A 57,671-nucleotide genomic window follows, 5' to 3' on the forward strand; every position below is an offset into this window, starting at 1 on the left:
GTAGCGCCGATGGTAGTGTGGGGTCTCCCCATGTGAGAGTAGGGAACTGCCAGGCATCAAATAAAGCAGAAGGCCCGGTCGAAAGACCGGGCCTTTTGTTTATCTGCGGTTTATGGCGAAAGCAGCCCGTCCTCACGGACGGGCTTTTTGCGTTTTTGTCCATGACTAACTTAAGCATCCTGAATACCCGCCAGGCCGCAATCAAGCAAGCCTTCCCCCAGCAGATACGGTAAACTAGTGCAGATTTTGCATCAGGAAGCCACTATGAATCACTCCCTCAAACCCTGGAATACCTTTGGCATCGACCGTATGGCCAAAGCGATTGTACGTGCTGAAAATGAACAGCAGCTATTGTCCGCATGGCAACAAGCCACTGCAGAAGATCAGCCGGTTTTGATCCTTGGTGAAGGCAGCAACGTACTCTTCCTGAAAGATTACGCCGGTACGGTGATAATCAACCGTATTATGGGAATTGAGGTCACGGAAACGTCTGATGCCTGGCATCTACACGTTGGGGCTGGAGAAAACTGGCATCAACTGGTGCAGTTTACGCTGGATAATGACATGCCGGGTCTGGAAAACCTCGCATTAATTCCTGGTTGTGCAGGCTCTTCCCCTATTCAGAATATCGGCGCATATGGCGTCGAACTACAGCGTGTTTGTCAGTATGTCGATTGTATCGAGCTGGCAACCGGTCATCAGCAGCGTCTTTCAGCGAGTGAGTGCCGCTTTGGTTATCGTGACAGTATTTTCAAACACGAATACCAGGATCGCTTTGCCATTATTGCGGTGGGTCTTCGCCTGACAAAAATCTGGGATCCGGTATTAACCTACGGTGACCTGACTCGCCTTGATCGACAGACCGTCACTCCACGTCAGGTATTCGATGCCGTTTGTCATATGCGAATGACTAAGCTCCCGGATCCTAAAGTGAGTGGTAATGCCGGCAGTTTCTTTAAAAACCCGGTAATTGATGCCGGGAAAGGGCAGGCGCTACTGGCCATGTTCCCGAATGCTCCGCATTACCCGCAGGCAGATGGCCGTATAAAACTGGCCGCAGGCTGGCTAATCGATCAATGCCAGCTGAAAGGGAAAACCATCGGCGGGGCCGCGGTACATCGTCAGCAGGCTTTAGTATTAATCAATGATAATCAGGCAACCAGCGACGATGTGATTAAGCTGGCGCATTATGTCCGTCAGCAGGTAGGTGAGAAGTTCAATGTCTGGCTCCAGCCGGAAGTGCGCTTTATTGGCGCAACTGGTGAAGTGAATGCCGAGGAGGCTATTGCATGAGAGATAATACAATCCCCCTGACATTGATATCCATTTTAGCGGATGGCGAATTTCATTCCGGAGAGCAGCTGGGCGAGCGTCTGGGAATGAGTCGGGCGGCAATCAATAAGCATATTCAGACTCTGCGTGACTGGGGGGTTGATGTGTTCACCGTCCCTGGTAAAGGTTACAGCCTGCCAGAGCCGATTCAGTTATTAGATGAAAAGCGAATCGCTGCACAGATCGAATATGGGCAGGTGACAGTTCTTCCCGTTATTGACTCAACGAACCAGTATTTACTGGATCGTCTTAATGAGCTGCAGTCCGGCGATGCCTGCGTTGCAGAATATCAGCAGGCAGGCCGCGGTCGTCGAGGGCGCAAGTGGTTTTCTCCCTTTGGCGCAAACCTCTATCTCTCGATGTACTGGCGGCTGGAGCAAGGGCCTGCCGCCGCTGTGGGATTGAGTCTGGTCATCGGGATTGTTATTGCCGAAGTGCTCCAGAGTCTGGGGGCTGATAAGGTTCGCGTGAAGTGGCCAAATGATCTCTATCTTCAGGATCGTAAACTGTCAGGTATTTTGGTCGAGCTGACGGGAAAAACCGGCGATGCGGCGCAGATAGTTAGCGGGATGGGGATCAACCTGGCCATGCGTCACGTCGAGTCAGATGTTGTCAACCAGGGATGGATTAGCCTGCAGGAAGCCGGTGTCTCTATCGATCGTAATACGCTGGCAGCGCGCCTGATTAAAGAGCTTCGTGCTGGCCTGCAGCTCTTTGAGCAGGATGGTCTGGCACCTTATCTGACGCGTTGGGAAAAATTAGATAACTTCCTCAACCGTCCGGTGAAGCTTATTATTGGCGATAAAGAAATATTCGGTATTTCTCGCGGCATCGATACTCAGGGCGCGTTATTGCTTGAGCAGGATGGCGTGATAAAACCCTGGGTTGGTGGCGAAATATCGTTGCGTAGCGCAGAATAAGCCGAATAAAAAGGGAGCTGAGGCTCCCTTTTTATCTTCTGTAAAACTTATTTGCGTAACCGAACCTGATCAACGGAGTGATTGGCACTTTTCGTCATGATCAGACTCGCACGCTCTCGAGTTGGCAATATATTTTCTTTTAAATTCAAAAGGTTGATTTCATTCCATAATGAGGTGGCAATGTTCACCGCTTCATCTCGGGAAAGTTTCGCATAATTATGGAAATAAGAATCCGGATCGGTAAAGGCCCCTTCACGGAATTTTAAGAAGCGGTTGATATACCACGTTTTTAGTAATTCTTCTGGCGCATCAACATATATAGAGAAATCAACGAAGTCAGATACAAATACGTGATGCGGATCATGAGGATAATCCATCCCGCTTTGTAAAACATTTAATCCTTCCAGAATCAAAATGTCCGGCTGGGCAACGGTTTTATCTCCATCGGGGATCACATCATAAATAAGATGCGAATAAACCGGAGCGGTAGCGTTAGGTATGCCGGATTTCAGGTCGGAGACGAATTTGACCAGACGATGCATATCATAGGATTGCGGGAAGCCTTTCTTCTTCATCAGCCCGCGTTCTTTCAATACGGCGTTAGGATGCAGGAAGCCATCGGTCGTGATCAATTCAACATGACGATGTTCCGGCCAGCGACTGAGCAGCGCCTGTAATACGCGCGCCGTTGTACTTTTCCCTACCGCAACGCTTCCGGCAATACTGATGATATAGGGAATGCGTTGACCGTTAGTTCCGAGGAATTGCTCCAGTACGGCCTGACGGCGCAAGTTAGAACTGATATAGAAATTAAGCAAACGCGACAGCGGCAAATAGATCTCGGCAACCTCTTCAAGAGAAAGATCTTCGTTGATGCCTTTTAACCGCGTGATTTCTTCCTCTGTCAGCGTCATCGGAACGGAATCACGAAGTGCAGCCCATTGGTTGCGGTTAAATTGTAGATACGGTGTCATTAACGTCTGCTCTTTTTTGCTCATAAGCATGTTCTTAGCATCGCCGAATCACATGCAGCGAGGGATGCTTCACACAAGTTAATCAGGACAATGGGCAGGAGGGTAACACCAGATTGCGAGGAATAATAAGAAAAAAACTCATCGGATAGCGCTTTCTAATGCAGACATCACAAGAGCGGGGTCTGCGGGTAATTATCAATCAGATGAACAGCGCGCTCAGATAACGTAAGCGATAAATGCCGCTGAAGGCGGTTGTCAGTGATGTTGTCAGGTGAAGCTGGAATACCTGTTCTGCCCACTAAAAGATCGATTATCGGGCGCAAAGACGAGCAGGAAACCTTCCAGGAGGTCAAAAATGCCGGTCTTTAACAAAATATCCCGGGTCAGCGTGCGATTTACGCCTGGGTAAATGCCGTTTTTTTGTGCGTCGTTGTTTGAAATTGCACCGGTTTTCCTTGTTTGAGCACAAAATATGAGCAATGGAACATTTTATGCAATTTTTTAGTTGCATGAACTCGCAGGTCTCCCTAAAATGCGCGCTACTTGATGCCGACTTAGCTCAGTAGGTAGAGCAACTGACTTGTAATCAGTAGGTCACCAGTTCGATTCCGGTAGTCGGCACCATCAAGTGCCTGGTGGGGTTCCCGAGCGGCCAAAGGGAGCAGACTGTAAATCTGCCGTCATCGACTTCGAAGGTTCGAATCCTTCCCCCACCACCATCTTTCGGCAACGCTTTGCGAAGCCAGAGTTGCTTGGTTAAACTAATCAACTCAAACAGAAAAAGAGATAAATCTCTTTTTTTTGTTATAGAAAGAACTGGGTAGCCGAGTTTCAGGATGCGGGCATCGTATAATGGCTATTACCTCAGCCTTCCAAGCTGATGATGCGGGTTCGATTCCCGCTGCCCGCTCCAGACGTGCTGATATGGCTCAGTTGGTAGAGCGCACCCTTGGTAAGGGTGAGGTCCCCAGTTCGACTCTGGGTATCAGCACCACTTCTTTATCTCTCCTTCCCTGTTTCTCTCTGTTTATTGCATTCAACAAGTCGGGCATGTTGCCCGGTTGATGTGGTGATATCACCGATTTATCCGTGTCTTAGAGGGACAATCGATGTCTAAAGAAAAGTTTGAACGTACAAAACCGCACGTTAACGTCGGTACTATCGGCCACGTTGACCATGGTAAAACAACGCTGACTGCTGCAATCACTACCGTTCTGGCTAAAACCTACGGTGGTTCTGCTCGCGCATTCGACCAGATCGATAACGCGCCGGAAGAAAAAGCTCGTGGTATCACCATCAACACTTCCCACGTTGAATATGACACCCCGACTCGCCACTACGCACACGTAGACTGCCCGGGCCACGCCGACTATGTTAAAAACATGATCACCGGTGCTGCTCAGATGGATGGCGCGATCCTGGTTGTTGCTGCGACTGACGGCCCGATGCCGCAGACTCGTGAGCACATCCTGCTGGGTCGTCAGGTAGGCGTTCCGTACATCATCGTGTTCCTGAACAAATGCGACATGGTTGATGACGAAGAGCTGCTGGAACTGGTTGAAATGGAAGTTCGTGAGCTGCTGTCTCAGTACGACTTCCCGGGCGACGACACCCCGATCGTTCGCGGTTCCGCGCTGAAAGCGCTGGAAGGCGAAGCAGACTGGGAAGCGAAAATCATCGAACTGGCAGGCTACCTGGATTCTTACATCCCGGAACCAGAGCGTGCGATTGACAAGCCGTTCCTGCTGCCGATCGAAGACGTATTCTCCATCTCCGGTCGTGGTACCGTTGTTACCGGTCGTGTAGAGCGCGGTATCATCAAAGTGGGCGAAGAAGTTGAAATCGTTGGTATCAAAGACACAGCGAAGTCTACCTGTACTGGCGTTGAAATGTTCCGCAAACTGCTGGACGAAGGCCGTGCTGGTGAGAACGTAGGTGTTCTGCTGCGTGGTATCAAACGTGAAGAAATCGAACGTGGTCAGGTACTGGCTAAGCCGGGCTCAATCAAGCCGCACACCAAGTTCGAATCTGAAGTGTACATTCTGTCCAAAGACGAAGGCGGCCGTCATACTCCGTTCTTCAAAGGCTACCGTCCGCAGTTCTACTTCCGTACAACTGACGTGACTGGCACCATCGAACTGCCGGAAGGCGTAGAGATGGTAATGCCGGGCGACAACATCAAAATGGTTGTTACCCTGATTCACCCGATCGCGATGGACGACGGTCTGCGTTTCGCAATCCGTGAAGGCGGCCGTACCGTTGGCGCTGGCGTGGTAGCAAAAGTTCTCAGCTAATCGCTGATAACATTTGACGCAATGCGCAATAAAAGGGCATCATTTGATGCCCTTTTTGCACGCTTTCGAACCAGAACCTGGCTCATCAGTGATTTTTTTTGCCATAATCATTGCTGAGACAGGCTCTGTAGAGGGCGTTAAGTCCGAAACGCAGCAGAGCATTTCGGTTTGGTTGCCTCGCTCTCGCGGGGCAAAATTATTTGTCTGAATTCTTGTGACAGGTTGGTTTATGAGTGCGAATACCGAAGCTCAAGGGAGCGGGCGCGGCCTGGAAGCGATGAAGTGGGTGATCGTTGCTGCGCTGCTGATTGTGGCCATCGTAGGCAACTTCCTTTATCGTGACATTATGCTGGCGGTGCGTGCGCTGGCTGTAGTGATTCTGATCGCTGCTGCCGGTGGCGTCGCGCTGTTAACCACTAAAGGTAAGGCGACCGTTGCCTTCGCCCGTGAAGCGAGAACCGAAGTCCGCAAGGTTATCTGGCCAACTCGCCAGGAAACGCTGCACACCACGCTGATTGTTGCTGCGGTTACTGCGGTAATGTCACTGATCCTGTGGGGACTGGATGGTATTCTGGTTCGCCTGGTATCCTTTATCACTGGCCTGAGGTTCTGAGATGTCTGAAGCTCCTAAAAAACGTTGGTACGTCGTTCAGGCGTTTTCCGGTTTTGAAGGTCGCGTAGCTACCTCGTTGCGTGAACATATCAAATTACACAATATGGAAGAGCTGTTTGGCGAAGTCATGGTGCCGACCGAAGAAGTGGTCGAGATCCGTGGTGGCCAGCGCCGCAAGAGCGAGCGCAAATTCTTCCCGGGTTACGTTCTGGTCCAGATGGTAATGAACGACGCAAGCTGGCACCTGGTGCGCAGCGTACCGCGCGTGATGGGCTTTATTGGCGGTACGTCTGACCGTCCGGCACCGATCAGCGACAAAGAAGTTGATGCGATCATGAACCGCCTGCAGCAGGTTGGCGATAAGCCGCGTCCGAAAACCCTGTTTGAACCGGGTGAAATGGTACGCGTTAGCGATGGTCCGTTCGCTGACTTTAACGGTGTGGTTGAAGAAGTTGACTACGAGAAGTCTCGCCTGAAGGTTTCTGTTTCCATCTTCGGCCGTGCTACTCCGGTTGAACTGGACTTTGCCCAGGTAGAGAAAGCCTAAGCGGCGATCAAAAAAGCAGCGATTTAATCGTTGCATGAGGCGCGAAATTGACATACAATTTCGCGCCTTTTGTTTTTATGGGTCTGATTCCCATAAAGCGATATTTATCACGGGGAGCCTTTTCAGGCGCTACACCCAAACGAGGAAATTTAAATGGCTAAGAAAGTACAAGCCTACGTCAAGCTGCAGGTTGCAGCTGGTATGGCAAACCCGAGTCCGCCGGTTGGTCCAGCACTGGGTCAGCAGGGTGTGAACATCATGGAATTCTGCAAAGCGTTCAACGCCAAAACGGAATCCCTGGAAAAAGGTCTGCCAATCCCGGTTGTTATTACCGTTTACGCTGACCGTTCTTTCACCTTCGTTACCAAAACTCCGCCGGCAGCAGTTCTGCTGAAAAAAGCGGCTGGTATCAAGTCTGGTTCCGGTAAACCGAACAAAGACAAAGTAGGTAAAATTTCCCGCGCTCAGCTGCAGGAAATCGCGCAGACCAAAGCTGCCGACATGACTGGTTCCGACATTGAAGCGATGACTCGCTCCATTGAAGGTACTGCACGTTCCATGGGCCTGGTAGTGGAGGACTAAGAAATGGCTAAACTGACCAAGCGCATGTCCGTGATTCGTGACAAAGTTGATGCGACCAAACAGTACGACATCAACGAAGCCATCTCTCTGCTGAAAGAACTGGCTACTGCTAAGTTCGTTGAAAGCGTTGATGTTGCCGTTAACCTCGGCATCGACGCGCGTAAATCTGACCAGAACGTCCGTGGCGCGACTGTACTGCCGCACGGTACTGGCCGTTCCGTTCGCGTAGCTGTATTTACCCAGGGCCCGAACGCTGAAGCTGCTAAAGCTGCAGGCGCCGAGCTGGTAGGTATGGAAGATCTGGCTGACCAGATCAAAAAAGGCGAAATGAACTTTGACGTTGTTATTGCTTCCCCGGATGCAATGCGCGTTGTTGGCCAGCTGGGCCAGGTTCTGGGTCCGCGCGGCCTGATGCCAAACCCGAAAGTGGGTACCGTTACTCCGAACGTTGCTGAAGCTGTTAAGAACGCTAAAGCAGGCCAGGTTCGTTATCGTAACGACAAAAACGGCATCATCCACACCACCATCGGTAAAGTGGACTTTGACGCTGACAAACTGAAAGAAAACCTGGAAGCTCTGCTGGTTGCGCTGAAAAAAGCAAAACCGACTCAGGCTAAAGGCGTGTACATCAAGAAAGTTAGCATCTCCACCACCATGGGTGCTGGTGTTGCCGTTGATCAGGCTGGTCTGAGCGCTTCTGCGAACTAAGATTAGCTTTACGTGGGCGGTGATTTTGTCTACAATATTACCCCCACGATTCTGCTACGTGCAGAACGCTATCCGAGATAGTCAGGTTGTGGCAAGGCGGCAACTGAGTGAATCTCCGGGAGCATAGGGAACTATGTGACCGGTGTGAACGAAGACAGCCAACGCCGGCACAGCCTGAATAGTGAAGGGTAGGAAGAATTTGTTCGTTGGAGCCTGGCCTATCCAGGCCTCCGTCGAAGACCGCAGGTGTTTCGTCAGAAACTTAATCCCCTGCGTAGACGGTGACAGAACGCTAAGATTATTTTTGGATACTCTGGCTTGTTTCTGCTCACCGTATTAAAGACGCTCTTTCGTTGGAAAGAGTGAAGTGAGTTCCAGAGCATAAGCTCTGGCAAACATCCAGGAGCAAAGCTAATGGCTTTAAATCTTCAAGACAAACAAGCGATTGTTGCTGAAGTCAGCGAAGTAGCCAAAGGTGCGCTGTCTGCAGTAGTTGCGGATTCCCGTGGCGTTACTGTTGATAAAATGACTGAACTGCGTAAAGCAGGTCGTGAAGCTGGCGTTTACATGCGTGTTGTTCGTAACACCCTGCTGCGCCGCGTCGTTGAAGGGACTCAGTTTGAGTGCCTGAAAGACACGTTTGTTGGTCCGACCCTGATTGCATACTCTATGGAACACCCGGGCGCTGCTGCTCGTCTGTTCAAAGAGTTCGCGAAAGCGAATGCAAAATTTGAGGTCAAAGCTGCAGCCTTTGAAGGTGAGCTGATCCCGGCGTCGCAAATCGACCGCCTGGCAACTCTGCCGACCTACGAAGAAGCAATTGCACGCCTGATGGCAACCATGAAAGAAGCTTCGGCTGGCAAACTGGTTCGCACTCTGGCTGCTGTACGCGATGCGAAAGAAGCTGCTTAATCGCAGTTGTCTTTGTAAAGCGCTCGCTTACGTATAAACTTATTCTGATATTCAGGAACAATTTAAATGTCTATCACTAAAGATCAAATCATTGAAGCAGTATCCGCTATGTCCGTAATGGACGTTGTTGAGCTGATCTCTGCAATGGAAGAAAAATTCGGTGTTTCCGCTGCTGCTGCTGTAGCTGTAGCTGCTGGCCCGGCTGAAGCTGCTGAAGAAAAAACTGAATTCGACGTAATTCTGAAAGCTGCAGGCGCTAACAAAGTTGCTGTTATCAAAGCAGTACGTAGCGCAACTGGCTTGGGTCTGAAAGAAGCTAAAGACCTGGTAGAATCTGCACCGGCTGCACTGAAAGAAGGCATCAGCAAAGACGACGCTGAAGCTCTGAAAAAATCTCTGGAAGAAGCTGGCGCTGAAGTTGAAGTCAAATAAGCCAACCCTTCCGGTTGCAGCCTGAGAAATCAGGCTGAGGCTGGTGACTTTTTGGTCACCAGCCTTTTTGCGCTGTAAGGCACCAGTAGCGTTTCACGCTGTTTGACTACTGGGTTGTCCTTTCAATGCTTGTTTCTATAGACGACTTAATATACTGCGACAGGTCGGGTTCCTGAGCTGTGTAAATCGCAACGAAATGGTTTAAGCGTGATAGAAACAGGCATTGCGGAAAGTGTTCCATTTTCCGGTCCACAAAATAGTGTTGCATAAAAAACTGCCTTATTTGGGCAGACGGGTCGACTTGTCAGCGAGCTGAGGAACCCTATGGTTTACTCCTATACCGAGAAAAAACGTATTCGTAAGGATTTTGGTAAACGTCCGCAGGTTCTGGACATACCTTATCTCCTTTCTATCCAGCTTGACTCGTTTCAGAAGTTTATCGAGCAAGATCCTGAAGGGCAGTACGGTCTGGAAGCTGCTTTCCGTTCCGTGTTCCCGATTAAAAGCTACAGCGGTAACTCTGAGCTGCAATACGTCAGCTACCGTCTGGGCGAACCTGTTTTTGATGTTAAAGAATGTCAGATCCGTGGCGTGACCTACTCGGCACCGCTGCGCGTTAAACTGCGTCTGGTGATCTACGAGCGCGAAGCGCCGGAAGGCACTGTTAAAGACATTAAAGAACAAGAAGTCTACATGGGCGAAATTCCGCTCATGACCGACAACGGTACCTTTGTTATCAACGGTACTGAACGTGTTATCGTTTCTCAGCTGCACCGTAGCCCGGGCGTCTTCTTTGACTCTGACAAAGGTAAGACTCACTCTTCCGGTAAGGTCCTGTATAACGCACGTATCATTCCTTACCGCGGTTCCTGGCTGGACTTCGAGTTCGATCCGAAAGACAACCTGTTTGTCCGTATCGACCGTCGTCGTAAGCTGCCGGCCACCATCATCCTGCGCGCGCTGAATTACACCACTGAGCAGATCCTTGACCTGTTCTTCGAGAAAGTGGTCTTTGAAATTCGCGACAACAAGCTGCAGATGGAACTGGTACCGGAGCGTCTGCGCGGTGAAACGGCTTCCTTCGACATCGAAGCGAACGGCAAAATCTACGTCGAGAAAGCCCGTCGCATCACCGCTCGCCATATCCGTCAGCTGGAAAAAGACGATATCAAGCATATCGAAGTTCCGGTTGAATATATTGCGGGTAAAGTGGCGGCCAAAGATTATATCGATGAAGCCACTGGCGAACTGATCTGCCCGGCAAACATGGAGCTGAGCCTGGATCTGCTGGCGAAGCTGAGCCAGTCTGGTCACAAGCGTATCGAGACTCTGTTCACCAACGATCTGGACCACGGTCCGTACATTTCTGAAACTGTACGTGTCGACCCGACTAACGATCGTCTGAGCGCGCTGGTAGAAATCTACCGCATGATGCGCCCGGGTGAGCCGCCGACTCGTGAAGCCGCGGAAAGCCTGTTCGAGAACCTGTTCTTCTCCGAAGACCGTTATGACCTGTCTGCGGTCGGTCGTATGAAGTTCAACCGTTCTCTGCTGCGCGATGAAATCGAAGGTTCCGGTATCCTGAGCAAAGACGACATCATCGAAGTGATGAAGAAGCTCATCGATATCCGTAACGGTAAAGGCGAAGTCGATGATATCGACCACCTCGGCAACCGTCGTATCCGTTCCGTAGGCGAAATGGCGGAAAACCAGTTCCGCGTTGGCCTGGTACGTGTTGAGCGTGCGGTGAAAGAGCGTCTGTCTCTGGGCGATCTGGATACCCTGATGCCTCAGGATATGATCAACGCCAAGCCGATTTCTGCGGCAGTGAAAGAGTTCTTTGGTTCCAGCCAGCTGTCTCAGTTTATGGACCAGAACAACCCGCTGTCCGAGATTACGCACAAACGTCGTATCTCTGCACTCGGCCCAGGCGGTCTGACCCGTGAGCGCGCAGGCTTCGAAGTTCGAGACGTACACCCGACTCACTACGGTCGCGTATGTCCAATCGAAACGCCTGAAGGTCCGAACATCGGTCTGATCAACTCCCTGTCCGTGTACGCACAGACTAACGAATACGGCTTCCTCGAGACGCCGTATCGTAAAGTGACCGACGGTGTTGTGACCGACGAAATTCACTACCTGTCTGCTATCGAAGAAGGCAACTACGTTATCGCTCAGGCGAACTCCAACCTGGACGAAAACGGCCACTTTGTAGAAGACCTGGTTACCTGCCGTAGCAAAGGCGAATCCAGCTTGTTCAGCCGCGATCAGGTTGACTACATGGACGTTTCCACCCAGCAGGTGGTTTCCGTCGGTGCGTCCCTGATCCCGTTCCTGGAACACGATGACGCCAACCGTGCATTGATGGGTGCGAACATGCAACGTCAGGCGGTTCCGACTCTGCGCGCTGATAAGCCGCTGGTTGGTACCGGTATGGAACGTGCTGTAGCCGTCGACTCCGGTGTTACCGCAGTAGCCAAACGTGGCGGCCTGGTTCAGTACGTGGATGCATCCCGTATCGTTATCAAAGTTAACGAAGACGAGATGTACCCGGGCGAAGCAGGTATCGACATCTATAACCTGACCAAGTACACCCGTTCTAACCAGAACACCTGCATCAACCAGATGCCTTGCGTGTCTCTGGGTGAGCCAATTGAGCGCGGCGACGTGCTGGCAGACGGTCCGTCCACCGACCTCGGTGAACTGGCTCTCGGTCAGAATATGCGCGTAGCGTTCATGCCGTGGAATGGTTACAACTTCGAAGACTCCATCCTCGTTTCCGAGCGTGTGGTTCAGGAAGATCGTTTCACCACGATTCATATTCAGGAACTGGCCTGTGTGTCCCGTGACACCAAGCTGGGGCCGGAAGAGATCACCGCTGATATCCCGAACGTGGGTGAAGCTGCGCTCTCTAAACTGGACGAATCCGGTATCGTTTACATCGGTGCAGAAGTGACCGGCGGCGACATTCTGGTTGGTAAGGTGACTCCGAAAGGCGAAACCCAGCTGACGCCAGAAGAGAAACTGCTGCGCGCGATCTTCGGCGAGAAAGCGTCTGACGTTAAAGACTCTTCTCTGCGCGTACCGAACGGTGTTTCCGGTACGGTTATCGACGTTCAGGTCTTCACCCGCGATGGCGTGGAAAAAGACAAACGTGCGCTGGAAATCGAAGAGATGCAGCTGAAGCAGGCTAAAAAAGACCTGTCTGAAGAACTGCAGATCCTCGAAGCCGGCCTGTTTGGCCGTATCTACGCGGTGCTGGTTGCCGGTGGTGTTGAAGCTGAGAAGCTCGACAAGCTGCCGCGCGATCGCTGGCTGGAACTGGGCCTGACCGACGAAGAGAAACAAAATCAGCTGGAACAGCTGGCTGAGCAGTACGACGAACTGAAACACGAGTTCGAGAAAAAACTCGAAGCGAAACGCCGCAAAATCACTCAGGGCGACGATCTGGCACCGGGCGTGCTGAAGATTGTTAAAGTGTATCTGGCCGTTAAACGTCAGATTCAGCCGGGTGACAAAATGGCAGGTCGTCACGGTAACAAGGGTGTTATCTCTAAGATCAACCCGATCGAAGATATGCCTTACGATGAAAACGGCACGCCGGTAGACATCGTACTGAACCCGCTGGGCGTACCGTCTCGTATGAACATCGGTCAGATTCTGGAAACCCACCTGGGTATGGCTGCGAAAGGCATCGGTGAGAAAATCAACGCCATGCTGAAACAGCAGCAGGAAGTCGCCAAACTGCGCGAGTTCATCCAGAAAGCGTATGACCTGGGTACCGATGTTCGTCAGAAGGTCGATCTGAATACCTTCACCGATGATGAAGTTCTGCGTCTTGCTGAAAACCTGAAAAAAGGTATGCCGATCGCAACGCCGGTCTTCGACGGTGCGAAAGAGTCTGAAATCAAGGCACTGTTACAGCTGGGTGGCCTGCCGACTTCCGGTCAGATTACCCTGTTCGACGGTCGTACTGGTGAGCAATTCGAGCGCCAGGTTACCGTTGGCTATATGTACATGCTGAAACTGAACCACCTGGTTGATGACAAAATGCATGCGCGTTCTACCGGTTCTTACAGCCTGGTTACTCAGCAGCCGCTGGGTGGTAAGGCTCAGTTCGGTGGTCAGCGCTTCGGTGAGATGGAAGTGTGGGCGCTGGAAGCTTATGGCGCAGCATACACCCTGCAGGAAATGCTCACCGTTAAGTCTGATGACGTCAACGGTCGTACCAAGATGTATAAAAACATCGTGGACGGCAACCATCAGATGGAACCGGGCATGCCGGAATCCTTCAACGTACTGTTGAAAGAGATTCGCTCGCTGGGCATCAACATCGAACTGGAAGACGAGTAACTCTCGCTCAAACAGGTCACTGGTGCCGGGGTAACCCCCGGCGCCAGATTGTGCTAACTCCGACGGGAGCAAATCCGTGAAAGACTTATTAAAGTTTCTGAAAGCGCAAACTAAAACCGAAGAGTTTGATGCGATCAAAATTGCTCTGGCATCGCCAGACATGATCCGTTCATGGTCTTTTGGTGAAGTTAAAAAGCCGGAAACCATTAACTACCGTACGTTCAAACCAGAGCGTGACGGCCTTTTCTGCGCCCGTATCTTTGGGCCGGTAAAAGATTACGAGTGCCTGTGCGGTAAGTACAAGCGCCTGAAACACCGTGGTGTTATCTGTGAGAAGTGCGGCGTTGAAGTGACCCAGACCAAAGTGCGTCGTGAGCGCATGGGCCACATCGAACTGGCCTCTCCGACTGCCCACATTTGGTTCCTGAAATCGCTGCCGTCCCGTATCGGCCTGCTGCTGGATATGCCGCTGCGTGATATCGAACGCGTTCTGTACTTCGAATCCTATGTGGTTATCGAAGGCGGGATGACCAACCTGGAACGTAACCAGATCCTGACTGAAGAGCAGTATCTGGATGCGCTGGAAGAGTTTGGTGACGAATTCGATGCGAAGATGGGTGCGGAAGCTATTCAGGCCCTGCTGAAAAGCATGGATCTGGAGCAAGAGTGCGAGCAGCTGCGTGAAGAGCTGAACGAAACTAACTCCGAAACCAAACGTAAAAAGCTGACCAAGCGTATCAAGCTGCTGGAAGCGTTCGTTCAGTCTGGTAACAAGCCGGAGTGGATGATCCTGACCGTTCTGCCGGTTCTGCCGCCAGATCTGCGCCCGCTGGTACCGCTGGATGGTGGTCGTTTCGCGACTTCTGACCTGAACGATCTGTATCGTCGCGTCATTAACCGTAACAACCGTCTGAAACGTCTGCTGGATCTGGCTGCGCCGGATATCATCGTACGCAACGAAAAACGTATGCTGCAGGAAGCGGTCGACGCCCTGCTGGATAACGGTCGTCGCGGTCGTGCGATCACCGGTTCTAACAAGCGTCCTCTGAAATCTTTGGCCGACATGATCAAAGGTAAGCAGGGTCGTTTCCGTCAGAACCTGCTCGGTAAGCGTGTTGACTACTCCGGTCGTTCTGTTATCACCGTAGGTCCATACCTGCGTCTGCATCAGTGCGGTCTGCCGAAGAAAATGGCGCTGGAGCTGTTCAAACCGTTCATTTACGGCAAGCTGGAACTGCGTGGCCTCGCCACCACCATCAAAGCCGCGAAGAAAATGGTTGAGCGCGAAGAAGCTGTCGTTTGGGATATCCTGGACGAAGTTATCCGCGAACACCCGGTACTGCTGAACCGTGCACCAACCCTGCACCGTCTGGGTATCCAGGCATTTGAGCCGGTACTGATCGAAGGTAAAGCTATCCAGCTGCACCCGCTGGTTTGTGCGGCCTATAACGCCGACTTCGATGGTGACCAGATGGCTGTTCACGTACCGCTGACGCTGGAAGCCCAGCTCGAAGCGCGTGCGCTGATGATGTCTACCAACAACATTCTGTCTCCGGCGAACGGCGAGCCAATCATCGTTCCGTCTCAGGACGTTGTACTGGGTCTGTACTACATGACCCGTGACTGTGTTAACGCCAAAGGCGAAGGCATGGTGCTGACTGGCCCGAAAGAAGCGGAGCGTATTTATCGCGCCGGTCTGGCCTCTCTGCATGCGCGCGTTAAAGTGCGTATCACCGAATATGAAAAAGATGAAAACGGCCAGTTCGTTGCGAAAACCAGCCTGAAAGACACGACCGTTGGCCGTGCGATTCTGTGGATGATCGTGCCGAAAGGTCTGCCGTTCTCTATCGTGAACCAGGCGCTGGGTAAGAAAGCCATCTCTAAGATGCTGAATACCTGCTACCGTATTCTGGGCCTGAAACCGACCGTTATTTTTGCGGACCAGACGATGTACACCGGCTTTGCTTATGCAGCGCGTTCAGGTGCATCCGTGGGTATCGATGACATGGTCATCCCGGAGAAAAAACACGAGATCATCTCTGAGGCGGAAGCCGAAGTTGCTGAGATCCAGGAACAGTTCCAGTCCGGTCTGGTTACCGCGGGCGAACGCTATAACAAAGTTATCGATATCTGGGCTGCGGCGAACGATCGTGTATCCAAAGCGATGATGGATAACCTGCAAACCGAAACCGTGATTAACCGTGACGGCGTCGAAGAGCAGCAGGTTTCCTTCAACAGCATCTACATGATGGCCGACTCCGGTGCGCGTGGTTCTGCGGCACAGATTCGTCAGCTGGCAGGTATGCGTGGTCTGATGGCGAAGCCGGATGGCTCCATCATCGAAACGCCAATCACCGCGAACTTCCGTGAAGGTCTGAACGTACTCCAGTACTTCATCTCTACTCACGGTGCGCGTAAAGGTCTGGCGGATACCGCACTGAAAACAGCGAACTCCGGTTACCTGACCCGTCGTCTGGTTGACGTTGCCCAGGATCTGGTTGTCACTGAAGATGACTGCGGCACCCTGGAAGGCATCACCATGACCCCGGTTATCGAGGGTGGCGATGTTAAAGAGCCGCTGCGCGATCGCGTACTGGGTCGTGTGACCGCTGAAGACGTTCTGAAGCCGGGTACCGCGGACATTCTGGTTCCACGCAACACGCTGCTGCACGAGCACTGGTGTGATCTGCTGGAAGAGAACTCCGTTGACTCCGTCAAAGTGCGTTCCGTTGTATCCTGTGACACCGACTTTGGTGTATGTGCGCACTGCTACGGTCGTGACCTGGCGCGTGGCCACATCATCAACAAAGGTGAAGCCATCGGCGTTATCGCGGCACAGTCCATCGGTGAGCCGGGTACACAGCTGACGATGCGTACGTTCCACATCGGTGGTGCGGCATCTCGTGCGGCTGCTGAATCCAGCATTCAGGTGAAAAACAAGGGTAGCATCAAGCTGTCTAACGCCAAGTCGGTTGTTAACTCCGCAGGCAAGCTGGTTGTGACCTCGCGTAACACCGAGCTGAAACTGATCGACGAATTCGGTCGTACCAAAGAAAGCTATAAAGTGCCTTACGGTGCGGTTATGGCGAAAGGCGATGGCGAGCAGGTTGCCGGCGGTGAAACCGTGGCAAACTGGGATCCGCACACCATGCCGGTTATCTCTGAAGTCAGTGGTTTCATCCGCTTTACTGACATGATTGACGGCCAGACCATTACTCGTCAGACCGACGAGCTGACCGGTCTGTCTTCGCTGGTGGTTCTGGATTCTGCAGAACGTACCGCGGGTGGTAAAGATCTGCGTCCGGCGCTGAAAATTGTTGATGCACAGGGCAATGACGTTCTGATCCCAGGTACCGATATGCCTGCTCAGTACTTCCTGCCGGGCAAAGCGATTGTCCAGCTGGAAGATGGCGTACAGATCAGCGCGGGTGACGCTCTGGCGCGTATTCCGCAGGAATCCAGTGGTACCAAGGACATCACCGGTGGTCTGCCGCGCGTTGCGGATCTGTTCGAAGCACGTCGTCCGAAAGAGCCGGCTATCCTGGCGGAAATCAGCGGTATCATTTCCTTCGGTAAAGAAACCAAAGGCAAACGTCGTCTGGTTATCACTCCGTTAGACGGCAGCGATCCGTACGAAGAGATGATTCCGAAATGGCGTCAGCTGAACGTGTTCGAAGGTGAACGTGTAGAGCGTGGTGATGTGGTTTCCGACGGTCCGGAAGCTCCGCACGACATTCTGCGTCTTCGTGGCGTACACGCGGTAACGCGTTATATCACCAACGAAGTGCAGGACGTTTACCGTCTGCAAGGCGTTAAGATTAACGATAAGCACATCGAAGTTATCGTTCGTCAGATGCTGCGTAAAGCGACCATCGAAAGCGCAGGTAGCTCCGACTTCCTGGAAGGCGAACAGGTTGAATACTCCCGCGTCAAGATTGCTAACCGCGATCTGGAAGCGAATGGCAAAGTGGCGGCGACTTACTCCCGCGACCTGCTGGGTATCACCAAAGCGTCTCTGGCAACCGAGTCGTTCATCTCTGCCGCATCGTTCCAGGAGACCACACGTGTCCTGACCGAAGCAGCCGTTGCGGGCAAACGCGACGAACTGCGCGGCCTGAAAGAGAACGTTATCGTCGGTCGTCTGATCCCGGCGGGTACCGGCTATGCGTACCACCAGGATCGTATGCGCCGCCGCGCCGCGGGCGAACAGCCTGCAGCACCTCAGGTGAGCGTGGAAGAAGCTTCTGCTAACCTGGCAGAACTGCTGAACGCAGGTCTGGGCGGTTCCGACAACGATTAATCGTTGACGCTACGCTTAAAAAGCCAGTCAGGTTTCCTGACTGGCTTTTTTATTATCCCGGCGCCGCGCCACGATAATATCCACCTCTGTCTCCTCATAATGAATTACATTCCATTAATATTTCCCCCTCAATTAAGCAGCAAATAATTCATATAAAAACCGGCCGGCTGTTTTTTCTTAATACCCACACTTATTGATGGTAAAAATTCTACACGTATCAAAAAATCAGCAAATCAAAGGCGATATAGTCAAAAAGTCCAATTAATCATGTGATTACTTTTGCTTTTATCTTCGGTTTCATGAAGCCGGGGAGGGCGGGTTATATCCGAAAAATACGCTGGAGGAGATGGCTAAAATAATACGGCAGCGGAAGAGAAGTCTTTTGATTTTCATAGCCAGGGGCTGGGGGAAGCATGGAATTCGCAATACAACTCGTCATTATCTTAATTTGTCTCTTTTATGGTGCCAGAAAAGGCGGTATCGCACTGGGTCTTTTAGGCGGTATCGGGCTGGTTATTTTGGTCTTTGTCTTTCATCTTCAGCCGGGTAAACCGCCGGTTGATGTGATGCTGGTGATCATTGCGGTGGTCGCCGCTTCGGCGACGCTTCAGGCTTCCGGCGGCTTAGATGTGATGCTGCAGATAGCGGAGAAACTTCTGCGGCGCAATCCAAAATATGTCTCCATTGTCGCTCCCTTCGTCACCTGTACGCTGACCATTCTTTGCGGCACTGGCCATGTGGTTTATACGATTTTGCCGATTATTTATGACGTCGCTATCAAGAACAATATTCGCCCCGAGCGCCCGATGGCGGCAAGCTCCATTGGCGCACAGATGGGGATTATCGCCAGCCCGGTGTCTGTGGCGGTGGTGTCATTGGTGGCGATGCTGGGGAATTTTACCTTCAACGGCAAGCACCTCGAATTCCTCGACCTGCTGGCTATTACCATTCCCTCTACGCTGCTGGGGATTCTGGCCATCGGTATTTTTAGCTGGTTCCGCGGTAAAGACTTAGATAAAGACGAGGAGTTTCAGGCTTTCATCTCAACGCCGGAAAACCGTCATTATGTTTATGGCGATACGGCAACGCTGCTGGACCGAAAACTGCCGACCAGTAACTGGGTCGCTATGTGGATCTTCCTCGCCTCGATTGCCGTAGTGGCTGTTCTGGGGGCGTTTTCGGCGCTGCGTCCTGCTTTCGATGGTAAGCCGCTGTCAATGGTGCTGGTGATTCAGATGTTTATGCTGTTCTCCGGCGCGCTCATTATCATCATTACCAAAACAAACCCGGCGTCGATTTCGAAGAATGAGGTTTTCCGCTCGGGGATGATCGCCATTGTGGCGGTGTACGGTATCGCGTGGATGGCGGAAACGATGTTCGGCGCGCACATGTCGGAGATTAAAGGCGTGCTTGGCGAAATGGTGAAGGAGTACCCGTGGGCCTATGCCATCGTCCTGCTGATTGTGTCCAAATTCGTTAATTCCCAGGCGGCGGCGCTGGCGGCGATTGTCCCGGTGGCGCTGGCGATTGGCGTCGATCCGGCCTACATTGTTGCCTCCGCGCCAGCCTGCTACGGCTATTATATTCTGCCAACCTACCCAAGCGACCTGGCGGCGATTCAGTTCGATCGCTCAGGAACGACGCATATCGGTCGCTTTGTGATTAACCATAGCTTTATTCTGCCGGGGCTCATTGGCGTCAGCGTTTCGTGCGTGTTTGGCTGGGTCTTTGCCGCGCTTTACGGTTTCTTGTAATAAAAAAGCAGGTGCCTGAGGGGCACCTGCTATTCACCGCGTTTATTAACTATGCGGTGCGACGATACAGTTCAATCATATCGGTTGCCAGATCCTGTATCACCATGGCATTCATCAGGTGATCCTGGGAGTGAACGGTAATCAGGTTCACCGGCAGCTTGCCTGAGCCTTCATCGAAGCCGATGAGCTGGGTCTGAATTTTATGCGCGTGCTTCACAAACTCATGTGATTCTGCCATTGCCTGCTCGGAAGCCGCAAAATCACCTTTGCGGGCCAGCTGCAGAGCCGTTAATGCTGAACTGCGGGCTGAACCCGCATTCACCAACAGCTCCATGATGATCGTTTCTAAATCTTCCATGACTTACTCCATCAACTTCAGGGCTTTATCGAGAACAGCATCGCCTTTCATCATGCCGTAATCCATCATATCGATAACGGCGACTTTTTTACCAAACGGGTCGGCCAGCGCCTGTAGCTTAGCTTGCTCGTACTTCACCTGAGGACCGAGCAGGATAATATCGGCAGCCGCAAGATTATCTTTAAACTCGGCAACCGGTACGGCTTTGATGGAGACTTCCACCCCCTTTTGTTGCGCAGCAGCCTGCATACGTTGAACCAGCATGCTGGTGGACATTCCAGCGGCGCAGCATAAAACGATATTCTTCATAGTTGATGGCCCTTATGTTCCCTTGATGCATCATCTTTATCGCGGGCCGACAGACACGACAACCGCTTTGCCGTGATTGTGTGTAAGGCATCACAAAATAATGAAACCGGTTTCGGTTTTAGGGTGGAAAACAGTAACAGCCGGGCTGACGGGCCTGTGCAGCCCGGCGAATTTATGCGCGGGTGATACGGTTTTTGCCCTGCTGCTTGGCTTTATAAAGGGCTTCATCAACGCTCACCACCAGCTGCTCCAGGGGCTCCATATTCCATTCGCCCAGGCCCGCGCTGAAGGTTACCGTCAGTCCCTCTTCGCGCCAGGAACGCTGCGCGACGCGTTCCCGCCAGCTCTCCAGCAGCATCAGAGCGTTATCGCTATGCCCGGCGGCGAATAGCACCGCAAATTCTTCGCCGCCGTAGCGATAAAGTGAAATTTGCAGGGGCTGGAGGATCTGCAGCCCTTCGCGGGCGACATTGCGCAGAACGATATCGCCATTGAGGTGGCCCCAGGTGTCATTTATCGTTTTGAAGTTATCAATATCAACCAGCGCGAGAGAGAAGGGCTGATGATCGTTCATCAGCGCGGCAATATCGCTATCGAAGGCGCGCCGGTTCTTGCAGCCGGTTAGCGCGTCGATGGTCGCCTGGCGAACGTAGGTTAACTCGCGCTGCTTATTGCTCTCAATCGCTTTGCTGAGCATCGCTTCCAGGCGTGGGGCGCGCTGTACCTCCCCGGTTTTAATGGCATTAATAATGTTCATCAGCACGGTACGTGACGCATGACGCAGATAGAGTCCGAACAGCACGATGACGATAGCGGCCAGGGCAAAACTCCATGAGACGATGTCCGTTTCATGGCGCGTTAAGTTGATGAGCGCCGAGTTATCGACACGATAAATGACAAACCAGTCGGGGTTGGTAAATGAATAGTAATAGTACCATGCGTCGGTATTGGTATCGTAAAGCTGGCCTTCGCCGCTGGTCATTCTGTCCATCAATGCTTCACTGACGTAGGGTTTAAACAATGCGCCAGGGTCGGGATGCAGAACGACTTTACCATCACGTTGCACAACAAAAAATTCCCCCTGTACCGGGGCGACCATCTGCCGTAACGCGTAGCCCATTGAGATCAGATCGAGATGAAAAGCGAGGCTGCCTTTCAGCCGTCCTTCCGCAGAGATGACGGGTTTGTAGAGGGAAATCGTCGGATGATGCGTGAAGTAGTCGATGTACGGGCTGGTATACCGGCTGAAGGTACTGGCTTCCGCTTGCTTAATAAACCACGGTCTTGATTTGGCGTTGAAGGCCTGGCTGTCTTCGGTCTTAAGGACTTCGGGCGCACGCATATAGTGCCCATCGGTATCCGCCAGCGAAATTGACGAAACGGTCTGCATCATATTTTGCAACTGCATTAACAGCATCAAACCTTTTTCCGGATTGACGTTGACCGCATTGTTCAGCTCATCATTACGTGCGAAGAAAGTCGCGGCGCGACTGAGGATGAAGTCATTGCTACGCAGCAGCGTCTCCGTGTAGTTCGTCGCCATGTTATGGGTGAAGTTGCGGTTAATATGATGATAATCTTCAAGAAGATCTTTTCTTTGCGCCATCGTGGCAAACACCGCGATGAGCAAGAAGCTGAATAAAATACCCGCAAACCCGATCACAATCGGCGCGGTGAAAGAGAGCTTTCTGTTATGACGAGCCATGAATCGTAAATCGTTCCAGAAGAGTTAAACCGTGGGTGAAGACGCAGGTTTAGCCAGCATGCCTGCTGAGCGAATCAGTAAAAACTCCGGTAATTATAACGCTGACGTTGTGATATGGGCTGATTTATATTCGATATGAATAAAACGCCCTGCGTAACGAAGAGGATGGAGCAGGGCGAAAGTGAGGAAGAGAGATCATTCGCCCTGGACAGCATCCGCTGCTGACAAGGGCAGAATAGAGAAACGGCGATATGACCACCATCTTCCGTTTCTCTTATTACGAGCGTCCACGAAGAACATTTAAGGAATGACATTCTTCATCATCAAGACTGGGAAGCGCGTCCCAGCCAGCTATCCCAGTCTTTCCATACCGGCTGTAGTCCGCTGGCCACCAGCGCGCTGGCGACCTCTTCCGGGCGACGATCATCGTGAGGCGCGAACTGCTCCAGCTCCGGATGATTATCGGCATATCCGCCGGGCTGAGTTTTCGAAAAGGCGCTGACGTTGTTGATGGCTAGCGGAATAACCCGATCGCGGAACCAGGGAGATTCGCGGGTGGAGAGCGAGAGTTCAACTTCCGGGGCCAGCAGGCGGAAGGCGCAAATGGTCTGCACCAGCTGCCGCTCATCCATTAATGAGGCGGGCTCGATCCCCCCGGCGCAAGGACGTAGTCGTGGAAAGGAGATGGAGTAGCGGCTGCGCCAGTAGCGTTGCTGGAGCCACAGCAGATGTTCCGCCACCATAAAGCAATCCACGCGCCAGCTGTCGGAGAGGCCAATTAATGCGCCAAGGCCAATCTTATCAATCCCCGCCTGTCCAAGCCTGTCCGGCGTATCCAGCCGCCAGAAGAAGTCCTGCTTTTTGCCTTTCAGATGATGTTTCGCATACATGCTTTCATGATAGGTCTCCTGATAGACCATCACGCCGTCCAGTCCGAGCGTTTTCAGCTCGGCATACTCCTCCATCGCCAGCGGCTGGACCTCCATATGCAGCGAGGCGAACTGGCGACGAATGGCGGGCAGATGCTGGCGAAAATAGTCCATGCCAACTTTGCCCTGATGCTCGCCGGTCACCAGCAGCAGATGCTCAAAGCCCATTTCGCGGATCGCCGCGCATTCACGGGCAATTTCCGCCTCATCCAGGGTCTTGCGCTTAATGCGGTTACTCATTGAGAAACCGCAGTAGGTACAATCGTTGGCGCACAGATTAGAGAGATACAGCGGGACATAAAAGCTGACGGTATTACCAAAACGCTGGCGGGTCAGACGCTGGGCACGCTGCGCCAGAGGCTCCAGATAACCTGCGGCGGCAGGAGAGAGCAGGGCCATCATATCGTCACGGCTGAGCTGTTTTGCCGCAAGGGCGCGTTCAACGTCGGCGGGGGTTTTACTGTTGATACGCAGGCGAATGTCGTCCCAGTCCAGCTGCCGCCAGCGGTCAGTGAAGGTATTCATACCAGCGCCTCCAGAAAGCCGGTCAACGGGCTGGTGGCCTGCGCCTGCGCGCTGCGCGCGCCCGGGCCGGCCTGTCGCGCCAGCAATCCGGCATCAATCGCCAGACGGAAAGCCCGGGCCATGGTGACCGGGTCGTCGGCAACGGCGATGGCGGTATTCACCAGTACCGCGTCAGCGCCCATTTCCAGCGCCTGCGCCGCGTGGCTCGGCACGCCAATACCCGCATCAACCACCACAGGCACCGTGGCCTGCTCGATAATAATCTCCAGCATCGCTTTGGTTTCCAGCCCCTGATTGGAACCTATCGGCGCGCCGAGCGGCATCACCGCCGCGCAGCCCGCCTCTTCCAGACGCTTGCACAGCACCGGATCGGCGCCGCAGTAGGGCAACACCACGAAGCCTTCCCGTACCAGAATTTCTGCCGCTTTCAGCGTTTCAATCGGATCGGGGAGCAGCCAGCGCGCATCCGGGTGGATTTCCAGTTTCAGCCAGTGGGTGCCCAGCGCTTCCCGCGCCAGACGGGCGGCAAATATGGCTTCTTCTGCCGTTTTGGCCCCGGAGGTATTGGGCAGCAGGCTCACGCCAGCCGCCAGCAGCGGCGCGAGGATCGCGTCATCATGCTGACGGAGATCGACGCGCTTCATCGCCAGCGTCACCAGTTGACTGCCGGAGGCGCGAATCGCCTCCACCATGACGTCAGGGGCGGCGAATTTACCGGTACCGGTGAAAAGATGTGATTCAAACGTTTTATCCGCAATACGTAACATGTCAGCCTCCGGCGATAACCTGAAAAAGCAGGATTTGGTCGCCTTCCTGCAGAAGATGGTGTTCCCAGCGCTCACGCGGCAGGATGTGTTGATTGAGCGCCAGCGCGACGCCCGGTTGATGCTGTTCCAGTTGAGTGAGCAGGGTGGCGACGGATGTCGCGTCGGCGCACTGCAACGGTTCATCGTTAAACCATACCTGCATGCTGCCCTCCACATACCGGACAGTCCTGAGCCCGCTGTAATGCGAGCGCGCGCCAGCTGCTGGTGCGGGCATCGAACAGGCGCAGAGTATTACGCGGCGTCGCCATGCCGCTGAGCAGTTTGATCGCCTCCAGCGCCTGCAGGGTACCCATCATGCCCACCACCGGGCCGATAATGCCCGCCGTACGGCAGTTGCGTTCGGGCTCGTTAGCATCCGGCCACAGGCAGCGGTAGCAGCCCTGTTCCCACGGCGGCGTCAGTACCATCAGTTGGCCTCCCAGCCCGACGGCGCTGGCGGTGATCAGCGGTGTCTTAAGCGCGACGCAGGCGGCATTGATAGCCTGGCGGGTCACCATGTTATCGGTGCAATCCAGTACCACATCGGCCTGCGTCACTTCATCCAGCAGGGCCTTTCCGCCTAACCGCTGCTTCAGGGCAATCAGTTCAATCTGCGGGTTGAGACGAGCCAGCCTTGCTCTGGCGGCCGTGGTTTTGGGCTGAGCGATATCATCGCTGGTGAACAGAATTTGCCGCTGGAGGTTGCTGACGTGCACGTCGTCGTCATCGGCCAGCACCAGCGTGCCGACACCGGCACCGGCCAGATAAAGCGCGGCAGGCGAGCCCAGCCCGCCAAGACCGACGATCAGTACCCGGCTGGCCAGCAGCTTTTGCTGGCCTTCGATGGCGATATCCTCCAGCAGCAGCTGGCGGCTATAGCGCATAAAATCGCTGTCATTCATCGCCGACTCCCGCGAGAGTCAGCAACTGCGCGGTGGCCTGCCGCCAGTCAGCCGCCTGAGTAATCGCGCTGACGACCGCAATACTGCCGACGCCGGTTTCCAGTACCGCCGGTGCCCGTGCCAGACTGATGCCGCCGATCGCTACCGTCGGGTAATCCTGCAAACGCTGGATATGGCGGGCAAGCTGCTCCAGTCCCTGAGGGGCGGAAGGCATCTGTTTGGTTTGCGTGGGAAAAACGTGGCCCAGGGCGATGTAGGAGGGGCGTGCGGCCAGCGCGACGTCGATCTCCATATCGTCATGAGTCGAGACCCCAAGACGCAGCCCGGCGTTGCGGATTGCGCTGAGGTCTGTGGTTTCCAGATCCTCCTGGCCTAAATGCACGCCGTAAGCCTGATGTTTTATGGCCAACCGCCAGTAATCATTAATAAACAGTCGGGCGTCGTGTTGGCGTCCCAGGGCAATAGCGGCGATCACATCGTCTTCAACTTCGCTGTCGCGTTTATCCTTGATGCGCAGCTGAATAGTACGCACGCCCGCAGTAAGCAAACGTTCAATCCACTCCACGCTATCGACGACCGGATAGAGTCCTAAGCGGAAGGGGACGGATGGAAAATCGGGTTGGTACATCAGGCTTGCTCCTTACGTAAATAGATCTCACCGCCAAGAGCGCGGAAATCCTGGGATTTGTCGGCCATACCGGCTTCGATATGCTGCCGGGCGGCATAATCGCGGACTTCCTGGGTGATTTTCATTGAACAGAATTTAGGCCCGCACATGGAGCAGAAGTGGGCGACCTTGCCGGACTCCTGCGGCAGCGTTTCATCGTGATAAGCGCGGGCGGTGAACGGGTCGAGCGCGAGGTTAAACTGGTCTTCCCAGCGGAATTCAAACCGCGCTTTGGACATAGCGTTATCGCGGATCTGCGCGCCAGGGTGCCCTTTGGCGAGGTCGGCGGCGTGGGCGGCGATTTTGTAGGTGATCAATCCCTGCTTCACGTCCTCTTTATTGGGCAGGCCGAGATGCTCTTTTGGCGTGACGTAGCAGAGCATGGCGCAGCCGAACCAGCCGATCATCGCCGCACCGATACCGGAGGTGAAGTGGTCATAGCCGGGAGCGATATCGGTGGTTAACGGCCCGAGGGTATAGAACGGCGCTTCGTGACAGTGCTCCAGCTCTTCGGTCATGTTGCGGCGGATCATCTGCATCGGCACGTGACCCGGTCCTTCAATCATCACCTGCACATCATATTCCCAGGCGATTTTGGTGAGTTCGCCCAGGGTATGCAGTTCGGCAAACTGCGCTTCGTCGTTGGCATCCTGAATGGAACCCGGGCGCAGGCCATCGCCTAAGGAGAGCGAGACATCATAGGCGGCGCAGATTTCGCAGATTTCGCGGAAATGCTGGTACAGGAAGTTCTCCTGATGATGGGAAAGGCACCATTTCGCCATGATCGAACCGCCGCGGGAGACAATGCCGGTCAGCCGTCCGGCGGTCATCGGCACATAGCGCAGCAGGACGCCGGCATGGATGGTGAAGTAGTCAACGCCTTGTTCTGCCTGCTCCAGCAGAGTATCGCGGAAGGCTTCCCAGGTGAGGTTTTCGGCGATACCGTTCACCTTCTCCAGCGCCTGGTAAATGGGGACGGTACCGATAGGGACCGGGCTGTTGCGCAGGATCCACTCGCGGGTTTCGTGAATATAGCGCCCGGTGGACAAATCCATCACCGTGTCAGCGCCCCAGCGCGTTGACCACACCAGTTTTTCCACCTCCTCTTCGATGGAGGAGGTCACCGCCGAGTTACCGATATTGGCGTTGACCTTCACCAGGAAATTTCGGCCGATAATCATCGGTTCCGACTCAGGATGGTTGATATTGGCGGGAATAATGGCGCGCCCGGCAGCCACTTCATCGCGGACGAACTCGGCGGAGATATTCTCCGGCAGGCGGGCGCCAAAACCTTCGCCAGGGTGCTGGTGGCGCAACACTTTGCTGCGAATGCGCTCGCGGCCCATATTTTCGCGGATGGCGATGAACGCCATCTCCGGCGTGACGATGCCCTGGCGCGCGTAGTGGAGCTGCGTGACGCATTTACCTGATTTTGCGCGTTTTGGCGTCAGCGAGCCGCTAAAGCGCAGCGCATCGAGCTCCTCATCGGCCAGGCGCGCTTGGGTGTAGAGGGAGCTGCGTTCGTGTAACGGCTCGCAATCGTGACGGGCATCAATCCACGGCTGGCGCAGCTTCGCCAGTCCCTGCCGGACGTCGATGGCTATATCAGGATCGCCGTAGGGGCCGGAGGTGTCATACACCGGTATGGCTTCGTTCTCTTCATACTGTGGGTTGCTTTTGTCGCCGCCAGTAAGCGTGGGGCTGAGCTGGATTTCGCGCATCGGCACGCGAATACTATCCTGTGCACCCTGAACATAGATGCGTCGTGAGCGGGGAAAGGCGGTGCCTTCCAGAGTATCAATAAAGTGTTGTGCGCGTTCGCGCTGCTGTCGGCGGGTCAGTTTTTCTGTAGACATAGCTCATTCCAGATGAAAAGGAGATGGCTTGTCAGACGACGGATGGAGTAACAGATGCGTTTGGTCCCTGAGGGACGGCCGCTCTTTGCAGTTTACTCTTGTTCCCTTCGCAGGTATTAGCCTGATCAGGTTCCGCGGATCCCGAATTAACGGTCTCAGCCTTTTCCAGTGTGGAAAATAGGCACTCCGACAAGATAACACTCCCTCCGTAGAGGGAGAATGTCTGTAAATTACTCGTTAACGGTTCACAACTCAAGCCGTCGGCGCGATATTGTCGCTGACGTTATCTTTCAGGTTGTACGAAATGGCGAGGGCGATCAGCTTATCTTCCAGCGCAAAGCGGGCTTCCAGCGCTTCGCCGATGTCGGACAGCGCCTGCTGGAACTCAAGATAATTATCGTGATCGATGGCGTTTTCGAGGCAGGAGTCGTAGTCATCCATAATTTGCTGGGTATTGGCTTCCAGCTGCGGATAGAGCCTGGTAACCGCCAAAAGTGGCGTATCACCTTCCATTTCGCCAAGAATGCGTTCATAAATACTAAAATGGCCGGAGGAGAGATAATCCACCAGGCTTTGGCAAAAGTTATCCAGCGCCTTTTCGTTAAGCCGCATAAAGGATTCTTTTCCCGGTTTCAGGCCAACCAGCTTGTAGTAAGCGACGAGCAAATGCTTACGTACATGCAGCCAGCGATCGACCAGTTCATTACTGCCTCCAACACGTTCCGTCAGGTTTTCCAGCTGGTTTAACATGGTTGACTCCGCAAGATTAAGAAAATAACGTTGCTCACCAAAATGTAAATATAATGTTAAAAGTGCCAGTAAAACGAAGGTAGTGCAATAGATATGGATCGTATTATTGAAAAATTAGATAGCGGCTGGTGGATAGTCAGTCACGAACAGAAATTATGGTTACCCGACGGGGAATTACCACATGGCGAAGCGGTAAATTTCAATCTTGTCGGCCAGCACGCGCTGCATATTGGCGAATGGCAAGGCGATGCGGTGTGGATGGTGTGCCAGGATCGTCGGCATGATATGGGATCGTTGCGGCAGTTATTGGATCAGGATCCGGGGTTGTTTCAGCTGGCGGGGCGCGGGATTCAGCTCGCCGAATTTTACCGCTCGCATAAATTCTGCGGTTACTGCGGGCATCCAATGCATCCGAGCAAAACCGAATGGGCGATGCTCTGCAGCCACTGCCGCGAACGTTATTACCCGCAAATCGCGCCCTGCATGATCGTGGCGATTCGCCGGGACGATTCTATCTTGCTGGCGCAGCATACCCGCCATCGTAATGGCATACATACGGTGCTGGCCGGGTTTGTCGAAGTGGGAGAGACCCTTGAGGAGGCGGTTGCCCGCGAGGTCATGGAAGAGTGCGGTCTGAAGGTGAAAAATTTGCGCTATGTGACCTCCCAGCCGTGGCCGTTCCCGCAGTCGCTGATGACCGCATTTATGGCGGAATATGACAGCGGCGACATTGTTATCGATGAAAAAGAGCTGCTGCAGGCTGGCTGGTATCGCTATGACGATTTACCGCTGCTGCCGCCGCCGGGTACCGTAGCGCGCCGCCTGATAGAAGACACCGTGGCAATGTGTCGGGCTGACGAGGAATGACGTGATACAATAACGGCCTGACGCTTAAGGAACTGCAAAATGACCGAACTGAAGAACGATCGTTATCTGCGTGCGCTGCTGCGCCAACCCGTTGATGTGACCCCGGTGTGGATGATGCGCCAGGCGGGCCGTTATTTACCGGAGTACAAAGCCACTCGCGCCCAGGCCGGCGATTTTATGTCGCTGTGCAAAAACGCCGAGCTGGCCTGCGAAGTCACATTGCAGCCGCTGCGCCGCTATAAACTGGATGCAGCTATCCTCTTCTCGGACATTTTGACCATCCCCGACGCAATGGGGCTGGGGCTCTATTTTGAAACTGGCGAAGGTCCCCGTTTCACCTCGACGATTACCGGTAAGGCCGATGTCGACAAACTGCCGGTGCCCGATCCGGAAGATGAGCTCGGCTACGTGATGAATGCCGTGCGGACGATTCGCCGCGAATTAAAAGGCGAGGTTCCGCTAATTGGCTTCTCCGGCAGCCCGTGGACGCTGGCGACCTATATGGTTGAAGGCGGGAGCAGCAAGGCGTTTACCGTGATCAAGAAAATGATGTATGCCGACCCGCAGGCGCTGCATGCGCTGCTCGAAAAGCTGGCCAAAAGCGTCACCCTGTACCTGAACGCCCAAATCAAAGCGGGCGCCCAGTCGGTGATGATTTTCGATACCTGGGGTGGCGTGCTGACCGGCCGCGATTATCAGCAGTTCTCGCTGTACTACATGCACAAAATCGTTGATGGCCTGCTGCGCGAAAACGAAGGCCGCCGCGTCCCGGTGACGTTATTCACCAAAGGCGGCGGACAGTGGCTGGAAGCGATGGCCGAAACCGGCTGCGATGCGCTGGGTCTCGACTGGACCACCGATATCGCCGACGCGCGTCGTCGGGTCGGTCACAAAGTGGCGCTGCAGGGCAATATGGATCCTTCCATGCTGTATGCGCCTGCTGGCCGTATTGAAGAGGAAGTCGCGACCATACTGGCCGGTTTTGGTCAGGGAGAAGGCCATGTCTTCAACCTCGGTCATGGCATCCATCAGGATGTGAACCCTGAACACGCCGGCGTATTTGTGGAAGCGGTGCACCGGCTGTCGGCACAATACCATCGCTAAGGAGCGAGTATGGATCTGGCGTCGCTACGCCAACGGCAGCAGGAGCTGGCCGCATCGGTGATTCGTGAGGATCGGCTGGATAGCGATCCTCCCCGGCTGATCGGCGGTGCGGACGTTGGCTTCGAGCAAGAAGGAGAAGTGACGCGGGCGGCTATTGTGCTGCTCGCCTGGCCCTCTCTGGAACTGGTTGAATATCAGGTGGCGCGAGTGGCCACCACCATGCCGTATATCCCCGGTTTTCTCTCCTTTCGTGAAACGCCCGCTTTGCTGGCAGCGTGGCAGCAGCTTGCACAAAAACCGGATCTGCTCTTTGTCGATGGCCACGGGATTTCCCATCCCCGGCGTCTGGGCGTCGCCAGCCATTTTGGCCTGCTGGTGGATGTCCCGACCATCGGGGTGGCCAAAAAACGCCTGTGCGGTCAGTTTACGCTGCCCGGCGATGAGCCGGGAGCGCTGGCGCCGCTGATAGATAAAAACGAGCAGCTGGCGTGGGTCTGGCGCAGCAAAGCGCGCTGCAATCCGCTGTTTGTCAGCACCGGCCATCGGGTGGCTCTCGATAGCGCGCTGACATGGGTTCAGCGCTGCATCAAGGGCTACCGCTTGCCGGAGCCTACGCGCTGGGCCGATGCGGTTGCCTCGCGGCGTCCGGCGTTTGTGCGTTGGCAAGCAAATCACTGCTGATTCAGGTACACTGCGGCTAATTTCTGACTTCGAGAATTCATCATGTTACAAAACCCGATTCATCTGCGCCTGGAGAAGCTGGAAAGCTGGCAGCACGTCACCTTTATGGCCTGTTTGTGCGAGCGCATGTACCCCAATTACGCGATGTTCTGCCAGCAAACCGAATTTGCCGATGGCCAGCTGTATCGTCGTATCCTCGATCTGATTTGGGAAACCCTGACCGTCAAGGATGCGAAGGTGAATTTCGATAGCCAGCTGGAAAAACTGGAAGAGGCAATTCCGGCTGCCGATGACTATGATTTGTACGGCGTGTATCCGGCTATCGACGCCTGCGTTGCTCTGAGTGAACTGATTCATTCGCGTCTGAGCGGAGAAACGCTTGAGCATGCCATTGAGGTGAGCAAGAGCTCGATCACCACCGTCGCGATGCTGGAAATGACCCAGGCGGGTCGCGAAATGACCGACGAAGAGCTCAAAGAGAACCCGGCGGTTGAGCAAGAATGGGATATTCAGTGGGAAATTTTCCGCCTGCTGGCCGACTGTGAAGAACGCGATATCGAACTGATCAAAGGGCTGCGCGCAGACCTTCGTGAAGCCGGCGAGAGCAATATTGGTATAAATTTTCAGCAGTGAGACCAGAAAACGTGATTTACCGCCTGAATTGTAGCGTCTGAAGGCTTCCATTCCGCCCCCCGTCTGGTCTACATTTGGAGGGCGAAAAAAAGTGGCTATCGGTGCGTGTATGCAGGAGAGTGCTTTTCAGGCATTTCCGTCGCACTCGGTGCTTAGCAAGCGATAAACACATTGTAAGGATAACTTATGAACAAGACTCAACTGATTGATGTAATTGCGGACAAAGCTGACCTGTCCAAAGCACAGGCAAAAGCTGCCCTGGAATCTACCCTGGCTGCAATTACTGAGTCTCTGAAAGAAGGTGATGCTGTTCAACTGGTTGGTTTCGGTACCTTCAAAGTGAACCACCGCGCTGAGCGTACTGGCCGCAACCCGCAGACCGGTAACGAAATCAAAATTGCCGCTGCTAACGTGCCGGCATTTGTTTCTGGTAAAGCGCTGAAAGACGCCGTTAAGTAAGACTGCGTGGCAGTGTACAGTTTTAACGAAGGGGCCTTAAAGCCCCTTTTGTCTATCTGGCGTCGCGTATTGATGCTGGCGGGCGTCGTGCTGATCTCTGCCTGTAGCCATGACTCTTCTGTCCCGCCTTTTACCGCCAGCGGGTATGCGGACAACCAGGGCGCGATGCGTATCTGGCGTCTGGATTCCAACGGCGAAGTGCATCTGCTTGCCGCCTTCAGCCCGTGGCGTCACGGCAATACTTCAACCAGCGAATACCGCTGGCAGGGTGACCGACTCACGCTTATCGAACTCAATGTCTACGGCAAACCGACGGAACACATTCGCGCCCGTTTTGATGACCAGGGCGAGCTGAGCTTTATGCAGCGCGAAGTGGACGGACAAAAACAACAGCTTTCCAGCGATCAGGTGGCGCTTTACCGCTACCGGGCAACGCAAATTCGCCAGACCAGCGACGCCTTGCGGCAAGGACGCGTTGTTCTGCGTCAGGGACGCTGGCATGCCAACCACACCGTGACGACCTGTGAAGGGCAAACCGTGAAGCCGGATCTGGATGCCCGGGCCTTAGCTCACATTGAACGCCGCCAGAATCACTCTTCCGTTGAGGTGAGCGTGGCGTGGCTGGAAGCCTCAGAGGGCGCTCAGCTTTTGCTGGTGGCCAACGAAGATTTCTGTACCTGGCAGCCGCAGGAAAAAACCTTCTGACGTTCTGTCAAAGAGGCTTTGCGCACCCGGCGCCTGTTCTTCTCCATACGTTAGCTCTGAGGCGCCTGACCGCATGCGCTCCGCAACATGATGGCGGACGATAAAAAAAACGGGCGACTCCAGAATGAAGCCGCCCGTCAATAAGGCCTGTTATGAGGTCACGCTCAAGCGCTAGCGTTGCTCGCGGGCGATTGCGCGCCAGCCAATATCGCTACGGCTGAAGCTACCTTCCCAATGAATACCGGTCAGGAGTTCGTAGGCGCGCTGCTGCGCCTGGGCCACGGTGTCACCCAATGCCGTCACGCACAGTACGCGGCCGCCATTCGTCACCACGCGCTGGTCATCGGTAAGCTTCGTCCCGGCATGGAAGACCTTGCCATCCACAGCTTCTTGCTGCGGCAGGCCGAAGATTTCGTCGCCGGTGGCGTAGTTGCCCGGATAGCCGCCTGCGGCGACCACGATACCCAGCGAGGCGCGATCGTCCCACTCGGAGGTTTTCTCATCCAGTTTTCCGTCGCAGGCGGCGAGGCACAGCTCCACCATGTCGGATTTCATACGCAGCATAATGGGCTGCGTTTCCGGATCGCCGAAACGGCAGTTGAACTCGATAACTTTTGGATTGCCCTGTTTGTCGATCATCAGACCGGCGTACAGGAACCCGGTATAGGTATTGCCTTCCGCCGCCATACCTTTGACCGTTGGCCAAATGATGCGATCCATGGTGCGCTGATGAACCTCATCGGTGACCACCGGGGCGGGTGAATAGGCGCCCATACCACCGGTGTTCGGACCGGTATCGCCATTACCTACGCGTTTGTGGTCCTGGCTGGTGGCCATCGGCAGAACGTGCTCGCCGTCGACCATGACGATAAAGCTGGCTTCTTCGCCGTCGAGGAACTCTTCGATCACGATCCGATGGCCCGCGTCGCCAAAGGCGTTGCCGGCCAGCATATCCTGAACCGCCTCTTCCGCTTCTTGCAGCGTCATCGCGACAATCACGCCTTTACCGGCTGCCAGACCGTCCGCCTTGATAACAATCGGCGCACCTTTTTCGCGCAGATAGGCCAGCGCAGGTTCGACTTCGGTGAAGTTCTGATATTCCGCGGTCGGAATGTTATGCCGCGCGAGGAAATCTTTGGTAAAGGCTTTTGAACCTTCCAGCTGGGCGGCGCCTTCGGTCGGGCCGAAGATTTTCAGGCCCGCGGCGCGGAACGCATCGACAATGCCAATCACCAGCGGCGCTTCCGGACCGACGATGGTCAGATCGATCTTTTCGCGCTGGGCAAAGTCCAGCAGCGCCGGAATATCGGTCACACCGATATTGACGTTTTGCAGCGCGGGTTCCAGAGCGGTGCCGGCGTTACCCGGCGCGACGTAGACGGTGTCGACCAGCGGAGACTGTGCCGCTTTCCATCCCAGCGCGTGCTCGCGGCCGCCGTTGCCAATCACTAATACTTTCATGTTCTGCTCCGTGAATTAATGGCGGAAGTGGCGCATGTCGGTGAAGATCATCGCAATACCGTGTTCGTCGGCTGCGGCAATCACCTCATCGTCGCGGATAGAACCGCCAGGTTGGATCACGCAGGTTACGCCAACCGCCGCAGCCGCATCGATACCGTCACGGAACGGGAAGAAGGCATCGGAGGCCATTGCCGAACCTTTGACTTCCAGACCTTCGTCACCGGCTTTAATCCCGGCGATTTTGGCAGAGTAAACGCGGCTCATCTGGCCCGCGCCGATGCCGATAGTCATATTCTCTTTGGCGTAAACAATGGCGTTGGATTTCACGAACTTCGCCACTTTCCAGCAGAACAGCGCATCACGCAGTTCTTGTTCCGTCGGCTGGCGTTTGCTGACCACGCGCAGTTCACCGGCGCTGACCATGCCCAGATCGCGATCCTGAACCAGCAGGCCGCCGTTAACGCGTTTGAAATCGAGACCTGGAACGCGTGCCGCCCACTCGCCGCAGGTCAGAACGCGGACGTTCTGTTTGGCCGCCGTTATCTTCAGGGCCTCTTCGCTGGCGGATGGCGCAATGATCACTTCAACAAACTGACGAGAAATGATGGCCTGCGCGGTTTCTGCATCCAGCTCGCGGTTGAAGGCGATAATGCCGCCGAATGCGGAGGTCGGGTCGGTTTTGTAGGCACGATCGTAAGCATCCAGAATTGAGGAGCTGACCGCAACGCCGCATGGGTTGGCGTGTTTAACAATCACGCAGGCCGGTTCGCTGAACTCTTTCACACACTCCAGCGCCGCATCGGTATCGGCGATGTTGTTATAAGAAAGGGCTTTGCCCTGAACCTGAGTAGCGGTCGCAACCGACGCTTCTTTAATTTCTTCTTCTATATAGAAGGCAGCCTGCTGATGGCTGTTCTCGCCGTAGCGCATATCCTGCTTCTTAATAAAGTTCAGGTTCAGCGTACGCGGGAAGCGGCCGGAGGCTTCCTGAGTCTCACCGTGATAGGCCGGAACCATGCTGCCGAAGTAGTTGGCAATCATGCTGTCGTAGGCGGCGGTGTGCTCGAAAGCTTTAATGGCGAGATCGAAGCGGGTTTCCAGCGTCAGGGAACCGTCATTCGCATCCATCTCTTTAATAATGGCGTTGTAGTCATGGCTCTTCACGACGATAGCCACGTCTTTATGGTTCTTGGCCGCGGAGCGCACCATTGTCGGGCCGCCGATATCGATGTTTTCCACCGCATCTTCCAGCGAGCAACCTTCGCGGGCGACGGTCTGGGCGAACGGATAAAGGTTAACAACAACCATATCGATAGGAGAGATAGCGTGCTGGGCCATGATCTCGTCATCCTGGCCGCGACGGCCGAGAATGCCGCCGTGTACTTTTGGATGCAGGGTCTTAACGCGTCCATCCATCATTTCCGGGAAACCGGTGTAGTCAGAGACTTCGGTTACCGGCAGGCCTTTCTCAGCCAGCAGGCGTGCGGTACCACCCGTAGACAGTAGCTCAACACCACGAGCGGAAAGAGCCTGCGCGAATTCGACGATACCGGCCTTGTCAGAAACACTGAGCAGAGCGCGGCGGACTGGACGACGTTGTTGCATGGTATTAAATCCCCAGGATTTGAACATTACAGAGAGCGTTAGGTGAATTTTTGTCTAAAAACTCACCTGACGCACCCCACCGGGCATCCTTGTCATAGCGCGGCATTGTAACGAAAACGTTTGCGCAACGCTCGCGAATTTTTATCTTTCTCTTTTTTGCCGCTCTCTTCTTTATATAGAAGGGGCTTTTGCTGGGCTTTATGCGCTAACAAGCGGTACGGTCTGTGGATAATTCTGTGTGTAACAGGGTATAAAGCGGGGTTTTGCTGGGGAATGCAGCAGTCAGTCATTTTTCTGCAATTTTTCTATTGCGGGCGTTCGAGAACTCCCTATAATGCGCCTCCATCGACACGGAACAACGGCAGACAAGCCGCCGGGTTGAAAGAGAAAACTTCTGAAAAATGAGGTTGACTCTGAAAGAGGAAAGCGTAATATACGCCACCTCGCGACAGAGCGCTAAGCGCCGTCGCAACTGCTCTTTAACAATTTATCAGACAATCTGTGTGGGCACTCAAAGTGACATGGATTCTTAACGTCCTCGGACGAAAAATGAATACCAAGTCTCTGAGTGAACATACGTAATTCATTACGAAGTTTAATTCATGAGCATCAAACTTAAATTGAAGAGTTTGATCATGGCTCAGATTGAACGCTGGCGGCAGGCCTAACACATGCAAGTCGAACGGTAGCACAGAGAGCTTGCTCTCGGGTGACGAGTGGCGGACGGGTGAGTAATGTCTGGGAAACTGCCTGATGGAGGGGGATAACTACTGGAAACGGTAGCTAATACCGCATAACGTCGCAAGACCAAAGTGGGGGACCTTCGGGCCTCATGCCATCAGATGTGCCCAGATGGGATTAGCTAGTAGGTGGGGTAACGGCTCACCTAGGCGACGATCCCTAGCTGGTCTGAGAGGATGACCAGCCACACTGGAACTGAGACACGGTCCAGACTCCTACGGGAGGCAGCAGTGGGGAATATTGCACAATGGGCGCAAGCCTGATGCAGCCATGCCGCGTGTATGAAGAAGGCCTTCGGGTTGTAAAGTACTTTCAGCGAGGAGGAAGGCGGTGAGGTTAATAACCTCATCGATTGACGTTACTCGCAGAAGAAGCACCGGCTAACTCCGTGCCAGCAGCCGCGGTAATACGGAGGGTGCAAGCGTTAATCGGAATTACTGGGCGTAAAGCGCACGCAGGCGGTCTGTTAAGTCAGATGTGAAATCCCCGGGCTCAACCTGGGAACTGCATTTGAAACTGGCAGGCTTGAGTCTTGTAGAGGGGGGTAGAATTCCAGGTGTAGCGGTGAAATGCGTAGAGATCTGGAGGAATACCGGTGGCGAAGGCGGCCCCCTGGACAAAGACTGACGCTCAGGTGCGAAAGCGTGGGGAGCAAACAGGATTAGATACCCTGGTAGTCCACGCTGTAAACGATGTCGACTTGGAGGTTGTTCCCTTGAGGAGTGGCTTCCGGAGCTAACGCGTTAAGTCGACCGCCTGGGGAGTACGGCCGCAAGGTTAAAACTCAAATGAATTGACGGGGGCCCGCACAAGCGGTGGAGCATGTGGTTTAATTCGATGCAACGCGAAGAACCTTACCTACTCTTGACATCCAGAGAACTTAGCAGAGATGCTTTGGTGCCTTCGGGAACTCTGAGACAGGTGCTGCATGGCTGTCGTCAGCTCGTGTTGTGAAATGTTGGGTTAAGTCCCGCAACGAGCGCAACCCTTATCCTTTGTTGCCAGCGATTTGGTCGGGAACTCAAAGGAGACTGCCAGTGATAAACTGGAGGAAGGTGGGGATGACGTCAAGTCATCATGGCCCTTACGAGTAGGGCTACACACGTGCTACAATGGCATATACAAAGAGAAGCGACCTCGCGAGAGCAAGCGGACCTCATAAAGTATGTCGTAGTCCGGATTGGAGTCTGCAACTCGACTCCATGAAGTCGGAATCGCTAGTAATCGTAGATCAGAATGCTACGGTGAATACGTTCCCGGGCCTTGTACACACCGCCCGTCACACCATGGGAGTGGGTTGCAAAAGAAGTAGGTAGCTTAACCTTCGGGAGGGCGCTTACCACTTTGTGATTCATGACTGGGGTGAAGTCGTAACAAGGTAACCGTAGGGGAACCTGCGGTTGGATCACCTCCTTACCTGAAAGAACCTGCCTTTGTAGTGCTCACACAGATTGTCTGATGAAAAGTAAAAAGCAAGGCGTCTTGCGATTGAGACTTCAGTGTCCCCTTCGTCTAGAGGCCCAGGACACCGCCCTTTCACGGCGGTAACAGGGGTTCGAATCCCCTAGGGGACGCCACTTGCTGGTTTGTGTGAGTGAAAGTCGCCGACCTCAGTATCTCAAAACTCATCTTCGGGTGACGTTTGAGATATTTGCTCTTTAAAAATCTGGATCAAGCTGAAAATTGAAACGACACACATGTTATGTGTGTTCGAGTCTCTCAAATTTTCGCAACACGAGCCGTTTTACGAAACAGTTTCGGGTTGTGAGGTTAAGCGACTAAGCGTACACGGTGGATGCCCTGGCAGTCAGAGGCGATGAAGGACGTGCTAATCTGCGATAAGCGTCGGTAAGGTGATATGAACCGTTATAACCGGCGATTTCCGAATGGGGAAACCCAGTGTGTTTCGACACACTATCGTTAAGTGAATACATAGCTTAACGAAGCGAACCGGGGGAACTGAAACATCTAAGTACCCCGAGGAAAAGAAATCAACCGAGATTCCCCCAGTAGCGGCGAGCGAACGGGGAGCAGCCCAGAACCTGAATCAGTTTGTGTGTTAGTGGAAGCGTCTGGAAAGTCGCAGGGTACAGGGTGATACTCCCGTACACTAAAATGCACAGGCTGTGAGTTCGAAGAGTAGGGCGGGACACGTGGTATCCTGTCTGAATATGGGGGGACCATCCTCCAAGGCTAAATACTCCTGACTGACCGATAGTGAACCAGTACCGTGAGGGAAAGGCGAAAAGAACCCCGGCGAGGGGAGTGAAAAAGAACCTGAAACCGTGTACGTACAAGCAGTGGGAGCCTACTTGTTAGGTGACTGCGTACCTTTTGTATAATGGGTCAGCGACTTATATTCTGTAGCAAGGTTAACCGAATAGGGGAGCCGCAGGGAAACCGAGTCTTAACTGGGCGTTAAGTTGCAGGGTATAGACCCGAAACCCGGTGATCTAGCCATGGGCAGGTTGAAGGTTGGGTAACACTAACTGGAGGACCGAACCGACTAATGTTGAAAAATTAGCGGATGACTTGTGGCTGGGGGTGAAAGGCCAATCAAACCGGGAGATAGCTGGTTCTCCCCGAAAGCTATTTAGGTAGCGCCTCGTGAACTCATCTTCGGGGGTAGAGCACTGTTTCGGCTAGGGGGTCATCCCGACTTACCAACCCGATGCAAACTACGAATACCGAAGAATGTTATCACGGGAGACACACGGCGGGTGCTAACGTCCGTCGTGAAGAGGGAAACAACCCAGACCGCCAGCTAAGGTCCCAAAGTCATGGTTAAGTGGGAAACGATGTGGGAAGGCACAGACAGCCAGGATGTTGGCTTAGAAGCAGCCATCATTTAAAGAAAGCGTAATAGCTCACTGGTCGAGTCGGCCTGCGCGGAAGATGTAACGGGGCTAAACCATGCACCGAAGCTGCGGCAGCGACACGATGTGTTGTTGGGTAGGGGAGCGTTCTGTAAGCCGTTGAAGGTGGCCTGTGAGGGTTGCTGGAGGTATCAGAAGTGCGAATGCTGACATAAGTAACGATAAAGCGGGTGAAAAGCCCGCTCGCCGGAAGACCAAGGGTTCCTGTCCAACGTTAATCGGGGCAGGGTGAGTCGACCCCTAAGGCGAGGCCGAAAGGCGTAGTCGATGGGAAACAGGTTAATATTCCTGTACTCGGTGTTACTGCGAAGGGGGGACGGAGAAGGCTATGTTGGCCGGGCGACGGTTGTCCCGGTTTAAGCATGTAGGCGGAGGTTCCAGGTAAATCCGGTACCTTATTAACGCTGAGGTGTGATGACGAGGCACTACGGTGCTGAAGTGACAAATGCCCTGCTTCCAGGAAAAGCCTCTAAGCATCAGGTAACATCAAATCGTACCCCAAACCGACACAGGTGGTCAGGTAGAGAATACCAAGGCGCTTGAGAGAACTCGGGTGAAGGAACTAGGCAAAATGGTGCCGTAACTTCGGGAGAAGGCACGCTGATGGTAGGTGAAGCGACTTGCTCGTGGAGCTGAACTCAGTCGAAGATACCAGCTGGCTGCAACTGTTTATTAAAAACACAGCACTGTGCAAACACGAAAGTGGACGTATACGGTGTGACGCCTGCCCGGTGCCGGAAGGTTAATTGATGGGGTTATCCGTAAGGAGAAGCTCTTGATCGAAGCCCCGGTAAACGGCGGCCGTAACTATAACGGTCCTAAGGTAGCGAAATTCCTTGTCGGGTAAGTTCCGACCTGCACGAATGGCGTAATGATGGCCAGGCTGTCTCCACCCGAGACTCAGTGAAATTGAACTCGCTGTGAAGATGCAGTGTACCCGCGGCAAGACGGAAAGACCCCGTGAACCTTTACTATAGCTTGACACTGAACACTGGTCCTTGATGTGTAGGATAGGTGGGAGGCTTTGAAGCGTGGACGCCAGTCTGCGTGGAGCCAACCTTGAAATACCACCCTTTAATGGCTGGTGTTCTAACGTAGACCCGTCATCCGGGTTGCGGACAGTGTCTGGTGGGTAGTTTGACTGGGGCGGTCTCCTCCCAAAGAGTAACGGAGGAGCACGAAGGTTAGCTAATCCTGGTCGGACATCAGGAGGTTAGTGCAATGGCATAAGCTAGCTTGACTGCGAGCGTGACGGCGCGAGCAGGTGCGAAAGCAGGTCATAGTGATCCGGTGGTTCTGAATGGAAGGGCCATCGCTCAACGGATAAAAGGTACTCCGGGGATAACAGGCTGATACCGCCCAAGAGTTCATATCGACGGCGGTGTTTGGCACCTCGATGTCGGCTCATCACATCCTGGGGCTGAAGTAGGTCCCAAGGGTATGGCTGTTCGCCATTTAAAGTGGTACGCGAGCTGGGTTTAGAACGTCGTGAGACAGTTCGGTCCCTATCTGCCGTGGGCGCTGGAGAATTGAGGGGGGCTGCTCCTAGTACGAGAGGACCGGAGTGGACGCATCACTGGTGTTCGGGTTGTCATGCCAATGGCATTGCCCGGTAGCTAAATGCGGAAGAGATAAGTGCTGAAAGCATCTAAGCACGAAACTTGCCCCGAGATGAGTTCTCCCTGACTCTTTGAGAGTCCTGAAGGAACGTTGAAGACGACGACGTTGATAGGTCGGGTGTGTAAGCGTAGCGATACGTTGAGCTAACCGATACTAATGAACCGTGAGGCTTAACCTTACAACGCCGAAGCTGTTTTGGCGAAGAGACGAAATAGATTTTCAGCTTAGATTCAGAGTTGAGTACGCAATGATGTGCGCAGCAGCAACACGGCTGATGCGATAAAGAATTGCGTACTGAGCACAAAGAATTTGCCTGGCGGCACTAGCGCGGTGGTCCCACCTGACCCCATGCCGAACTCAGAAGTGAAACGCCGTAGCGCCGATGGTAGTGTGGGGTCTCCCCATGTGAGAGTAGGGAACTGCCAGGCATCAAATAAAGCAGAAGGCCCGGTCGAAAGACCGGGCCTTTTGTTTTGTCTGGTGTTTATGGCGAAAGCAGCCCGTCCTCACGGACGGGCTTTTTGCGTTTTAACGCCCGGCATAACGCAAATGAAGCAGCGGATAGGGCCGCCCATGGTCGTCATGATCGGAGCGTCCGCTCACCACAAACCCCATATTCGCGTAAAACCCTACCGCCTGAGCATTCTGCTCATTCACATCGGTTGTGAGTCCCGGAATCCATTCCAGAGCATACCTGACTAACTGGCGACCCACGCCCATACCGCGAAAGTCAGGATCAACAAAAAGGGCTTCCAGATGCTGTTCGGAAAGCAGCATCAATGCGCAGGGCTTGTCCTCACGGGTGGCCGCAACCCATAGCGGCGCCCGGGGAAAAAACTCACACACCTGGCGCTCAATTTCCTTTCGGTCCTGCTGTGAAAGAAAATGATGCGTCGCATCAACGGAACGACGCCAGATTTCAATCAGTTGTTCGCTCTCATCACTACGCGAACGGCGAATCACTATACTCATGATATATCCTTGCGATTAACCACAGTATTCTATCCTGGAGATGGTTGAAACTTTCTCACCTTCCGCTTGCAGACTCGACATTTTCATTATTCCTGGTTATTGTTAGCTGTCTGGATGTCTAAACGTTTATACGTATGCTATGAGGTAATCAAGTTATGCCGATTCGGGTGCAGGACGAGCTACCAGCCGTCAATTTCTTGCGTGGTGAGAACGTCTTTGTGATGACGACTACGCGTGCAACAACTCAGGAAATTCGTCCGCTGAAGGTGCTTATCCTTAACCTGATGCCGAAAAAAATCGAAACGGAGAATCAGTTCCTGCGCCTGCTGTCGAACTCTCCGCTACAGCTTGATATCCAGCTCCTGCGTATCGATGCGCGTGAATCCCGCAATACGCCAAGTGAACACCTGAATAACTTCTACTGCAACTTCGACGATATTTGCGACCAGAACTTTGACGGTCTGATCGTCACCGGCGCGCCGCTGGGTCTGGTCGAATTTAACGATGTTGCCTACTGGCCGCAGATCAAACAGGTGCTGGAGTGGGCGAAAGATCACGTCACCTCTACGCTTTTTGTTTGTTGGGCGGTACAGGCCGCACTCAATATCCTGTACGGCATTCCTAAGCAGACCCGGGCAGAAAAAATTTCCGGCGTGTATGAGCATCATATTCTGCATCCTCACGCGCTGCTGACCCGTGGTTTTGATGACTCTTTCCTTGCCCCGCACTCTCGCTATGCGGATTTCCCGGCGGCGCTGATTCGCGATTACACCGATTTAGAGATCCTGGCAGAAACGGAAGAGGGTGATGCCTACCTGTTTGCCAGCAAAGATAAGCGTATTGCCTTTGTGACCGGCCACCCGGAATACGACGCCCACACCCTGGCCAGCGAATTTTTCCGCGATGTGGAAGCCGGTCTGAGCCCGGACATTCCGTATAATTATTTTCCGCAAAACGATCCGCAAAACAAACCGCGAGCCACCTGGCGCAGCCATGGCAATCTGCTGTTTGCAAACTGGCTTAACTATTACGTCTACCAGATCACTCCATACGATCTGCGGAATATGAATCCGACTTTGGATTAATCCTCCAGATAACGCGATCCTAAAGCGTTTCAGCATTTTGCCTCTGGCACCTTCGGGTGCCTTTTTTGTTTCCGAAATTCAACTCACTCTGAAAAATAACTTTAATTTCAATTTAATCAGCATGTTGCAATTTAATTAAATTAAAAATGGAAATTGTTTTTGATTTTGTAATTTTATTGAGTAGTCTTAATTGTGTTGAGCGAAAACCAGACAACGATCGTTCACTCGCGCCACCTGGATCAACCAATAGGAGCTACAAAATGACGCAACAGGCGACAATGACTGACGAACTGGCCTTCAGCCGGCCATATGGCGAGCAGGAGAAGCAGATTTTAACGCCTGAGGCGGTGGAGTTTCTGACGGAACTGGTGAGCCGCTTCACGCCTGAGCGCAATAAACTACTGGCGGCACGTATTCAGCAACAGCAGGCGATTGACGCCGGAAGACTGCCTGATTTTATTTCGGAAACTGCTTCCATTAGAAATGGCGACTGGACGATTCGCGGTATTCCCGCCGATTTACAGGATCGTCGGGTGGAAATCACCGGGCCGGTAGAGCGTAAAATGGTGATTAACGCCCTCAATGCCAACGTGAAAGTCTTTATGGCAGATTTTGAAGACTCGCTGGCGCCGGACTGGAACAAAGTTATTGATGGCCAGATTAACCTGCGCGATGCGGTGAATGGCACCATCAGCTACACCAATGAAGCCGGAAAGATTTACCAGCTGAAGCCCGATCCGGCGGTACTGGTATGCCGCGTACGCGGCCTGCATCTGCCAGAAAAACATGTTACGTGGCGCGGCGAATCGATTCCCGGCAGCCTGTTTGATTTCGCGCTCTATTTTTTCCACAACTACCAAAAGCTGCTGGCAAAAGGCAGCGGTCCTTACTTCTACCTGCCGAAAACTCAGGCCTGGCAGGAAGCGGCATGGTGGAGCGATGTCTTCAGCTACACCGAAGACCGCTTTGAACTGCCGCGCGGCACGATCAAGGCCACGCTGTTAATTGAAACACTGCCAGCGGTGTTCCAGATGGATGAAATTCTGCATGCGCTGCGGGACCATATCGTGGGCCTGAACTGCGGGCGCTGGGATTACATTTTCAGCTATATCAAAACGTTAAAAAACCATGGCGACCGCGTCTTACCCGACCGCCAGGTTGTCACCATGGATAAACCGTTCCTTAGCGCCTATTCGCGTCTGTTGATTAAGACCTGCCATAAACGCGGCGCGTTCGCGATGGGGGGGATGGCGGCATTTATCCCCAGCAAAGATGCTGAGCGTAACCGCCAGGTCCTCGCGAAAGTCACCGCCGATAAAGAACTGGAGGCGAAAAACGGCCACGACGGTACCTGGGTCGCGCATCCGGGGCTGGCGGATACCGCCATGGCGGTTTTCAACCAGCTATTGGGCGAACGTCCCAACCAGCTGTACGTCAGCCGGGAAGAAGATGCGCCGATAACCGCCGAACAGCTGCTGGCGCCCTGTGAGGGCGAACGCACAGAAGCAGGGATGCGCGCCAATATTCGCGTCGCGGTGCAGTACATCGAAGCCTGGATCTCCGGCAATGGCTGCGTCCCGATTTACGGTCTGATGGAAGATGCGGCGACCGCCGAAATTTCGCGAACCTCCATCTGGCAATGGATTCACCATCAGAAAACCCTCAGTGACGGCACACCGGTCACCAAGACGCTGTTCCGTCAGTGGCTGGCGGAAGAACTGATGGTGATTCAGGAGGAGCTTGGCGAGCACCGCTACAGCAGCGGGCGTTTTGACGATGCCGCGCGCCTGATGGAACAGATCACCACCTCAGAGGAGTTAATCGACTTCCTGACGCTGCCGGGCTACCGCCTGCTGGCGTAATCAGCGGGCAATTTTGTTTGTCTTTTTGGCCGCGGCCAAATTGCTTTCACCGATAACGCCTGGGAAGCCAGGAGCACACAATGGAGCATCTGCACATGAAAACCCGTACCCAACAAATCGAAGAATTAAACAAAGAGTGGACGCAACCGCGTTGGGAAGGCATTACCCGCCCCTATAGCGCAGAGGACGTGGTGAAATTGCGCGGCTCGGTCAATCCGGAATGCACGCTGGCGCAGTTGGGGGCGGCCAAAATGTGGCGACTGCTGCATGGCGACGCGAAAAAAGGCTACATCAACAGCCTCGGCGCATTGACGGGCGGGCAGGCATTGCAGCAGGCGAAGGCCGGGATCGAGGCAATTTATCTCTCCGGCTGGCAGGTGGCGGCGGATGCCAACCTCGCCTCCAGCATGTACCCGGATCAATCGCTGTATCCGGCAAACTCGGTCCCTGCGGTGGTTGATCGGATCAACAACACCTTCCGCCGCGCGGATCAGATCCAGTGGTCGGCGGGGATTGAAGCGGGCGATCCGCGCTATACCGACTATTTCCTGCCGATCGTGGCGGATGCCGAGGCGGGTTTTGGCGGCGTGCTTAACGCGTTCGAGTTGATGAAATCGATGATTGAAGCCGGTGCAGCGGCCGTTCATTTTGAAGATCAGCTGGCATCGGTGAAGAAGTGCGGCCATATGGGCGGCAAAGTGCTGGTGCCGACGCAGGAAGCCATTCAGAAGCTGGTCGCTGCGCGCCTGGCCGCGGATGTGATGGGCGTGCCGACGCTGGTGATTGCGCGAACGGATGCCGATGCGGCCGATCTGATTACCTCCGACTGCGATCCTTACGATCGCGAGTTTGTCACCGGCGAACGTACCAGCGAAGGGTTTTTCCGTACCCATGCCGGTATCGAACAGGCGATCAGTCGCGGTCTGGCCTATGCGCCGTACGCGGATCTGGTGTGGTGTGAAACCTCGAAACCCGATCTGGAGCAGGCACGCCGCTTTGCGGAGGCGATTCACGCGCGTTTCCCGGGCAAACTGCTGGCCTACAATTGTTCGCCGTCGTTCAACTGGAAGAAAAATCTTGATGACAACACCATCGCCCACTTCCAGCAGGCGCTGTCTGATATGGGTTACAAATACCAGTTCATCACGCTGGCGGGGATCCACAGCATGTGGTTCAACATGTTCGACCTGGCCCATGCCTATGCGCAGGGTGAAGGCATGAAGCACTACGTTGAGAAAGTGCAGCAGCCAGAGTTTGCCGCGGCTAAAGATGGCTACACTTTTGTCTCTCATCAGCAGGAAGTGGGCACCGGCTACTTCGATAAGGTGACCACCATTATTCAGGGCGGAACGTCATCGGTCACGGCGTTGACCGGTTCAACGGAAGAAGAGCAGTTCTGATTGCTGCCCGGTGGCGCTGAGCTTACCGGGCCTACGCAAGCGGTAGGCCGGATAAGCGAAGGCGCCATCCGGCATGAGCGGATGCCGGATGGGGAAAAGCGATGACGCGTGGCCTGGAATTATTGATTGCACAAACGATTTTGCAGGGTTTCGACGCGCAGTACGGGCGTTTTCTGGAAGTCACTTCAGGCGCGCAGCAGCGCTTTGAACATGCCGACTGGCATGCGGTTCAGCAGGCCATGAAGCAGCGAATTCACCTTTATGATCATCACGTCGGGCTGGTGGTGGAACAGCTGCGCTGTATTACCGGAGGTAAAAGTACCGACGCGGATTTTTTGCTGCGGGTGAAAGAGCAGTACACGCACCTGCTGCCGGATTACCCTCGCTTTGAGATTGCAGAGAGCTTTTTTAATTCTGTCTATTGCCGGTTGTTTGACCACCGCTCGTTAACACCCGAGCGGCTTTTTATTTTCAGTTCTCAGCCAGAGCGCAGCTTCCGTTCGCTGCCCCGACCGCTGGCGAAAAACTTCTTCCCCGATCGCGGCTGGGAGACGCTGTTAAGCAAGGTTCTCGCCGACTTACCCCTGCGTCTGCCGTGGCAAAATAAGGCGCGCGATATCGGCTACATTAGCGCCAGTCTGCATGAAGCGCTGGGAAGCGAGATGTTGTCCCGCTCCCACCTGCAGATTGCGAACGAACTCTTTTACCGCAATAAAGCCGCCTGGCTGGTGGGTAAGCTGGTGACGCCGGTGGCAACCTTGCCGTTTCTGCTGCCTGTTCATCGCAGCGAGGAGGGCGAGCTGTTTATTGACACCTGTCTGACGACCCACGCCGAAGCGAGCATCGTGTTTGGCTTCGCCCGCTCTTATTTTATGGTCTACGCGCCGCTGCCCGGTGCGCTGGTTGAATGGCTGCGCGATATTCTGCCGGGTAAAACCACCGCCGAACTGTATATGGCGATTGGCTGCCAGAAGCATGCGAAGACGGAAAGCTATCGCGAATACCTGCAGTATATTGCCCGCAGCGATGAGCAATTTATTGAGGCGCCGGGCATCCGCGGCATGGTGATGCTGGTCTTTACTCTGCCGGGATTTGATCGGGTATTTAAGGTGATCAAAGACCGCTTTGCGCCGCAAAAGGAGATGACCGCGGCCCACGTCCGCGCTTGCTATCAGCTGGTAAAAGAACATGACCGCGTCGGGAGAATGGCCGATACCCAGGAGTTTGAAAACTTCGTGCTGGAAAAACGGCAGATTGCCCCGGCGCTAATGGCGCTACTGCAGACAGAGGCCGGCGCAAAAATTACCGATCTGGGCGATCGCCTTGTCATCAGCCATCTCTATATCGAACGGCGGATGGTGCCGCTGAATCTCTGGCTGGAGCAGGTGAATGGCCAGGCGCTGCGCGATGCGGTGGAGGAGTATGGCAACGCCATCCGCCAGCTTGCCGCCGCCAATATCTTCCCCGGCGATATGCTGTTTAAAAATTTCGGCGTGACCCGCCATGGCCGGGTGGTGTTCTATGATTACGATGAAATTTGCTACATGACCGAAGTGAATTTCCGCGACATTCCGCCGCCGCGCTACCCGGAAGATGAGCTGGCGAGCGAACCGTGGTACAGCGTGTCGCCGGGAGATGTCTTCCCGGAAGAGTTTCGTCACTGGCTGTGCGCCGATCCGCGCATCGGGCCGCTGTTTGAAGAGATGCACGCCGATCTGCTGCGGGCAGACTACTGGCGAGAGCTGCAGACGCGAATCCGCCGCGGGCATGTGGAGGATGTCTATGCCTACCGTCGCCGTCAGCGTTTTTGCGTGCGCTATGGCGCGTTGCAGCAGGCGGGGTAGGCGTACTGTTCAGGCTGCCTCGATCACGGCAAACTCTTCGTACACCAGCTCCATATCCGGCGCCCAGGTGCCCTCTCGTTCAAAGAAGGCCCGATGTGCCGATTGCCAGTAAGCCAGGCTCAAATCGCCTTCGCCTTCCAGCGCGGCGAGCTCCGGGCTCATGTCGTTAAAACGGATGAGCCTGAGCGCCAGGGTGCGTATCACGCATACACCTTTTCCTTTACCGTCCAGCACAATGTGATATGCCCCTGGCGTCACGGGCGGCTGCTCTTGCTGATAGCTGGCAAGCGAGCCGCAGGTGCCTCGCTTTTTCCCGGCGACGACCAGGGCCGCCAGTTCGTCGGCCAGCTCAGGTGAGTCGCCGAAAGACCAGCAGAAAGCAGAAGGGTATTTATCCTGCCAGTATGATTTCAGATCGCTCATTTAGCGCATTCCGCCGTAGGCCAGGGTCACTTCTTTCGCCGCTTTAATCACCAGCGCCCCCAGTTCGGTGACGCGATCGTCGGTCATCCGGGAAATCGGCCCGGAAATAGAGATGGCGGCAAACGGCTCGCGGTGTTCGTCATAAATACAGGAGGCGACGCAGCGTAAACCGAGGGCATGTTCTTCATCATCAAAAGAATAGCCGCGCTTGCGCGTCTGGGCTAAATCCTCTTTCAGATGGACCGGGGAGACCAGCGTGGCGTGAGTATAAGCATGCAGCCCTTTGCGGTGCAGCAGACCGGTGACCTGCTCTTCGCTGAGCTGCGACAGGAACGCTTTACCCGCGCCGGAAGCGTGCATCGGGAGTTTGCCGCCGATCGGTGCCGACATGCGCATCAGCTGCGTACACTGCACTTGATCAATTATAATCGCCTGGTGATCGCTGTGATCGAGCACCGCCAGATTGACCGTTTCGCCGGAGTCTTCCATCAGCTGGCGCAGGATCGGGTGGACGATCGCCAGCAGATTGCGGCTTTGTAGAAAGCTGCTGCCGACCACAAAAGCATGTGCGCCCACGGACCAGTGGCCGAGTTCACCAACCTGGCGGACAAAGCCCAACTGCTGCATGGTCGTCAGCAGACGATGGGTGGTGGAGTTGGGCAGCCCGGCCTGCTGAGCCAGTTCGGTCAGTGCCACGCTACTGTGCGATTCAGCAATCCATTCAAGCAATTTTAATCCACGGGTAAGCGACTGAACCTGGCCGCCAGCCTGAGGGGCGGCGGGCGTCGCGGGTTTTCTGCCGCGCTTAGCGGGAACGGGAGTGGCCATCGCTGATTCCTTTTTTCTGTATCGTGGAAATAGTTTTCGTTTTATTTGCCGAATTTGCAATCACTACCGGACTGATCGGATGAGTGAAGCTGAACATGTCTCATATTGCCCGTCGTTCTCTTTTCCGCCTTGGTGCTTTATGCCAGTATGGTCCGTTAAGTTTTTTCGGTCTGGTTGAGCGTTGTCGGGAGCGAGTGTGAGCAGCAAAGTTGAACAACTGCATCAGCAGTTAAAAAAACGTATTTTGGTTCTGGATGGGGGCATGGGCACCATGATCCAGGGCTATCGTCTGAGTGAAGAGGACTTCCGCGGCGCACGCTTTGCCGACTGGCCATGCGATCTGAAGGGCAATAACGATCTGCTGGTGCTCAGTAAGCCGGATGTGATAACCGCTATCCACGACGCCTACTTTGCGGCGGGGGCGGATATCATTGAAACCAACACCTTTAACTCGACGACTATCGCGATGGCGGATTACCAGATGGAATCCCTGTCGGCGGAAATCAACTTTGTCGCCGCAAAGCTGGCGCGCGCCTGCGCCGATGAGTGGACCGCCCGCACGCCGGAAAAACCGCGCTACGTTGCCGGTGTTCTCGGCCCGACCAACCGCACCGCCTCTATTTCCCCGGATGTTAACGACCCGGCCTACCGCAATATTACCTTTGATGGGCTGGTGGAGGCTTACCGCGAGTCGACCAAAGCGCTGGTGGAAGGGGGCGTTGATCTGATTCTGATCGAGACCGTGTTCGATACCCTGAACGCCAAAGCGGCGATCTTCGCCGTGAAAGAAGAGTTTGAGGCGCTGGGTGTTGAACTGCCGATCATGATCTCCGGCACCATCACCGATGCCTCCGGGCGTACGCTCTCCGGGCAAACCACGGAAGCGTTTTATAACTCCCTGCGTCATGCCGATGCGCTCACCTTCGGCCTCAACTGCGCGCTGGGGCCAGATGAGCTGCGCCAGTACGTGCAGGAACTGTCGCGCATTGCCGAATGCTACGTGACTGCGCACCCCAATGCCGGGCTGCCAAACGCCTTTGGCGAATATGATCTCGATGCCGATACCATGGCGGCGCAGATTCGCGAGTGGGCGGAGTCCGGCTTCCTGAACGTGGTTGGCGGCTGCTGCGGTACCACGCCGGAACACATTAAAGCGATGAGCGATGCAGTCGCTGGCCTGGCCCCGCGCCAGTTGCCGGAGATCCCGGTCGCCTGTCGCCTTGCTGGCCTGGAGCCGTTGAATATCGGTGACGACAGCCTGTTTGTGAACGTCGGTGAACGCACCAACGTGACCGGCTCAGCGAAATTCAAGCGCCTGATTAAAGAAGAAAAATATAACGAAGCTCTGGACGTCGCCCGTCAGCAGGTGGAAAGCGGCGCGCAGATTATCGATATCAACATGGATGAGGGGATGCTCGACGCCGAAGCGGCGATGGTGCGTTTCCTGAATCTGATTGCCGGCGAGCCTGATATCGCCCGGGTACCGATTATGATCGACTCCTCGAAATGGGACGTCATCGAAAAGGGGCTAAAGTGCATTCAGGGCAAAGGTATCGTCAACTCCATCTCGATGAAAGAGGGCGTAGAGGCCTTCGTTGAGCATGCGAAGAAGGTGCGTCGTTACGGCGCTGCCGTGGTGGTGATGGCCTTTGATGAAGTCGGGCAGGCGGATACCCGCGCGCGCAAAATCGAAATTTGCCGCCGGGCGTACAAGATTCTGACCGAAGAGGTGGGTTTCCCGCCGGAAGATATTATTTTTGACCCCAATATCTTCGCCGTCGCTACCGGTATTGAAGAGCACAACAACTATGCGCAGGATTTTATCGGCGCCTGTGAAGATATTAAACGCGAGCTGCCGCATGCGCTGATTTCCGGCGGTGTCTCCAACGTCTCTTTCTCGTTCCGCGGTAATGACCCGGTGCGTGAAGCCATCCACGCGGTGTTCCTCTATTACGCCATCCGCAACGGCATGGATATGGGGATTGTGAACGCCGGTCAGCTGGCGATTTACGACGATCTACCGGTGGAACTGCGCGATGCGGTCGAAGACGTGATCCTCAACCGCCGTGACGACGGTACCGAGCGTCTGCTGGATCTGGCGGAAAAATACCGCGGCAGTAAAACGGACGACTCCGCCAACGCCCAGCAGGCGGAATGGCGTAGCTGGGACGTGAAAAAACGGCTGGAATATTCGCTGGTAAAAGGCATTACCGAGTTTATCGAGCTGGATACCGAAGAGGCGCGCCAGCAGGCCGCGCGTCCGATAGAAGTGATTGAAGGTCCGCTGATGGACGGCATGAACGTGGTCGGCGATCTGTTTGGCGAGGGCAAAATGTTTCTTCCGCAGGTAGTGAAATCCGCCCGCGTGATGAAACAGGCGGTGGCCTATCTGGAGCCGTATATCGAAGCCAGCAAGGAAAAAGGCTCCAGCAACGGCAAGATGGTTATTGCGACCGTGAAAGGCGATGTCCACGACATCGGTAAAAATATCGTTGGCGTGGTGCTGCAGTGCAATAACTACGAAATTATCGATCTTGGCGTGATGGTGCCGGCGGATAAAATCCTCAAAACCGCCCGCGAAGTGAATGCCGACCTGATTGGCCTCTCCGGGCTGATTACCCCGTCGCTGGACGAAATGGTCAACGTAGCGAAAGAGATGGAACGTCAGGGCTTTACGATTCCTCTGCTGATTGGCGGAGCCACGACGTCGAAGGCCCATACGGCGGTCAAAATCGAGCAGAATTATAGCGGTCCGACGGTCTACGTGCAGAACGCCTCGCGTACCGTGGGCGTGGTCTCGGCTCTGCTCTCCGACATCCAGCACGATGAGTTTGTTGCGCGCACGCGTCGCGAGTACGAAACCGTGCGTATCCAGCACGCCCGTAAGAAGCCGCGCACGCCGCCGGTCACATTACAGGCCGCCCGTGAAAACGATCTGGCCTTTGACTGGGCCAGCTATACGCCGCCGGTTGCTCATCGTCTGGGGGTGCAGAGCGTGGAAGCCAGCATCGAGACCCTGCGCAACTATATCGACTGGACGCCCTTCTTCATGACCTGGTCGCTGGCCGGCAAATACCCGCGCATCCTCGAAGACGAGGTGGTGGGCGAAGAAGCGAAGCGCCTGTTCCACGATGCTAATGAGATGCTGGATACGCTCAGCGCTGAGAAGACGCTGAATCCGCGCGGCGTGGTGGGGTTATTCCCGGCCAACCGGGTGGGGGATGATATTGAAATCTATCGCGATGAAACCCGCACCCATGTGCTGACGGTCAGCCACCATCTGCGTCAGCAGACGGAGAAAGTTGGCTTTGCCAACTACTGCCTTGCCGATTTTGTGGCACCGAAGCTCAGCGGCAAAGCGGACTACCTCGGCGCGTTTGCGGTCACCGGCGGGCTGGAAGAGGACGCGCTGGCGGAAGCGTTTGAGGCGCAGCACGATGATTACAACAAGATCATGGTCAAAGCCATCGCCGACCGTCTGGCCGAAGCGTTTGCCGAATACCTGCATGAACGCGTGCGTAAGGTCTACTGGGGCTATGCGGCAAATGAGAACCTCAGCAACGAGGATCTCATCCGCGAAAACTACCAGGGGATTCGTCCGGCGCCGGGCTACCCGGCCTGCCCGGAGCACACGGAAAAAGCGGTGATCTGGGAACTGCTGGATGTCGAGGCGCAAACCGGCATGAAGCTGACCGAGTCATTCGCCATGTGGCCGGGCGCATCGGTTTCCGGCTGGTACTTCAGCCATCCGGACAGCAAGTATTACGCGGTGGCGCAAATTCAGCGCGATCAGGTGGAAGATTATGCCCGGCGTAAAGGGATGACGCCTGCGGAAGTGGAACGCTGGCTGGCGCCAAACCTGGGATATGACGCGGACTAGAATGCGACCTGTCACAAATCCGTCATCTTAGTTTACAACTTACAGGGCGCCATCGGGGCGCCCTGTCTCTTTATTGCTGCTAAACCCTTATACTGGGGTATTGATTCAGGACTGTCTGCTCTGACTGAGATTGTCCCGGACTATGTAGTCCGGCTAAGCGCAGCGCCGCCGGGGGAATCCCGGACGGTTTATCCGTCGGGTATAAGGAGAATAAGAATCCGTGTTAACTCTGCTGCATCTGTTGTCTGCTGTTGCCCTGCTGGTCTGGGGGACCCACATCGTTCGTACCGGCGTGATGCGCGTATTTGGCGCGCGCCTGCGTTCCGTCCTGAGTAGTAGCGTTGAGAAAAAACCGCTCGCCTTCTGCGCGGGGATTGGCGTCACGGCTCTGGTTCAGAGCAGTAATGCCACCACCATGCTGGTGACCTCATTTGTCGCTCAGGATCTGGTCGCGCTGACGCCTGCGCTGGTGATTGTGCTGGGGGCCGATGTGGGGACCGCATTGATGGCGAGGGTGCTGACCTTCGATCTGTCATGGCTGTCGCCGCTGCTGATTTTCATCGGCGTGATTTTTTTCCTTGGGCGCAAACAAACGCGCGCCGGCCAGCTCGGACGGGTGGGGATCGGTCTGGGGCTGATTCTGTTAGCGCTGGAACTTATCGTGCAGGCGGTTCATCCCATCACCCAGGCAAATGGCGTGCAGGTGATTTTCGCCTCGCTGACCGGCGACATTATGCTGGATGCGCTGATTGGCGCCATGTTCGCCATTATCAGCTACTCCAGCCTGGCGGCCGTGCTGTTAACGGCAACCCTGACCTCAACCGGGGTGATTTCGTTTCCGGTCGCGCTGTGTCTGGTGATTGGCGCCAACCTCGGCTCGGGGATTCTGGCGATGATCAACAACGGCGCCGCCAACGCTTCTGCGCGCCGCGTGGCGCTCGGCAGTCTGTTGTTCAAGCTGGTGGGCAGCCTGATTATTCTGCCGTTTGTCCATGTGCTGGCCGAGGCGATGCACCGTATGCCGCTGCCGGAAGCGGAACTGGTTATCTACTTCCACGTCTTCTACAACCTGATTCGCTGCGTGGCGATGGTGCCGTTTGCCGAGCCCATGGCCAGACTCTGCAAGCGGATGATTCGTGAAGATCCCGAACAGGACCTCCATCTTAAACCAAAACATCTCGATACCACGGCGCTGGATACGCCGGCGCTGGCGTTGGCGAATGCCGCGCGCGAAACGTTGCGTATTGGCGACGCGATGGAGCAGATGCTCGGGGGGTTGCACAGGGTGATGCACGGCGAGCCGCGGGAGGAGAAGGAGCTGCGCAGGTTGGCTGACGATATCAACGTGCTCTACACGGCGATCAAGCTCTATCTGGCCCGCATGCCGAAAGACGAGCTGGCCGAAGAGGAGTCCCGCCGCTGGGCGGAGATCATCGAAATGGCGCTCAATCTGGAGCAGGCTTCCGATATCGTCGAAAGAATGGGCAGCGAAATCGCTGATAAATCGCTGGCGGCGCGCCGCGCCTTTTCGGAGGAAGGGCTGAAGGAGCTGGACGGGCTGTACGAGCAGCTGCTGAGCAACCTGCAGTTAGCGATGTCGGTCTTTTTCTCCAGCGATGTCCCAAGCGCGCGACGCCTGCGCCGCAACAAGCATCGTTTCCGTATTCTGAACCGTCGCTACTCGCACGCGCACGTCGACCGTCTGCACCAGCAGAACGTGCAGAGTATCGAAACCAGTTCGCTACATCTGGGGTTACTGGGGGATATGAAACGCCTGAACTCATTGTTCTGCTCGGTGGCATACAGCGTGATGGAGCAGCCGGATGAGGACGATGAGCGCGATGATTATTAAGCGCTTGTTGCCTGCCCCCCGGCTCGCGCTGCGCTTAGCCGGGCTACCGCTACGCTTCACCGGGCGACGGTCCATCGTCGTCTGCGGACGGGTAGCCCGGACAGGTGCGTAGCACCGCCTCCGGGAAAAGTGTGGTCGGGGTTCAGAAACGGTGGCCTGCCCCCCGGCTCGCGCTGCGCTTAGCCGGGCTACCGCTGTGCTTCACCGGGCGACGGTCCATCGTCGTCTGCGGACGGGTAGCCCGGACAGGTGCGCAGTACCGCCTCCGGGAAAAGTGTGGTCGGGGTTCAGAAACGGTGGCCTGCCCCCCGGCTCGCGCTACGCTTAGCCGGGCTACCGCTACGCTTCACCGAGCTACCGCTGTGCTTCAACGGGCTTTTAGCCAGGTGATAGCGTCGCAGGCGATCCTACCACCGGTTGCCCACAGGCTCGCTGATATGGCTCACGATGTGGCAAGGCCGCGGGCGACACCGGGCCTCTTAGCCGCGGTGACGAGTAAGAAGAGGGGAACGGTTAAGGGGAGGCAAGAGTATGCAACCGGAGTCACAAATTGCAGGAAGTGCGCCCTCCCTGGCGCCCAGACTTACCCTGCTCGCGCAAATGCCGCCGCCTCGTTGACCAGATCGGCATCCGGACGTACGCCGGTATAAAGTACGAATTGTTCCACCGCCTGTAGCGCAATCACCTCCGCGCCGCTGATAATTTGCTTATCCAGCGCCTGCGCCAGACGAATCAGCGGGGTTTCCGGCGGCAGGGCCACCACGTCAAACACCACCTGAGCCTGCTCAACCATCGGCTGACTGAACGCCAGGGTATCGCTTTGCGTACCGCTGGCCATGCCGAGCGGCGTGACGTTAACCAGAATATCGGCCTGGATTCCTTCAGGGTGCGGCTGCCACTGAAAACCGTACTGTTTCGCCAGCGCCAGGCCGCTATCACGATTGCGGGCGGCGATCACCACCTCGCGAAAGCCAGCGTCGCGAAAGGCGGCGATAACCGCTTTACCCATGCCGCCGCTGCCCTGAATCATCACGCTGGCATGAGTATCCAGCAGGCGGCGGTCTATCAGGCTCTTCACCGCAATATAGTCAGTATTGAGCCCGGTCAGCCTGCCGTGGTCGTTAACGATGGTATTGACCGAATCAATCACCCTGGCTGAAGGATCGATGGCGTCAAGGAAAGGCATACAGCTCTCTTTAAACGGCATCGAGACTGCGCAACCGCGAATGCCCAGCGCCCGTACCCCTCCTACCGCCGCGGCGATATCCTGCGTGGTAAAGGCTTTATAGATAAAATTTAGCCCCAGCTTCTCATACAGATAGTTGTGAAAACGGGTGCCGAAGTTGCCTGGGCGACCGGCCAGCGACATGCAGAGCTGTGTTTCGCGATTAATCATGAGTTATGTCCTGTGCGTGGGTCAGCAGATACTGTTCCGCTTCAGCGGACCAGATCCCATGATGACGGGCCATAATTGCCGCCAGCTCAGGGTCGGCAATGGCGCCAAGAGGGGTCAAGGGCAGCGATTTTTCGGTATACACCAGCTTTTTACCGCCGCCGACGGCCGGCAAATCGAGGGTGGTTTCGCCCGCCGCATTCAGCCCGAGAATATGAGTCACCACTTTCGCCGCCTGGACTTTTTTCTCCTGCATCAGCGCGACGGCGGCCCGCATATCGTCAGTATTACCGCCGGAAGTCCCGACGTAATGTGTAAAGGCATAATGCACATCGTAAAAGTTTATCGGCGCGCTGAACTGCTTATCCTGCGGACCGGCAAAGAAGTTCAGACAGCCGTCCGCGGCCAGCAGCGAAGACGCCATGGTAATCAGCTGCTCATTCGGCACGAAGACAAAAATATCATCAAAGCCGTGACCGCCGGTCAGCGCCATCAGCGTTTCGCGTCCGGCATCGTGGCCGTCGAGGTAATGGATCAGCGTTTGCGGCTCTGACGGATAGTGCTGGCGGGCATAGCTCAGCTTCGGCTTATTGGTGTCGGTCACGACCAGCAGAGAAGGGTTCACCGGCCCATGCAGCGCATAGTCGATAGCCAGCAGCCCCATCGGCCCGGTACCGCCGAGGATCAGCGTGCGGCCCTGAGGCCGGATGCCCATCACATGGTTATAGCTCCCTTCCTGCAGATGATAGTTGGCGTTGAATGCGCCAATCACGCAGGAGAGCGGTTCGACCAGCGAGCCTTCAAACCAGCTATCGCCCTCCCAGGTGAGCAGACAATCTTGCGTCATGACCT

At 54.7% G+C, this 57,671-nt stretch carries 43 protein-coding genes, 5 tRNA genes, 3 rRNA genes and 1 riboswitch (1 of these 52 running past the window's edge); of the genes, 33 read left to right on the forward strand and 18 right to left on the reverse strand.

Translation table 11 applies throughout. The features are described 5' to 3' along the window. From FNY10_RS27010 to birA, 3 genes are all read left to right on the forward strand, one after another. Positions 1-233: hypothetical protein (locus FNY10_RS27010; protein ID WP_227699441.1), on the forward strand; the 233-nt coding region annotated here is incomplete at its 5' end. A 31-nt stretch (positions 234-264) separates the two neighbouring features. Next, complete coding sequence (gene murB / locus FNY10_RS15430; protein ID WP_160705043.1) at positions 265-1,293, forward strand: UDP-N-acetylmuramate dehydrogenase; 1,029 nt, start codon at positions 265-267, stop codon at positions 1,291-1,293. After that, positions 1,290-2,252, forward strand: coding sequence for a bifunctional biotin--[acetyl-CoA-carboxylase] ligase/biotin operon repressor BirA (birA, locus tag FNY10_RS15435; RefSeq protein WP_131050825.1), 963 nt, complete (start codon positions 1,290-1,292; stop codon positions 2,250-2,252). The genes murB and birA overlap by 4 nt, the downstream gene beginning before the upstream one ends. A gap of 47 nt (positions 2,253-2,299) precedes the next feature. Here the strand turns inward: birA and coaA are convergent, their stop codons facing one another. Continuing rightward, positions 2,300-3,250 carry a type I pantothenate kinase gene (gene coaA / locus FNY10_RS15440; RefSeq protein ID WP_094898638.1) on the reverse strand — a complete coding sequence of 317 codons (951 nt, stop codon included), beginning with the start codon at positions 3,248-3,250 and terminating at the stop codon, positions 2,300-2,302. A 524-nt stretch (positions 3,251-3,774) separates the two neighbouring features. On the opposite strand from coaA, the gene FNY10_RS15445 reads away from it, so the two are divergent. The 14 genes from FNY10_RS15445 (at position 3,775) to FNY10_RS15510 (ending at position 19,721) form a co-directional block, all read left to right on the forward strand. Next, a tRNA-Thr gene (locus FNY10_RS15445) sits at positions 3,775-3,850 on the forward strand. Positions 3,851-3,860: 10 nt separating this feature from the next. Then, positions 3,861-3,945: transfer RNA gene (locus FNY10_RS15450), tRNA-Tyr, on the forward strand. Between the two features lie 119 nt (positions 3,946-4,064). Continuing rightward, positions 4,065-4,139 (forward strand) — tRNA-Gly (locus FNY10_RS15455). A gap of 5 nt (positions 4,140-4,144) precedes the next feature. Beyond that, positions 4,145-4,220: transfer RNA gene (locus FNY10_RS15460), tRNA-Thr, on the forward strand. 115 nt (positions 4,221-4,335) lie between these two features. Further along, positions 4,336-5,520, forward strand: coding sequence for an elongation factor Tu (gene tuf / locus FNY10_RS15465; RefSeq protein ID WP_047663733.1), 1,185 nt, complete (start codon positions 4,336-4,338; stop codon positions 5,518-5,520). A gap of 229 nt (positions 5,521-5,749) precedes the next feature. Then, the gene (secE, locus tag FNY10_RS15470; RefSeq protein WP_004118411.1) at positions 5,750-6,133 is read left to right on the forward strand and encodes a preprotein translocase subunit SecE; all 384 of its coding nucleotides are present in this window, start codon (positions 5,750-5,752) and stop codon (positions 6,131-6,133) included. A 1-nt stretch (position 6,134) separates the two neighbouring features. Continuing rightward, positions 6,135-6,680, forward strand: coding sequence for a transcription termination/antitermination protein NusG (gene nusG / locus FNY10_RS15475; RefSeq protein WP_002438628.1), 546 nt, complete (start codon positions 6,135-6,137; stop codon positions 6,678-6,680). A 153-nt stretch (positions 6,681-6,833) separates the two neighbouring features. Then, entirely contained in the window at positions 6,834-7,262 is a 429-nt protein-coding gene (gene rplK, locus FNY10_RS15480) for a 50S ribosomal protein L11 (RefSeq protein WP_004097640.1), read from the forward strand. A 3-nt stretch (positions 7,263-7,265) separates the two neighbouring features. Then, complete coding sequence (gene rplA / locus FNY10_RS15485; protein ID WP_100686243.1) at positions 7,266-7,970, forward strand: 50S ribosomal protein L1; 705 nt, start codon at positions 7,266-7,268, stop codon at positions 7,968-7,970. A 414-nt stretch (positions 7,971-8,384) separates the two neighbouring features. Further along, complete coding sequence (rplJ, locus tag FNY10_RS15490) at positions 8,385-8,882, forward strand: 50S ribosomal protein L10 (protein WP_001207203.1); 498 nt, start codon at positions 8,385-8,387, stop codon at positions 8,880-8,882. 66 nt (positions 8,883-8,948) lie between these two features. Next, positions 8,949-9,314 carry a 50S ribosomal protein L7/L12 gene (gene rplL, locus FNY10_RS15495; protein WP_004118416.1) on the forward strand — a complete coding sequence of 122 codons (366 nt, stop codon included), beginning with the start codon at positions 8,949-8,951 and terminating at the stop codon, positions 9,312-9,314. 324 nt (positions 9,315-9,638) lie between these two features. Continuing rightward, the gene (gene rpoB / locus FNY10_RS15500; RefSeq protein WP_100686242.1) at positions 9,639-13,667 is read left to right on the forward strand and encodes a DNA-directed RNA polymerase subunit beta; all 4,029 of its coding nucleotides are present in this window, start codon (positions 9,639-9,641) and stop codon (positions 13,665-13,667) included. Between the two features lie 76 nt (positions 13,668-13,743). Further along, positions 13,744-17,967 carry a DNA-directed RNA polymerase subunit beta' gene (rpoC, locus tag FNY10_RS15505; RefSeq protein WP_015585387.1) on the forward strand — a complete coding sequence of 1,408 codons (4,224 nt, stop codon included), beginning with the start codon at positions 13,744-13,746 and terminating at the stop codon, positions 17,965-17,967. A 413-nt stretch (positions 17,968-18,380) separates the two neighbouring features. Then, complete coding sequence (locus FNY10_RS15510; protein WP_100686240.1) at positions 18,381-19,721, forward strand: anaerobic C4-dicarboxylate transporter; 1,341 nt, start codon at positions 18,381-18,383, stop codon at positions 19,719-19,721. 49 nt (positions 19,722-19,770) lie between these two features. On the opposite strand, the gene FNY10_RS15515 is transcribed toward FNY10_RS15510, so the two are convergent. The 10 genes from FNY10_RS15515 to rsd form a co-directional block, all read right to left on the reverse strand. Next, complete coding sequence (locus FNY10_RS15515; RefSeq protein ID WP_160705042.1) at positions 19,771-20,079, reverse strand: PTS lactose/cellobiose transporter subunit IIA; 309 nt, start codon at positions 20,077-20,079, stop codon at positions 19,771-19,773. Between the two features lie 3 nt (positions 20,080-20,082). Further along, positions 20,083-20,388 (reverse strand): PTS sugar transporter subunit IIB, encoded by a 306-nt coding sequence (locus FNY10_RS15520; protein WP_041143545.1) that lies wholly within the window; start codon positions 20,386-20,388, stop codon positions 20,083-20,085. 172 nt (positions 20,389-20,560) lie between these two features. Beyond that, positions 20,561-22,093: a sensor domain-containing diguanylate cyclase gene (locus FNY10_RS15525; RefSeq protein WP_160705041.1), complete on the reverse strand. Its 1,533-nt coding sequence runs from the start codon at positions 22,091-22,093 to the stop codon at positions 20,561-20,563. A 323-nt stretch (positions 22,094-22,416) separates the two neighbouring features. Next, positions 22,417-23,547 carry a 2-iminoacetate synthase ThiH gene (thiH, locus tag FNY10_RS15530; protein WP_100686237.1) on the reverse strand — a complete coding sequence of 377 codons (1,131 nt, stop codon included), beginning with the start codon at positions 23,545-23,547 and terminating at the stop codon, positions 22,417-22,419. Further along, the gene (gene thiG, locus FNY10_RS15535) at positions 23,544-24,314 is read right to left on the reverse strand and encodes a thiazole synthase (protein ID WP_160705040.1); all 771 of its coding nucleotides are present in this window, start codon (positions 24,312-24,314) and stop codon (positions 23,544-23,546) included. Before thiG ends, thiH begins: the two co-directional genes overlap by 4 nt. 1 nt (position 24,315) lies before the next feature. Next, positions 24,316-24,516, reverse strand: a complete 201-nt coding sequence (gene thiS, locus FNY10_RS15540) for a sulfur carrier protein ThiS (protein ID WP_100686235.1) — start codon at positions 24,514-24,516, stop codon at positions 24,316-24,318. After that, entirely contained in the window at positions 24,500-25,255 is a 756-nt protein-coding gene (locus FNY10_RS15545) for a HesA/MoeB/ThiF family protein (RefSeq protein WP_131050657.1), read from the reverse strand. Before FNY10_RS15545 ends, thiS begins: the two co-directional genes overlap by 17 nt. Next, on the reverse strand, positions 25,248-25,883 hold the full coding sequence (gene thiE, locus FNY10_RS15550; protein ID WP_131050656.1) for a thiamine phosphate synthase: 636 nt from the start codon (positions 25,881-25,883) through the stop codon (positions 25,248-25,250). The genes FNY10_RS15545 and thiE overlap by 8 nt, the downstream gene beginning before the upstream one ends. Continuing rightward, complete coding sequence (thiC, locus tag FNY10_RS15555; protein ID WP_141965644.1) at positions 25,883-27,778, reverse strand: phosphomethylpyrimidine synthase ThiC; 1,896 nt, start codon at positions 27,776-27,778, stop codon at positions 25,883-25,885. Before thiC ends, thiE begins: the two co-directional genes overlap by 1 nt. Before the next feature lie 85 nt (positions 27,779-27,863). Continuing rightward, a riboswitch (TPP riboswitch) is annotated at positions 27,864-27,977 on the reverse strand. A gap of 53 nt (positions 27,978-28,030) precedes the next feature. Next, complete coding sequence (gene rsd, locus FNY10_RS15560) at positions 28,031-28,528, reverse strand: sigma D regulator (RefSeq protein ID WP_131050654.1); 498 nt, start codon at positions 28,526-28,528, stop codon at positions 28,031-28,033. A gap of 93 nt (positions 28,529-28,621) precedes the next feature. On the opposite strand from rsd, the gene nudC reads away from it, so the two are divergent. From nudC to FNY10_RS15590, 6 genes are all read left to right on the forward strand, one after another. Beyond that, a complete protein-coding gene (gene nudC, locus FNY10_RS15565; RefSeq protein WP_131050653.1) occupies positions 28,622-29,395 on the forward strand; it encodes an NAD(+) diphosphatase in 774 nt (257 codons plus the stop codon). A gap of 39 nt (positions 29,396-29,434) precedes the next feature. After that, positions 29,435-30,499: a uroporphyrinogen decarboxylase gene (gene hemE, locus FNY10_RS15570; protein WP_131050652.1), complete on the forward strand. Its 1,065-nt coding sequence runs from the start codon at positions 29,435-29,437 to the stop codon at positions 30,497-30,499. A 9-nt stretch (positions 30,500-30,508) separates the two neighbouring features. Next, complete coding sequence (nfi, locus tag FNY10_RS15575) at positions 30,509-31,180, forward strand: deoxyribonuclease V (protein ID WP_160705039.1); 672 nt, start codon at positions 30,509-30,511, stop codon at positions 31,178-31,180. A 42-nt stretch (positions 31,181-31,222) separates the two neighbouring features. After that, entirely contained in the window at positions 31,223-31,813 is a 591-nt protein-coding gene (locus FNY10_RS15580; RefSeq protein WP_004097673.1) for a YjaG family protein, read from the forward strand. Positions 31,814-31,999: 186 nt separating this feature from the next. Next, positions 32,000-32,272 (forward strand): nucleoid-associated protein HU-alpha, encoded by a 273-nt coding sequence (hupA, locus tag FNY10_RS15585; protein WP_004097675.1) that lies wholly within the window; start codon positions 32,000-32,002, stop codon positions 32,270-32,272. 12 nt (positions 32,273-32,284) lie between these two features. Then, positions 32,285-32,977 carry a DUF1481 domain-containing protein gene (locus tag FNY10_RS15590; RefSeq protein WP_142255939.1) on the forward strand — a complete coding sequence of 231 codons (693 nt, stop codon included), beginning with the start codon at positions 32,285-32,287 and terminating at the stop codon, positions 32,975-32,977. A 171-nt stretch (positions 32,978-33,148) separates the two neighbouring features. On the opposite strand, the gene purD is transcribed toward FNY10_RS15590, so the two are convergent. Further along, positions 33,149-34,438 (reverse strand): phosphoribosylamine--glycine ligase, encoded by a 1,290-nt coding sequence (purD, locus tag FNY10_RS15595; RefSeq protein ID WP_100686226.1) that lies wholly within the window; start codon positions 34,436-34,438, stop codon positions 33,149-33,151. A 15-nt stretch (positions 34,439-34,453) separates the two neighbouring features. Beyond that, on the reverse strand, positions 34,454-36,043 hold the full coding sequence (gene purH, locus FNY10_RS15600; protein ID WP_131050650.1) for a bifunctional phosphoribosylaminoimidazolecarboxamide formyltransferase/IMP cyclohydrolase: 1,590 nt from the start codon (positions 36,041-36,043) through the stop codon (positions 34,454-34,456). 617 nt (positions 36,044-36,660) lie between these two features. Between purH and FNY10_RS15605 the strand changes: the two genes are divergently transcribed. From FNY10_RS15605 to rrf, 4 genes are all read left to right on the forward strand, one after another. Then, positions 36,661-38,200 (forward strand): 16S ribosomal RNA (locus FNY10_RS15605). A gap of 85 nt (positions 38,201-38,285) precedes the next feature. Beyond that, a tRNA-Glu gene (locus FNY10_RS15610) sits at positions 38,286-38,361 on the forward strand. A 191-nt stretch (positions 38,362-38,552) separates the two neighbouring features. Continuing rightward, positions 38,553-41,458: ribosomal RNA gene (locus FNY10_RS15615) — 23S ribosomal RNA — on the forward strand. A gap of 134 nt (positions 41,459-41,592) precedes the next feature. Continuing rightward, positions 41,593-41,708, forward strand: a 5S ribosomal RNA gene (gene rrf, locus FNY10_RS15620). Together the 16S, 23S and 5S rRNA genes with 1 tRNA gene alongside form the textbook arrangement of a ribosomal RNA operon. A 100-nt stretch (positions 41,709-41,808) precedes the next feature. Here the strand turns inward: rrf and FNY10_RS15625 are convergent. Continuing rightward, positions 41,809-42,252 carry an acetyltransferase gene (locus FNY10_RS15625; RefSeq protein ID WP_131050769.1) on the reverse strand — a complete coding sequence of 148 codons (444 nt, stop codon included), beginning with the start codon at positions 42,250-42,252 and terminating at the stop codon, positions 41,809-41,811. A gap of 155 nt (positions 42,253-42,407) precedes the next feature. Here FNY10_RS15625 and metA point away from each other — a divergent pair, with 155 nt between their 5' ends. The 4 genes from metA to aceK all read left to right on the forward strand — a co-directional run bounded on the left by metA (position 42,408) and on the right by aceK (position 48,443). After that, positions 42,408-43,337: a homoserine O-acetyltransferase MetA gene (gene metA / locus FNY10_RS15630; RefSeq protein ID WP_100686587.1), complete on the forward strand. Its 930-nt coding sequence runs from the start codon at positions 42,408-42,410 to the stop codon at positions 43,335-43,337. Positions 43,338-43,597: 260 nt separating this feature from the next. Continuing rightward, on the forward strand, positions 43,598-45,199 hold the full coding sequence (gene aceB, locus FNY10_RS15635) for a malate synthase A (RefSeq protein WP_131050770.1): 1,602 nt from the start codon (positions 43,598-43,600) through the stop codon (positions 45,197-45,199). A 95-nt stretch (positions 45,200-45,294) separates the two neighbouring features. After that, a complete protein-coding gene (aceA, locus tag FNY10_RS15640) occupies positions 45,295-46,599 on the forward strand; it encodes an isocitrate lyase (RefSeq protein ID WP_100686590.1) in 1,305 nt (434 codons plus the stop codon). A gap of 101 nt (positions 46,600-46,700) precedes the next feature. Continuing rightward, positions 46,701-48,443: a bifunctional isocitrate dehydrogenase kinase/phosphatase gene (gene aceK, locus FNY10_RS15645; RefSeq protein ID WP_160702553.1), complete on the forward strand. Its 1,743-nt coding sequence runs from the start codon at positions 46,701-46,703 to the stop codon at positions 48,441-48,443. A gap of 9 nt (positions 48,444-48,452) precedes the next feature. Here aceK and FNY10_RS15650 read toward each other — a convergent pair whose 3' ends face one another. Continuing rightward, entirely contained in the window at positions 48,453-48,857 is a 405-nt protein-coding gene (locus tag FNY10_RS15650) for an ASCH domain-containing protein (protein ID WP_160702590.1), read from the reverse strand. A gap of 9 nt (positions 48,858-48,866) precedes the next feature. Beyond that, the gene (gene iclR / locus FNY10_RS15655; protein WP_100686584.1) at positions 48,867-49,694 is read right to left on the reverse strand and encodes a glyoxylate bypass operon transcriptional repressor IclR; all 828 of its coding nucleotides are present in this window, start codon (positions 49,692-49,694) and stop codon (positions 48,867-48,869) included. A 196-nt stretch (positions 49,695-49,890) separates the two neighbouring features. Between iclR and metH the strand changes: the two genes are divergently transcribed. Then, the gene (metH, locus tag FNY10_RS15660) at positions 49,891-53,574 is read left to right on the forward strand and encodes a methionine synthase (RefSeq protein ID WP_160702551.1); all 3,684 of its coding nucleotides are present in this window, start codon (positions 49,891-49,893) and stop codon (positions 53,572-53,574) included. A 220-nt stretch (positions 53,575-53,794) separates the two neighbouring features. Continuing rightward, positions 53,795-55,426: a Na/Pi cotransporter family protein gene (locus tag FNY10_RS15665; protein ID WP_131050773.1), complete on the forward strand. Its 1,632-nt coding sequence runs from the start codon at positions 53,795-53,797 to the stop codon at positions 55,424-55,426. Between the two features lie 583 nt (positions 55,427-56,009). Here the strand turns inward: FNY10_RS15665 and FNY10_RS15670 are convergent. Together FNY10_RS15670 and sorE are read right to left on the reverse strand one after the other, a co-directional pair. Continuing rightward, positions 56,010-56,822 (reverse strand): shikimate 5-dehydrogenase, encoded by an 813-nt coding sequence (locus FNY10_RS15670; RefSeq protein WP_160702549.1) that lies wholly within the window; start codon positions 56,820-56,822, stop codon positions 56,010-56,012. Then, positions 56,815-57,671, reverse strand: partial view of an L-sorbose 1-phosphate reductase gene (sorE, locus tag FNY10_RS15675; protein ID WP_131050775.1) — the 3' portion only. Its footprint extends 373 nt past the window's final position; the window shows 857 of its 1,230 coding nt (coding positions 374-1,230); its start codon lies beyond the right edge, outside the window; its stop codon occupies positions 56,815-56,817. The genes FNY10_RS15670 and sorE overlap by 8 nt, the downstream gene beginning before the upstream one ends.

The sequence above is a fragment of the Klebsiella sp. Lac1 genome (assembly GCF_009825425.1).
Taxonomy (GTDB): domain Bacteria; phylum Pseudomonadota; class Gammaproteobacteria; order Enterobacterales; family Enterobacteriaceae; genus Klebsiella; species Klebsiella electrica.

Coding starts and splice junctions, on each gene's coding strand:
- birA (WP_131050825.1), top strand. CDS start 1,290: ATGAGAGATAATACAATCCCCCTGACATTGATATCCATTTTAGCGGAT.
- hemE (WP_131050652.1), top strand. CDS start 29,435: ATGACCGAACTGAAGAACGATCGTTATCTGCGTGCGCTGCTGCGCCAA.
- purH (WP_131050650.1), bottom strand. CDS start 36,043: ATGCAACAACGTCGTCCAGTCCGCCGCGCTCTGCTCAGTGTTTCTGAC.
- nfi (WP_160705039.1), top strand. CDS start 30,509: ATGGATCTGGCGTCGCTACGCCAACGGCAGCAGGAGCTGGCCGCATCG.
- aceK (WP_160702553.1), top strand. CDS start 46,701: ATGACGCGTGGCCTGGAATTATTGATTGCACAAACGATTTTGCAGGGT.
- FNY10_RS15670 (WP_160702549.1), bottom strand. CDS start 56,822: ATGATTAATCGCGAAACACAGCTCTGCATGTCGCTGGCCGGTCGCCCA.
- nudC (WP_131050653.1), top strand. CDS start 28,622: ATGGATCGTATTATTGAAAAATTAGATAGCGGCTGGTGGATAGTCAGT.
- rpoB (WP_100686242.1), top strand. CDS start 9,639: ATGGTTTACTCCTATACCGAGAAAAAACGTATTCGTAAGGATTTTGGT.
- FNY10_RS15515 (WP_160705042.1), bottom strand. CDS start 20,079: ATGGAAGATTTAGAAACGATCATCATGGAGCTGTTGGTGAATGCGGGT.
- FNY10_RS15580 (WP_004097673.1), top strand. CDS start 31,223: ATGTTACAAAACCCGATTCATCTGCGCCTGGAGAAGCTGGAAAGCTGG.
- coaA (WP_094898638.1), bottom strand. CDS start 3,250: ATGAGCAAAAAAGAGCAGACGTTAATGACACCGTATCTACAATTTAAC.
- rplK (WP_004097640.1), top strand. CDS start 6,834: ATGGCTAAGAAAGTACAAGCCTACGTCAAGCTGCAGGTTGCAGCTGGT.
- thiG (WP_160705040.1), bottom strand. CDS start 24,314: ATGTTACGTATTGCGGATAAAACGTTTGAATCACATCTTTTCACCGGT.
- thiE (WP_131050656.1), bottom strand. CDS start 25,883: ATGTACCAACCCGATTTTCCATCCGTCCCCTTCCGCTTAGGACTCTAT.
- thiC (WP_141965644.1), bottom strand. CDS start 27,778: ATGTCTACAGAAAAACTGACCCGCCGACAGCAGCGCGAACGCGCACAA.
- secE (WP_004118411.1), top strand. CDS start 5,750: ATGAGTGCGAATACCGAAGCTCAAGGGAGCGGGCGCGGCCTGGAAGCG.
- FNY10_RS15545 (WP_131050657.1), bottom strand. CDS start 25,255: ATGAATGACAGCGATTTTATGCGCTATAGCCGCCAGCTGCTGCTGGAG.
- rsd (WP_131050654.1), bottom strand. CDS start 28,528: ATGTTAAACCAGCTGGAAAACCTGACGGAACGTGTTGGAGGCAGTAAT.
- thiH (WP_100686237.1), bottom strand. CDS start 23,547: ATGAATACCTTCACTGACCGCTGGCGGCAGCTGGACTGGGACGACATT.
- iclR (WP_100686584.1), bottom strand. CDS start 49,694: ATGGCCACTCCCGTTCCCGCTAAGCGCGGCAGAAAACCCGCGACGCCC.
- hupA (WP_004097675.1), top strand. CDS start 32,000: ATGAACAAGACTCAACTGATTGATGTAATTGCGGACAAAGCTGACCTG.
- murB (WP_160705043.1), top strand. CDS start 265: ATGAATCACTCCCTCAAACCCTGGAATACCTTTGGCATCGACCGTATG.
- metA (WP_100686587.1), top strand. CDS start 42,408: ATGCCGATTCGGGTGCAGGACGAGCTACCAGCCGTCAATTTCTTGCGT.
- tuf (WP_047663733.1), top strand. CDS start 4,336: ATGTCTAAAGAAAAGTTTGAACGTACAAAACCGCACGTTAACGTCGGT.
- rplA (WP_100686243.1), top strand. CDS start 7,266: ATGGCTAAACTGACCAAGCGCATGTCCGTGATTCGTGACAAAGTTGAT.
- nusG (WP_002438628.1), top strand. CDS start 6,135: ATGTCTGAAGCTCCTAAAAAACGTTGGTACGTCGTTCAGGCGTTTTCC.
- rplJ (WP_001207203.1), top strand. CDS start 8,385: ATGGCTTTAAATCTTCAAGACAAACAAGCGATTGTTGCTGAAGTCAGC.
- aceA (WP_100686590.1), top strand. CDS start 45,295: ATGAAAACCCGTACCCAACAAATCGAAGAATTAAACAAAGAGTGGACG.
- FNY10_RS15520 (WP_041143545.1), bottom strand. CDS start 20,388: ATGAAGAATATCGTTTTATGCTGCGCCGCTGGAATGTCCACCAGCATG.
- aceB (WP_131050770.1), top strand. CDS start 43,598: ATGACGCAACAGGCGACAATGACTGACGAACTGGCCTTCAGCCGGCCA.
- purD (WP_100686226.1), bottom strand. CDS start 34,438: ATGAAAGTATTAGTGATTGGCAACGGCGGCCGCGAGCACGCGCTGGGA.
- FNY10_RS15625 (WP_131050769.1), bottom strand. CDS start 42,252: ATGAGTATAGTGATTCGCCGTTCGCGTAGTGATGAGAGCGAACAACTG.
- rplL (WP_004118416.1), top strand. CDS start 8,949: ATGTCTATCACTAAAGATCAAATCATTGAAGCAGTATCCGCTATGTCC.
- FNY10_RS15525 (WP_160705041.1), bottom strand. CDS start 22,093: ATGGCTCGTCATAACAGAAAGCTCTCTTTCACCGCGCCGATTGTGATC.
- thiS (WP_100686235.1), bottom strand. CDS start 24,516: ATGCAGGTATGGTTTAACGATGAACCGTTGCAGTGCGCCGACGCGACA.
- FNY10_RS15510 (WP_100686240.1), top strand. CDS start 18,381: ATGGAATTCGCAATACAACTCGTCATTATCTTAATTTGTCTCTTTTAT.